Origin of the sequence: Streptomyces sp. NRRL F-2580 (genome assembly GCF_000720115.1) — a bacterium.
Lineage (GTDB): Bacteria > Actinomycetota > Actinomycetes > Streptomycetales > Streptomycetaceae > Streptomyces.
Window position 1 is genome coordinate 223,743 of the sequence record NZ_JOIR01000013.1, and the last position, 40,797, is coordinate 264,539.

The 40,797-nt window shown below is 73.7% G+C and carries 36 protein-coding genes and 4 pseudogenes (1 of these 40 cut by a window edge); 17 read left to right on the top strand and 23 right to left on the bottom strand.

The features are described from left to right. A protein-coding gene (locus IF88_RS0117245) for a hypothetical protein (RefSeq protein WP_030712337.1) crosses the window boundary here: on the top strand, positions 1–267 show its 3' portion. The gene continues 201 nt to the left of window position 1, outside the view; only the last 267 of its 468 coding nucleotides appear in the window; its start codon lies off the left edge, out of view; it ends in the stop codon at positions 265–267. 341 nt (positions 268–608) lie between these two features. Here the strand turns inward: IF88_RS0117245 and IF88_RS0117250 are convergent, their stop codons facing one another. The 5 genes from IF88_RS0117250 to IF88_RS0117270 all read right to left on the bottom strand — a co-directional run bounded on the left by IF88_RS0117250 (position 609) and on the right by IF88_RS0117270 (position 4,590). After that, on the bottom strand, positions 609–1,739 hold the full coding sequence (locus IF88_RS0117250) for an EcsC family protein (protein ID WP_030712339.1): 1,131 nt from the start codon (positions 1,737–1,739) through the stop codon (positions 609–611). 97 nt (positions 1,740–1,836) lie between these two features. Then, positions 1,837–2,130, bottom strand: coding sequence for a hypothetical protein (locus IF88_RS46550; protein WP_158754429.1), 294 nt, complete (start codon positions 2,128–2,130; stop codon positions 1,837–1,839). 80 nt (positions 2,131–2,210) lie between these two features. Further along, positions 2,211–2,699, bottom strand: a complete 489-nt coding sequence (locus IF88_RS0117260; protein ID WP_030712343.1) for a hypothetical protein — start codon at positions 2,697–2,699, stop codon at positions 2,211–2,213. A gap of 187 nt (positions 2,700–2,886) precedes the next feature. Then, the gene (locus IF88_RS0117265) at positions 2,887–3,294 is read right to left on the bottom strand and encodes a DUF3224 domain-containing protein (protein ID WP_030712344.1); all 408 of its coding nucleotides are present in this window, start codon (positions 3,292–3,294) and stop codon (positions 2,887–2,889) included. A 321-nt stretch (positions 3,295–3,615) separates the two neighbouring features. Next, entirely contained in the window at positions 3,616–4,590 is a 975-nt protein-coding gene (locus tag IF88_RS0117270) for an isopenicillin N synthase family dioxygenase (RefSeq protein WP_030712346.1), read from the bottom strand. Between the two features lie 254 nt (positions 4,591–4,844). Between IF88_RS0117270 and IF88_RS0117275 the strand changes: the two genes are divergently transcribed. The 3 genes from IF88_RS0117275 (at position 4,845) to IF88_RS0117285 (ending at position 7,022) form a co-directional block, all read left to right on the top strand. Continuing rightward, positions 4,845–5,597, top strand: a complete 753-nt coding sequence (locus tag IF88_RS0117275; RefSeq protein WP_037806166.1) for a VOC family protein — start codon at positions 4,845–4,847, stop codon at positions 5,595–5,597. A 189-nt stretch (positions 5,598–5,786) separates the two neighbouring features. Then, positions 5,787–5,975, top strand: a complete 189-nt coding sequence (locus tag IF88_RS0117280; protein ID WP_030712351.1) for a DUF6381 family protein — start codon at positions 5,787–5,789, stop codon at positions 5,973–5,975. A gap of 222 nt (positions 5,976–6,197) precedes the next feature. Continuing rightward, a complete protein-coding gene (locus IF88_RS0117285) occupies positions 6,198–7,022 on the top strand; it encodes a DUF1206 domain-containing protein (protein WP_030712354.1) in 825 nt (274 codons plus the stop codon). A gap of 25 nt (positions 7,023–7,047) precedes the next feature. Here the strand turns inward: IF88_RS0117285 and IF88_RS0117290 are convergent, their stop codons facing one another. After that, a complete protein-coding gene (locus IF88_RS0117290; protein ID WP_030712357.1) occupies positions 7,048–8,406 on the bottom strand; it encodes a M64 family metallopeptidase in 1,359 nt (452 codons plus the stop codon). Between the two features lie 138 nt (positions 8,407–8,544). Between IF88_RS0117290 and IF88_RS0117295 the strand changes: the two genes are divergently transcribed. Then, positions 8,545–9,924: a tetratricopeptide repeat protein gene (locus tag IF88_RS0117295; RefSeq protein WP_037806114.1), complete on the top strand. Its 1,380-nt coding sequence runs from the start codon at positions 8,545–8,547 to the stop codon at positions 9,922–9,924. On the opposite strand, the gene IF88_RS0117300 is transcribed toward IF88_RS0117295, so the two are convergent. From IF88_RS0117300 to IF88_RS0117310, 3 genes and pseudogenes are all read right to left on the bottom strand, one after another. Further along, positions 9,887–11,434, bottom strand: a complete 1,548-nt coding sequence (locus IF88_RS0117300) for an MFS transporter (RefSeq protein ID WP_234323568.1) — start codon at positions 11,432–11,434, stop codon at positions 9,887–9,889. The genes IF88_RS0117295 and IF88_RS0117300 overlap by 38 nt on opposite strands. A gap of 24 nt (positions 11,435–11,458) precedes the next feature. Further along, entirely contained in the window at positions 11,459–12,040 is a 582-nt protein-coding gene (locus tag IF88_RS0117305) for a TetR/AcrR family transcriptional regulator (RefSeq protein WP_030712368.1), read from the bottom strand. A 118-nt stretch (positions 12,041–12,158) separates the two neighbouring features. After that, positions 12,159–12,431 (bottom strand): annotated as a pseudogene (locus IF88_RS0117310) (30S ribosomal protein S14); the annotation flags it as partial. A gap of 47 nt (positions 12,432–12,478) precedes the next feature. Here IF88_RS0117310 and IF88_RS0117315 point away from each other — a divergent pair. Beyond that, a pseudogene (locus IF88_RS0117315) lies at positions 12,479–12,706 on the top strand (cobalamin biosynthesis protein CobW); the annotation flags it as partial. 96 nt (positions 12,707–12,802) lie between these two features. Here the strand turns inward: IF88_RS0117315 and IF88_RS0117320 are convergent. Then, a complete protein-coding gene (locus IF88_RS0117320) occupies positions 12,803–13,042 on the bottom strand; it encodes a DUF6158 family protein (RefSeq protein WP_030712377.1) in 240 nt (79 codons plus the stop codon). A 141-nt stretch (positions 13,043–13,183) separates the two neighbouring features. Continuing rightward, positions 13,184–14,092: a LysR family transcriptional regulator gene (locus IF88_RS0117325; RefSeq protein WP_030712381.1), complete on the bottom strand. Its 909-nt coding sequence runs from the start codon at positions 14,090–14,092 to the stop codon at positions 13,184–13,186. 183 nt (positions 14,093–14,275) lie between these two features. On the opposite strand from IF88_RS0117325, the gene IF88_RS0117330 reads away from it, so the two are divergent. After that, a complete protein-coding gene (locus IF88_RS0117330) occupies positions 14,276–14,806 on the top strand; it encodes a DUF6817 domain-containing protein (protein WP_030712386.1) in 531 nt (176 codons plus the stop codon). A gap of 6 nt (positions 14,807–14,812) precedes the next feature. Here the strand turns inward: IF88_RS0117330 and IF88_RS0117335 are convergent, their stop codons facing one another. Further along, positions 14,813–18,073 carry a TIM-barrel domain-containing protein gene (locus IF88_RS0117335; protein ID WP_078892941.1) on the bottom strand — a complete coding sequence of 1,087 codons (3,261 nt, stop codon included), beginning with the start codon at positions 18,071–18,073 and terminating at the stop codon, positions 14,813–14,815. Between the two features lie 243 nt (positions 18,074–18,316). On the opposite strand from IF88_RS0117335, the gene IF88_RS0117345 reads away from it, so the two are divergent. From IF88_RS0117345 to IF88_RS0117355, 3 genes are all read left to right on the top strand, one after another. Continuing rightward, positions 18,317–19,177 carry an MBL fold metallo-hydrolase gene (locus IF88_RS0117345; RefSeq protein ID WP_030712391.1) on the top strand — a complete coding sequence of 287 codons (861 nt, stop codon included), beginning with the start codon at positions 18,317–18,319 and terminating at the stop codon, positions 19,175–19,177. A gap of 208 nt (positions 19,178–19,385) precedes the next feature. Beyond that, positions 19,386–20,324 carry an SDR family NAD(P)-dependent oxidoreductase gene (locus tag IF88_RS0117350; protein WP_030712394.1) on the top strand — a complete coding sequence of 313 codons (939 nt, stop codon included), beginning with the start codon at positions 19,386–19,388 and terminating at the stop codon, positions 20,322–20,324. A gap of 116 nt (positions 20,325–20,440) precedes the next feature. Further along, the gene (locus IF88_RS0117355; protein WP_030712396.1) at positions 20,441–20,977 is read left to right on the top strand and encodes a GNAT family N-acetyltransferase; all 537 of its coding nucleotides are present in this window, start codon (positions 20,441–20,443) and stop codon (positions 20,975–20,977) included. A gap of 21 nt (positions 20,978–20,998) precedes the next feature. Here the strand turns inward: IF88_RS0117355 and IF88_RS0117360 are convergent, their stop codons facing one another. The 3 genes from IF88_RS0117360 to IF88_RS0117370 form a co-directional block, all read right to left on the bottom strand. Beyond that, a complete protein-coding gene (locus tag IF88_RS0117360) occupies positions 20,999–21,283 on the bottom strand; it encodes a hypothetical protein (RefSeq protein ID WP_030712405.1) in 285 nt (94 codons plus the stop codon). Between the two features lie 99 nt (positions 21,284–21,382). Beyond that, positions 21,383–22,051, bottom strand: a complete 669-nt coding sequence (locus IF88_RS0117365; protein ID WP_037806117.1) for a response regulator — start codon at positions 22,049–22,051, stop codon at positions 21,383–21,385. Further along, positions 22,048–23,370 (bottom strand): sensor histidine kinase, encoded by a 1,323-nt coding sequence (locus IF88_RS0117370; protein ID WP_234323569.1) that lies wholly within the window; start codon positions 23,368–23,370, stop codon positions 22,048–22,050. The genes IF88_RS0117365 and IF88_RS0117370 overlap by 4 nt, the downstream gene beginning before the upstream one ends. Positions 23,371–23,681: 311 nt before the next feature. On the opposite strand from IF88_RS0117370, the gene IF88_RS0117375 reads away from it, so the two are divergent. Then, entirely contained in the window at positions 23,682–25,883 is a 2,202-nt protein-coding gene (locus IF88_RS0117375; protein WP_078892942.1) for an MMPL family transporter, read from the top strand. A 111-nt stretch (positions 25,884–25,994) separates the two neighbouring features. Here the strand turns inward: IF88_RS0117375 and IF88_RS0117380 are convergent, their stop codons facing one another. From IF88_RS0117380 to IF88_RS0117395, 4 genes are all read right to left on the bottom strand, one after another. Further along, positions 25,995–27,788 carry an ABC transporter permease/substrate binding protein gene (locus IF88_RS0117380; RefSeq protein WP_030712416.1) on the bottom strand — a complete coding sequence of 598 codons (1,794 nt, stop codon included), beginning with the start codon at positions 27,786–27,788 and terminating at the stop codon, positions 25,995–25,997. After that, positions 27,788–28,840, bottom strand: a complete 1,053-nt coding sequence (locus tag IF88_RS0117385; protein ID WP_030712419.1) for a quaternary amine ABC transporter ATP-binding protein — start codon at positions 28,838–28,840, stop codon at positions 27,788–27,790. Before IF88_RS0117385 ends, IF88_RS0117380 begins: the two co-directional genes overlap by 1 nt. A gap of 377 nt (positions 28,841–29,217) precedes the next feature. Then, the gene (locus IF88_RS40415) at positions 29,218–30,033 is read right to left on the bottom strand and encodes a GntR family transcriptional regulator (RefSeq protein ID WP_051837058.1); all 816 of its coding nucleotides are present in this window, start codon (positions 30,031–30,033) and stop codon (positions 29,218–29,220) included. A 157-nt stretch (positions 30,034–30,190) separates the two neighbouring features. Then, positions 30,191–31,798, bottom strand: a complete 1,608-nt coding sequence (locus IF88_RS0117395; RefSeq protein WP_030712425.1) for an IucA/IucC family protein — start codon at positions 31,796–31,798, stop codon at positions 30,191–30,193. Between the two features lie 107 nt (positions 31,799–31,905). On the opposite strand from IF88_RS0117395, the gene IF88_RS0117400 reads away from it, so the two are divergent. Together IF88_RS0117400 and IF88_RS0117405 are read left to right on the top strand one after the other, a co-directional pair. Further along, a complete protein-coding gene (locus tag IF88_RS0117400) occupies positions 31,906–33,420 on the top strand; it encodes an IucA/IucC family protein (protein ID WP_030712427.1) in 1,515 nt (504 codons plus the stop codon). Between the two features lie 59 nt (positions 33,421–33,479). Continuing rightward, the gene (locus IF88_RS0117405; RefSeq protein ID WP_030712429.1) at positions 33,480–34,148 is read left to right on the top strand and encodes a class I SAM-dependent methyltransferase; all 669 of its coding nucleotides are present in this window, start codon (positions 33,480–33,482) and stop codon (positions 34,146–34,148) included. A 43-nt stretch (positions 34,149–34,191) separates the two neighbouring features. Here the strand turns inward: IF88_RS0117405 and IF88_RS0117410 are convergent, their stop codons facing one another. Next, complete coding sequence (locus IF88_RS0117410) at positions 34,192–35,385, bottom strand: cytochrome P450 family protein (RefSeq protein ID WP_030712432.1); 1,194 nt, start codon at positions 35,383–35,385, stop codon at positions 34,192–34,194. Between the two features lie 170 nt (positions 35,386–35,555). On the opposite strand from IF88_RS0117410, the gene IF88_RS0117415 reads away from it, so the two are divergent. Together IF88_RS0117415 and IF88_RS46555 are read left to right on the top strand one after the other, a co-directional pair. Next, complete coding sequence (locus tag IF88_RS0117415; RefSeq protein WP_051837060.1) at positions 35,556–37,109, top strand: FAD-binding oxidoreductase; 1,554 nt, start codon at positions 35,556–35,558, stop codon at positions 37,107–37,109. Between the two features lie 12 nt (positions 37,110–37,121). Then, entirely contained in the window at positions 37,122–38,456 is a 1,335-nt protein-coding gene (locus IF88_RS46555) for a trypsin-like peptidase domain-containing protein (RefSeq protein WP_158754431.1), read from the top strand. Here the strand turns inward: IF88_RS46555 and IF88_RS42115 are convergent. Beyond that, positions 38,410–38,802, bottom strand: a complete 393-nt coding sequence (locus IF88_RS42115) for a hypothetical protein (protein WP_051837065.1) — start codon at positions 38,800–38,802, stop codon at positions 38,410–38,412. The two genes, IF88_RS46555 and IF88_RS42115, sit on opposite strands and share 47 nt — an antisense overlap. Before the next feature lie 52 nt (positions 38,803–38,854). Then, positions 38,855–39,164 (bottom strand): annotated as a pseudogene (locus IF88_RS40435) (Hsp20/alpha crystallin family protein); the annotation flags it as partial. On the opposite strand from IF88_RS40435, the pseudogene IF88_RS40440 reads away from it, so the two are divergent. Continuing rightward, positions 39,121–39,764, top strand: a pseudogene (locus IF88_RS40440) (HSP18 transcriptional regulator). The pseudogenes IF88_RS40435 and IF88_RS40440 sit on opposite strands and share 44 nt — an antisense overlap. Positions 39,765–39,905: 141 nt before the next feature. Then, on the top strand, positions 39,906–40,235 hold the full coding sequence (locus IF88_RS0117440; protein WP_051837066.1) for a hypothetical protein: 330 nt from the start codon (positions 39,906–39,908) through the stop codon (positions 40,233–40,235). A 21-nt stretch (positions 40,236–40,256) separates the two neighbouring features. Here IF88_RS0117440 and IF88_RS0117445 read toward each other — a convergent pair whose 3' ends face one another. Then, a complete protein-coding gene (locus IF88_RS0117445; protein WP_030712447.1) occupies positions 40,257–40,574 on the bottom strand; it encodes a hypothetical protein in 318 nt (105 codons plus the stop codon). Positions 40,575–40,797 lie beyond the last annotated feature (223 nt).

A 40,797-nucleotide genomic window follows, 5' to 3' on the forward strand; every position in this document is an offset into this window, starting at 1 on the left:
GGCCCTGACGCACCTTCCCGGATCGCCGCGCTGCCCTTCCGCCCGGGTGAGCACGTCGTGGCGCTCGGCGAGAGCACCACCGCCGACAGGCTCTCCTGGTTCGAGATCCTGCGGCACCTGCTACCCGACGGCGTGCGCTGCACCCACCCGGCCGTATCGCCGGTGCCGTGTTTCCAGCGGCCCGATTGGGTGCTACGCATGCTCGGCGCGAACGACGTGCAGCGCATCGACCGCACTCCGCTCGTCGCCTTCGCCGAAGCCTGTTGAAACCTGACCGCCCTGCGCGACCTCGCGGTGGCCCGCACGGGGGCCCTGTGGGTCTGGCTCACCCCGACGGGCACCGACCCCGACCGCGTGGAGCGGTACGAGCACTTCCGGCGGGCCGGGCCGAGCTGGTCCGGCGCGGACCTCGACGCCGTGGCCGGCTTCCTGCTGGCCCGGCCCGAGCCGGTGGTCGACACGTGCCCCGCGGCTCGCGGCCACCATGAGGCCGACGGCCTCCACCTCACCCCCGACGGCCAACGCGCCGTCACCGCAGCCCTGCTGGAGCCCCTCCACCGACGGCCGGCGACCCCGAGGAGCGGGAGGAACTGCCTGCGTTCTACGGCTCAGCGGAGGTCGGGCCCGCCCGCCTCGGCGAGCTCGCCGAGCAGGCTGATCGCCGCGTCGGCGTCGTCCGGGACGTCGCGGGCGTCCGAGGCGTCCGGGCCGACGCCGGCAAACGATCCGGACGCTTCCTCGTCACCGAGATGCGGGTACTTCTCCAGGAGGAACCGCCGCCGGTACGCCATGTCGGCTGCGTCGACGATCGACTCCAGAGTGGTCCAGTTGAAGGTGCCTCCCACGAGGATCCCGAATGCGGGGATGGCTTTGCCGAGTCCTTTTTTGGTGAGGCGAAAGCCGAACGCCTTCGCGAACTGCGCGGAGACCTTGGCGACGACCGCCTCGTTGAGGACCGCCCACGTCTTGCCGCGGACGAGTGCTTGGGTGAGCCGCGAGATGTCGGCCATCGCAGCGGTCTTGGCGGTGGCCGACATGGCAGTCCCGGCATTGACGACGGACATCACGAAGAGCTTCTCGGCAGGCTCTTCGGGGTCGTAGCCGTAGAGCAGCGAGATCTGGCCGACGGAACGGGATGCGAGGCCGAGGACGACTGCGGCGTCGGCGGCGAAAGCGCCGACGATGGCACCTCCCGAAGGGGCTGCCGCGGCCCCGGCGGAGGCGGCGGTGACCAGCTGTCCTCCGGAGATCACCAGCCCTGCGCCCGCTCCCGAGAGCGCTGCGCCGGCCGGGTAGTACCAGCTCGCTGCCCGTCCACGGACCGCGTCGATCTGCTGGAGGTCGAGGCGGCCCAGGTCGGACAGTGATGCGACGTCGTGCCCGCGCTTCTGGTGGAGCGCCACGACCCGTTTGGAGGAGAGTCCCGCCCGCGAGAGCCGTCCCACCGTCTGCCGCACGGACCGAAAGGCAGTGCCGCTCCAGTCGGGGAGGGCGTCGGCGGCTCCGCGAGCCCCGGCGCCGACCGTGTGAGCGCCCTTGGCCGCGATTTTCTGTCCCCGCGAAACCGCGGACTGGGCCCGCGGGTGGTTCTCCAGGTACTTCGCGGCACGCTTGCCGAGTTCCGCGGCGCCGTTGGCCACTTGCTCGCCGGCGTCCCTCATCACCCGTGACAGCGGACGGCCGCTGAACCGTTGGATGTCACGCCATGCCGCGAGTTCGTAATCCGAGGGGTCTGACACACCGCGAGTGTAGTGGCCGAGGCCTCCCTCCGGGCAGTTACGTACAACTACGCACAACTGCCCAGCGGACCAGTGCGCCCCCGGCCTCTTGATGCGATCAGGACTTCCGCTCCTCGGCCCCGTCGCCCTCCTCGTCCTCGGCTTTGGCCTCCTCCACCATGCGCTCGATGTCCACGTCGATCCGGCGCAGCTCATCGACCACGAGCCCCCACGCCCGGCCGTGCAGCTCCTCCGGCACCTCCTCCTCGATGAGCGCCCTGAGCCGGGATATCTCCGAGCGGGCTCCCTCCTCGTCGGCCTCCGTCGGGCTGTTCATCGCGTTCCACACGATCCGGCCCACGGTGAGAGCACCCCGTCCGATGGCCCCGATCACCGCCCCGAAATCAGGCACGGCCCCCTCCTCACTCTCCGATGACCTGTTGAGTATGCAGGGGACGCAGTGGGGCGGCGGAGCGTTGCCGCCCGAGGCGGTCAGGCGCGGGCGAGGCGGGGGAAGAGGCACTCGGCGTTGCCGCGGTGGGTCGAGTGGGGCTGCCCGTCCTCCCAGTGCGGGTAACCGTCCAGACCGTCGTCGAAGCCTCCGCACCATTCCTCGGGCACGGTGGGGAAGTCGCTGCCGTCCGGGACGTGTCCGGGCTCGGCGAAGGCGAGGAGCGAGGGCAGCGAGGCGGGGCCCGTGCAGAACGCGGTACGAAGGAGAAGCGCCTCAACTCGACCAGCAGGTCCTCGGGAGCCTTGCCCGGACGCAGCCGGGCGGCGGACGCGAAGCGGTGGGCGGCGCGGAGCGGCGTACGAGAGGATGCCGGTGGCGATCGAACGGCGGCCCATCATCGCGATCGCGCTCTGCCAGTCCCAGGCCGGCACCGGCCGGCCGAGGGCGGCGGCGCGGTCGGCGATCGCACGGCTGCGGTCGGGCGGGATCACGTGGTGGCGGAAGTCGATCCGTGCGTGTTCGCCCATTCCGGTCCTCGTCTCCTCCCGCCCGTGTCGGGGGCGGGAGGTGCACGGTGGACGGGAACGCGGCGAGCCGGCCGCAGTCCATAGATCCCCCGGACACCGGCGGCCGCCCGTACACGCGTGCGCCGCCAGAGCCGTTCCACCCGCCCGGCCCCTACGTCCCGCGTCTACGCCGAGGCGGAGCGGGAGCTCAGCCGAGCTGATAGTCGAACCAGATTCGGTGGGTGCCGTCGGGATCGACCGCCATGCCCCCGGCACCGGAGATCCCGGCGAGCTCCCCGGTTCCGCTCGAGGGCACGAGGGTGAAGAACTCCGCAGTGCGGTCGCTGCCGGAAGTGGTCGCCGAGTGGACGAAGTTGAACGCCCCCTCCCGGCCGTGCAGTGAGCCCTCGAAGGACTCCATGGCCACATAGGTGCCGACGCCGGTCTCCTGGTCGAACGCGGCGGTGAACAAGGTCGCCGAGCGACCGGCGACCTCGCCCTCGAACGCCTTCTCCATGGTCGCCACACCCACGGGCAGCCCGGTGGACACCGCGGGGTCCGGCTTCAGCTCGGTCGGGACGAACGCTTTCACGGTGAACGTTCCAGTAGCTCTCATGTGCCGACCGTACCGACGCGCACTGACATCAGCTCCAGAAGCCGCGTGGTGCGGCTACGAGCGACTTCCCGATCTTTGAGGTGCCTGGTGCGGCGCCTCCCGATCCGGCTTGCGTACGCTTCCCGCAGGGTCCCCCGGTGCCGGCCCCGATTCCGAACCGGGTTCCCGCCCGCGCTACACCCGCGCGACTTCGCAGGCCCGGAACGCCAGCCGGAGTGAGGCTCCGCCGGCGGCCCGGGCACCACGGGCCCCCTCCCGCGTCTCTCGCCGGTGCGGGCCGGCCGTCCGAGGTGGGTCCCGGATCCCGGTCCGTCTCGGGGCTCAGCCCGCCTCCGTGACGCTGATCGCGTCGAGCTTGCCGCGCAGGTACACGTGGGAGTCGACGGGGTCGTGCACCACCCGGCCGACGGGGGCGGGGAGGGATTCCACCCGGGTGTGCGCGTCGCATTCGTAGAAGTAGACGAGTGAGATCAGCTCCTCGGCCGGGGTGTGGGCGGGCGGGGGCAGGACGCGGTGGCGGCCCGCGCGCCAGCGGTCGCCCGTCCAGCGGGCCATCAGGTCCCCGATGTTGACGGTGAGCGCGGCCGGGTCGTAGGGGGCGTCCTGCCAGCCGTCGGCATCGGTGTGGATCTGGAGCCCGCCCGCTCCGAGCTGCCGGTCGAGGACCGTGACCGTACCGAAGTCGGTGTGCGCCCCGATGCGGAACTGGCCGGGCAGCGGCGGGCCGACGGTCTCGGTGCCGGGGTACCAGTTGAGGTTGAACCCCCAGGTGGGGTGTCCGGTGTGGCGCGTGAAGTGGTCCTCGGCGAGTCCGAGGGCGGTGGCGAGGAGTACCAGCAGCTCGTCGGAGAGGGCCCGCATCCAGGCCAGGTACTCCGTCACCAGCGGCCGCAGCTGCGGCACCTCGGCGGGCCAGACGTTGGGCCGGAACCACTCGGCGTCCACGGAGGGGTCGCCGGTGGGGTCGTCCGCCGCGAAGGACCAGGACTCCTTGAGGTCGGGCGGTGAGGCCGTGCCCTCGGCGTAGCTGTTGGCCTCCGCCCCGGGGCCGAGCCAGCCCCGGCCGCCGACGGTGACGGCGTACGGCTCCTTCACGGCGGCCGGCAGCCCGAAGAACGCGCGCGCCGCCTCCCTGATCCGCGCGGGCAGCGAGGGGTCCACGCCGTGGCCGGTCACGAGCAGGAAGCCGGCCGCGCGCAAAGCCTCGTCGACGCGGGCGGCCGTACGGGCACGTTCCCGCGGCCCGCCGGACCGCCACGGCCCGAGATCGATGACGGGAACCTGGGAACCGACCATGGGAGACCTGCCTTCCGGGGCTGCGGGGTGGCGTCCGGAACCGAGGCTAGCGCCGGACACCGGCCGGGATCGACACGGAGCGTGATTCTCGGACACCTTCCGTGTGCGTGCGCCGCCGTCGGCCGCGAGGAAGCCGCCGACCGCGAGGAAAGGGACGAAAAGGGCCAGAATGAACCGGGGGGCTCACAGGGACGGAGCGAGCGGTGGAGATTTCGACGAGGGAGGTCTTCGGGGCGCCGTGCTGGGTGAGCCTGATGACCCGCGACCTCGAGACGGCCCAGCGTTTCTACGGTGCGGTCGCGGGCTGGAGGTTCCGGCCGGCCCGCCTCGGCCAGGCCTTTTCGGTGGCCTACCTGGACCGGGTCCCGGTGGCGGGGATCGGAGCGCTGGCCGGGGACCTGGGGGTCGCCGTGGCCTGGACCCCGTACTTCGCCGTAGACGACGCCGATGTGGCGGTGGACCGCATCCGGGAGCGGACGGGCACCATCGCCGTCGGCCCGGTCTCCTTCGAGTCCGGCGGCCGGGCCGCGCTCGTCGCGGACCCGGACGGCGCGGTCTTCGGGATCTGGGAGGGCGCCGTGGCCGCGGACTGGCGGGCGGGCAAGGGCCCGCTGCCGGCCTGGCTGGAACTGCGTACGCGCAACGCCCTCGACGCGGCGATCTTCTACGGCGCGGTACTCGAATGGGCCACCGAACGCCCCGGATGCTGCGAGGTCTCCTACGAGGAGGACCAGGTCGTCCTGCGGCAGAACGGTGAGCCCGTGGCCCGCCTGAACAGCGGACCCGTCGAGCTCGCCGCCTACTCCCCGCACACCAGGCCCCGCTGGCACGTCCACTTCCGCGTGCCGAAGCTGCGGCCGGCGATCGAGGCCGCCGTCGCGCTGGGCGGACGCACGGTCTCGGACATCACCTCGAACGCCGTGGAGCGCTGGGTGACGCTCCGCGACCCGGACGGGGCCCTGTTCACCCTCACCACGCTGCTCGGCGCGGACACGGACCTGGACTGACCGGCCCGGCCCGACTCGAGCCGACCCGGCCCGACTCGACCCGAGCCGACCCGGCCCGGCCCCGGCCTGCGGCCGGCCGGGGGAAGCCGGGGGCTGGGGATCACGCTCGGTGACGCTTCGAGATGCGCGCGCCCGGCAGTGCTGGTTCGCTGAATCCGCCCGCTCTCCCCACCGATCCAAGGAGCGATCATGAGCGTTTCAGGCGAACCCCGCGGCCGGTCCCAGCAGATGCGCGCCAAGGCCCAGGAACTGAACGACGCGGCCGAGCGTTCGACCGACCCGGAAGAGCGCCGTCGGCTCAAGGAGAAGGCCCGTCGTCTCCAGGAGCAGAGCGAGCAGGAGGGCCGGATGGACGACCGCGGCATGGACCCCATGTAGCCCTGGAGCCCGTGCCCCGCGCCTCTCCCCCGTACCCCGGCCGGTGGCCGCCGCGATCCGTCGCGCGGCCACCGGCCGGTGCGCTGCCGCCGGGCACGGCCGGGCCCTCACCGCATGGAGGGGCGGTGTCCGGGTAGCCGCACGGAGAATCCTCCGGCACCCGGGTCCGGCGCGTACGCGTCCGCCCGCCACGCCGGACCGAGCGGAAGGGGGGCTGGTCTCATGGTCGGCCGATTGGCACGTGAAGGCGCACGGACCGGGTCCCAGGGGGGCACGGGCCGCGAAGTGGTGGCGCGGTGCGGACTCGTGGCGCGCGGCCTGCTGTACGTACTCGTCGGCGTGCTCGCCGTGCGGGTGGCGTTCGGCGACGGCGGCCAGGAGGCGGACCGCACGGGCGCGCTGCAGGAGCTGGCGGAGAAGCCCCTCGGCGGTTTCCTGGTGTGGGCCGTCGGAATCGGCCTCGTGTGCATGATGCTGTGGCGGCTGTCGGAGGCGGTGTTCGGCGCCGCCGGTCCCGACGGCGGCAAGGCCTCCAAGCGGCTGGCGTCGGCGGCCCGGACCGTCTTCTACGGGGTCGTCGCGTTCTCGGTGCTGTCCTTCGCGGCCGGATCCGGCGGCGGGCGGTCCGGCGACGAGCAGTCGCGTGACGTGACGTCGAAGGTGATGGAGCTGCCGGGCGGCCCGTGGTGGGTGGGGGCGGCCGGGGCGGCCATCGCCGTGGGCGGCATCGTGATCGCCGTGCAGGCGGCCCGCCGCTCGTTCCGCAAGCAGTTGGAGATGGGCCGGGTGCCCGAGGGCGTCCGCAAGGCGGTCGTGTTCCTCGGGGTCGCCGGCGGCCTGGCCCGCGGCGCGCTGTTCACCGCGGCCGGGGCCTTCCTCGTCTACGCGGCCGTCAGCTACGACCCCTCGCAGGCGAAGGGCGTCGACGACACCCTCAGGGCGTTCGCCGAGACCCCGGCGGGACCGTGGCTCCTCGTGCTGGTCGGCGCCGGGCTCGTGCTGTTCGGACTGTTCTCCTGGGCGCTGGCCTGCTGGCGCCGTGTGTGAGGGGGCGTAGGGGGCGCGGCGCGCCTCAGAGCCTGACCGTCCAGGTGGCCGTGGACCGCAGCGTACGGATGGTCTTCGGGTCGCGTACCGACGGCGTACGGTCCTCGGCCGTGACCGACAGCCGGTGCGTCCGGAGGTCGAACAGCCACAGCTCCGCCACCGGCACCTCGGTACGGCCCTCGAAGCGCTTCAGCTCCCTGCCGTCGAGGTACCAGCGGACCACCGGCTGCCTGCCGTCCGCCCCGTTCAGCCTGGGTACGGACGCCTTCGCCGTGTGGCGCAGCCGCAGGGTGCGCTCGGTCGGGGTGAGCGGGGTGACGATCCGCGCGTGCTGGTAGAAGCCGGCGATCATGGACTCGACGCCGGGCAGGTTGAAGGGCTTGCCCAGGACCCGCATGAGGGAGTTGTCGGTGGGCCGGTAGAGCCCGGTCACGAAGTAGTTGCCGCCCTCGTAGGCGCCGACGGTACCGCCGTCGGGTGACTTTTCGCCCAGCCAGCGGTACCACTTGGCCCGCTGCGCGGCCATCCCGTCGGCGGTCAGCGCGGTGCTGTTGGATTCGGCGGGCTCGGGGCCGGTGTACTTCTCGTAGTCCGGGACGCCGGGGTAGAAGTACTCGTCGGCGAGCTTGCCCAGCGAGTGGCCGGTCTCGTGGATGGCGACCTGGCCGGACTTCGGGTGGCCCGCCGAGGCCGTGGAGATCCCCTCGTAGCCGAGGGTGGCGCTGCGCTCGTTGTAGCCGGCCCCGCCGTACTTGGCGCTGTTGGCGAGGACGATGACCAGGTCGGCCGCCGGCGCCTTCGCCACGTAGGCGTCGACCTTGGGCTGGTCGACGCAGAGCAGCCGCTCGATGTCCTCGCACCAGAAGTAGGAGCCGAGGGCGGTGTCGCGGACGGTGGCGGGGTCGGGGTCGCCGGAGACGCCGGAGTCGTGGGAGACCGCGTCGACCGTCCAGACGTTGAAGAGGTTCCGGTACGTGGTGTACGGCTCGACGGCGGTCACCTCGGCCCACTTCTGTTCGGCGTCGGCGTGGAAGCGCGCCAGCTCGGCGGCGGTGTAGCCGTCGCCGATGACGACGACGTCGAGGCGGTCGGCGGTGGAGCCGTTGTCGATCAGTTTGGTGACCGTGCCGTCGGCCTCGCGCTGCGCCGGGGAGAGCCGGCCCGCGCTCTTCGCGGGGCCGCCCGCGGCCGGCACCCGGGCGTGGCCGGATCCGGCGGCGCCGCCCTGCTCCGGCCCCGGTATCTCCACCTCCACCCGGCTCTTGGCGGTCGGCGGGTCGGCTGCGTCCGCGGGCCCGGCGGCCACCAGCGCGGCGGTCGCGCAGACCATCGCGACGGCCGCGCGCAGCGCCGTGCGGACGGCCGGACGTCTGACTCGAACCATGAAGTCCTCCCCCGGAAACGGAAGTTAAGCAGTTTGATAAATCTGCTGAAGTGGTTGCTTAAACTAGGTGGCGCGCGGGTGGTGCGCAATGCCTGCTCCCGCTGAATACTGGGGAGTTCGAGCAACCAGGGGGACTTCATGGACGAACCGGCCCTGATCGGGCGCCGGGTTCAGCGCATGCGCGGTGAACTCGGTCTGACGCAGCGACAATTGGCGGAACCGGCCTACACCTCGGCCTATGTCTCCACCCTGGAGTCGGGCAAGGTCCGCCCCTCCGAGACCGCGCTGCGCTTCCTCGCCGCGCGCCTGGGCACCTCGTACGAGGAGCTGACCACCGGCCGCCCCGCCCACGTGGCCACCGAGCTGCGGCTCGCCCTCACCGACGCCCAGCAGACGCTCGCCACGGGCGAGGCCGCGGAGGCCGCCGTACGCTACGGGCGCCTGCTCACCGAAGCGGAGGACCTCCGGCTCGTCCCCGAGCAGGCGGAGGCCCGGCTGGGGCTCGGCGAATGCGCCCTGGAGGCCGGGGAACTACCGGACGCGATCGCCCACTTCGAGGCGGCCGAGCGCCTGCTGGCCGACCAGCCGCTGCCCCGCCGCGCACGGCCGATCCGCGGGCGCGCGGTGGCCCACCTGCTCGCCGGTGAGCTGCGCTACGCCTGCTACCTCCTGGAATCCACCATCGACGAGCTGGGCGCGAGCGGGCTGGCCGATCCGGACGCGCTGGTACTGCTCCACGCCGCGGTGATCGGGCCCTACATCGACATGGGCGCCCATGCCCGCGCCGCCCACGCCGCCGAGCTCGCGCTCGCGCTGGCCCCGCAGGTCAACGATCCGGCGCTGGTGGCCGGGATGCACCGGCAGGTGGCCCGGACCTTCCTCGCCGAGGGGCGGGTGGCCGACGCCGACGCCTCCCTCGCCAAGGCCCAGGCGATCTACGGGCAGTTGCGGCTGCGGACGGATCTGGCGCACTGCCACTGGATGCGCGGCTACGTACAGGCCCAGAACGGCGAGCTCGCCTCGGCGGAACGGGAGCTGCGCACGGCCCGGGACATGCTGTCGGCCCGGCGCGCGGGTCTCTACACGGCCCAGGTGGAGGTCGAACTGGCCGACGTGCTGCGGCAGCTGGGCCGGTACGAGGAGGCCGCCGGGCTGCTCTCCGCGCTGCTGGACCTGGGCGACCGCCACGGCGCCGTCCACGCGGGCGGCGCGCACCGGCTCCTCGGTCTGATGGCCGAGGAGCGCGGTGACACCGAGTCCGCCGAGGAGCACTACGTGCAGGCGCTGGCGCTGCTGGAGCGCAGCGGGGCGACCGGGGACCTCGCCGATCTGTGCCGGCTGCTGGGCGACCTGATGCGGCGTACGGGCCGGGTGGAGGCGGCGATGGACGCCTACCGCACGGGCCTGGGCCACCGGGCGGCTCCGGGCACCACCACCCTGGGGCCGGCGCCCGCCGCGCCCGCGTTCCGGCCGGCGCGGCTCAGTGGTTCTCGGTGGGCCGCAGGTCCCGCGGAATGAGCGACCACGTGGTGGCCGCCGCGACGACCGCGAGGCCGCCGGCCAGGAGGAACGCCGGGGTGATGGCCAGGGTGTAGGCCTGCGAGGCGGTGTCGAGCAGGGCCTGGCCGGCGGAGCCGCCCAGCCGCTCCGCTGTGTGCGCGGCCTCTCCGACGGAGTCCCGTACGGCGGCGGCGGTGGGGCCGTCCAGGTCGAGGGCGGGCAGGTTGCCCCGGTAGAGCACGGCCGCGGTGGAGCCGAGGACGGCGACGCCCATGGCCGAGCCGAGCTCGTAGCAGGTCTCCTCTATGGCTGCGGCGCTGGAGACCTCGGCCGCGGGCGCGGCGGAGACCAGGGTCACCGAGGCCACGGTGGTCGCGATGCCGGCGCCGGCGCCCATGACGGTCAGGGCGGCCGCGAAGGCCGGATAGCCCAGGTCGGTGAAATGCTGGAGGGTCCAGGGCAGGGCCATGCCGACGGCCAGGACGACCAGTCCGGCGCCGAGCACGTGGCGGATCGCGAAGCGCTCCATCAGCGAGGGCGCCAGCATCGAGGCGGCGATCAGGGCGAGCGGGGCGGGCAGCAGGCGCACTCCGGCCTGGAGCGGGGTGTAGCCCTCGCCGTACTGGAACCACTGGGTGACCAGGAACAGGATCGCGCCCATCCCCACCATGGGCAGGAAGATCGCGGTCGCCGCGACGCTGAAGGCGGGCTTGGCGAACAGCCGGACCTGCAACAGCGGGTTGTCCAGGGTCAGCTGGCGGCGTACGAAGACGGTCAGTGCGACGGCGGCGACGAGGAGCAGGGCCCAGGGCAGCGGGTCGGCGATCCCGCTCTTGCCGAGCTGCTTGATGCCGCCCGCGAGGGTGAGCATGCCGACGACCGACTGGCCGACGCCCCACCAGTCCCAGGCGCCGGTGCCGCGCGGGGAACGCGATTCGGGCAGGTAGCGCAGGCCGGCCGCGACGATGACGGCGGCGACGGGGAGGTTCAGCAGGAAGGCCGAGTGCCAGCCGTAGTCCTGGACGAGGAGCCCGCCGATGACCGGCCCGAAGGCCATGCCGCCGCCGAAGACGGCCGCCCAGACGGCGAGCGCGAAGGCGCGCTCCTTGGCGTCGGTGAAGACGGTGCGCAGGATCGACACGGTGGACGGCATGATGGCAGCGCCGCCGATGCCGAGCAGGCCGCGGGCGGCGATCACGTGCCAGGCCTCGGTGGAGAACACGGCTATGAGCGAGGCCAGCGAGAAGATGCCGAAGCCGGCCATGAGCAGCCGCTTGCGCCCCCAGCGGTCGCCGAGCGCGCCCGCGGTGACCAGCAGGCCGGAGAGGGCGAGCGCGTAGACGTCGATGATCCACAGCTGCTGCACGGCGCCGGGCCGGAGGTCGCCGACGAGCGAGGGGAAGGCCACGTTGAGGATCGTGGTGTCCATGGAGATGAGCAGGAGGCTGCCGGAGAGGATCGCCAGGACGATCCACCTGCGGGGGGCCTGCGCGGGGGTGTGCATCGGGTTCCGTTCAGAGTGGTTCACGGTGTGCGCACTGTGGCGCGCGGGTCAGGGTGCGGGGTCGCCGGCGGGGGGCCGCGCGGCGGGCCGCGTCCCGCTGAGGAAGGAGGTCAGGACCAGGTGGCCGATCTGGCGGCGGGCGAGGTGGCCGTCGCGTACGCCCTCGGCGGCCGCGTCGAGCAGGCCCCAGAGCGAGTACCAGATCCAGTACGGCGGCAGGTCGGCGCGCAGCCGCCCCAGCCGCTGGCCCAGGGCGAGGAAGGCCAGGGCCCGCTGGTCCTGCCGGTCCACGCCGGCGCGGAACTCCGGGTCCGCGAGCACCGTGGCGTCGCGCGAGGTGAAGCCGTAGAGGTGCGCGGCGGGCATCAGGGCGAGGACCAGGTCCTCCAGGGCGGCGTCGAAGGCGGCCCCGTCGGCGTCCTCGGCCAGGTCGAGCGGGGCGAGGCACCCGTCGACCACCTCGATCGCGCGGACCGCGACGGCCTTCAGCAGCGCCTCGCGGGTCGCGTAGCGGCGGCTGAGCGTGGCGCGGCTGGTCCCGATCCCGGCGGCGATCTGCACCATCGAGGCGCTGTGATCTCCGGCGAGGACGCGAGCGGCGCCGTCCAGCAGTTCTTCCTCGTGCACCATGGCGATGAGCCCCCTTCGCCTCGAACGATACAAGTTTGTCTCATCCGAGGCAAAGAAGGCCCACCGAGCCACGCCGGAGCACCCGCACAAGCTCCTGGGCACGCAAGGTCACCAGGACCGACTTCTTGACCCCCGGCAGGAATCCCGCATGCACCTGTTCGCGCATGCGGACGCGGGAGAGGCCGAACCTGCGCAGGGGCCCGCGCGGCCTTGCGTCCACGCTGTCCCGGTTGCGCACCCGGGTGGCACTGGCGCCGCACGGCTGACGCCTCAACTCCGCGAGAGCGACGGCGCGTTCGGCCGCGGTCGAGGACGGCCGCCGCAGGACCCCCTTCAACTCCGCCCGCCGGGCGGCGTGGGTCGAGCGCTTCCAGCGCCGGTACGGGAGCAAGCCGTGACCCTGCCCGTCGTCATCGTCGGCGGGCTCCACGCGGACGGGAGATGGTGCCTCTCGTACGCAGGGCGGCCGCCGCTCTGGGCTGGCACCCCGAGCACGGCGACTGCTGCCAGCACCTGGTCTTCACCTCACCCGGTCTCGACCGCGATGGGCTGGCGGCGCGGCTCCTCGAGCCGTGCCTGCTGACCGACGCCGAGTACGCCGCCGGGCCGGAGGCGTGGAAGCGCCTGCCGACCGCCTTCGGCCCGCTGCTCGACCCCGTCTCGTAGCCCGTCCCGCCACCCGTCCCGCAAGCCGAAGGAATGGCCGGTCGGAGGGGATATCTCCCCCGGCCGGCCGCCGGGTACGGGACGTGCCCGCGGTGACTACTCGCCGCCGCGGGCACGGGCCCCGGAGCGGGTGCGACCCGCGGTCTGGGCCCGCTGCGGATGGCGGCGTACGTACTCGTGCTCCAGCTCGTTCATCCGCTTCGTGTGGGTGACCAGCGCGTCGTCGGACCCGTGCAGCAGGGTCTCGTGGCGCGTGCGGTGGATGGCCTCCAGCTCCTTGAGGAGCCTGCCCTCCTCCAGATTCCGCGCCGCCGGACCGCCGTCGTGCTCCGTCATGGCACGTGCACCTCCTCCGCCGGGCCGCGGGATCACGCCTGGCCTTCGTCCCCGGCCACTCCATCATCCTCCGCCCCGCGCCCCGCGTCCTCGTCAGCCGCCGAACCCGGTGGCGGCCGGGTGCACCGGGGCGGGCGGGCGTCACCGCTGCCCGGCAGCGCGCGCCCGGCAGCTGCGGGCGACCTCGTCGGCGAAGACGAGGGCCGGCGGGGCGAGGGCGGCCCAGCGGCGGACCGCCCAGCCCACCGCGAGCGGCGGCAGGGCGGGAACGCGTACGAGGCGCAGCGGGCCGTCGGCGCCGGGGACCTGCCAGCCGGGCAGCGCGGGCACGACGGCGTGGCCCAGGCCCAGTTCGGCGAGGAGCAGTGCGGTGTCCCAGTCGGCCACGCTGGTGTCGGAGCGTACGTGGATGCCGGACTCGGCGAAGGCGGCGTCGAGGTGGGCGCGGGAGGCGGAGTTCTCCGGGAGCCGGATGTGCCGGATGCCGGCGAGGTCGGCGGGATCGATGCACGGGCGGGCGGCGAGGGGGTCGTCGGCGCGGACGGCGAGCACCCAGGGCAGTTCCATGACCGGGCGCTGTTCGATGCCGCGGACCGGTCTGCCGATGGTGATCCAGGCGAGATCGAGGTCGTCGGCGGCGAGGGCGTCGAAGCAGCTGCGGCTGGAGTTCTCGGTCTGGAACTCCAGGCTCACCCCGGGGTGGAGGCGGCGGAAGGTGACGACGGCCTCGGACATGAAGTGCCGCACGGTCGTCGCGCCGGTGGTGACGCGCACCGAGCCGCCGCCGCCCCGTACGAGGTCGTCCACGCGGCGCAGGGCTCCGTCGAGACCGGCGATGCCGTCCGCGGCGGCGGCCTGGAGGATCCGGCCCGCCTCGGTGGGCACGACGCCCCGGGCGTGGCGCTCCAGGAGGCTCGCGCCGGTCTGCTTCTCCAGGCGGCGGACGTGCTGGCTGACGGCCGACTGGGTGCAGCCGAGGTCGCGGGCGACGGCGCTGAGGCTGCCGGCACGGCAGACGGCCACGAACACACGAAGATCGTCGAGGGTCACGAGACCCCAAGATATCGCTTGGATGTGGGGAGCAAACCGGAGGATTGACTTGGGGTTTCGGCTGGAACAAGATCAATGCAGGGCCCGGGCGGCAACCCGTCCCCGCCTTCGCCACGGGGTCCGGACCCCCGGCGAATGGTGTGGACGGGTGCCGACCCAACCACCACGACCGAGGGAGTACCCGTGTCGGAGCGCGCCGTCGCATGGTTGCGGGAGCTCGGTGCGCAGGACCTCGCCCACCCCGGCGGGACTCTGCTCACGCACCTGGAGCGCGTACGGGGGCTGCTCGCGTCCTGGGGTGCGCGGCCCGCGCTGCAACGGGCGGGCCTGTGCCACGCCTTCTACGGTACGGACGGGTTCCCCACGGCCCTGCTGCCGCTCGCTCGGCGGGCCGAGCTCGCCGAGGTGATCGGCGAGGAGGCCGAGGCGATCGTGTACCTCTACGCCGCCTGCGACCGGGCGGCCTCGTATCCGACGCTCGCCGACGGGGAGGCCGCCTTCCGGGACCGGTTCACCGGCCGTGTCCACTCCCCCGCCGTGCAGCTGCGCAGGGACTTCGCCGAGCTGTCGGCGGCCAACGAGCTCGACCTGGCGCGCATCGATCCCGCCTTCCGTGAGGCGTGGGGAGCCGCACTCCTCCAGTTGTTCGGCCGGTTCCGGGGGCTGCTGAGCGAGCCGGCCCGGCGGGAGTGCCGGGCCGTGCTCGGCGGCTGACGGGGATCAGGGAGTGAAGGTCCAGCGCTGGGCCGGGGTGTCGTCGCAGGCGGCGCGGGTGAGGGTGGTGCCGTTGGCGGTGCCCGAGCCGGCCGGGGCGAGGCATTGGCCGGTGGTGCGCAGGGTGCTCTGAGGTCCCGCCTGCCAGGTCTGCCCCGGGCTCCCGTCGCAGGTCCGGATGGTGACGCGAGCGGCGTTCGCGCCGTCGAGGCAGACGCCGGTGAGGCCGGTGAGGCGGCCGTCGCCCTGGAGGGTCCAGCGCTGGTTGGGCCCGCCGTGGCAGGTATAGAGGGTGGGTTCGGTGCCCGGCGTGGTGGCGCTGTGCGGCAGGTCCAGGCAGCTCGCGGAGGCCGCGTTGACGAGGGTGGCGTCCGCGGGCAGCGGAGCCGGGCGTCCGGTGAGGGTGATCTCGGCGGCGCTGGTCCAGGGGCCGCGGCCGCCGGCCTCGGTGAGGGCCTTGAGGCGCAGGTAGCGGCCGGTCTTCGGGGTGAGGGGGGCGGTCTTGGCGGCTGCCGTGTCGGGGAAGGTGCCGCTCGCGACCGGTGGCCCCCAGTCGGCGGTGGTGTCGGAGACGTAGACCTCGTAGCCGCCGATCCGGCCGTTGACGCCGCCGTCCTGGCGGGGCAGGTAGCCGAGGCCGTCGACCGCGTAACGGGCGCCGAGGTCGATCTGGATCTCGTGCGGCAGCGCGGCGGGCTTCGCGCCGGACCAGGCGGAGTGCCACAACGTGGCCGGGTTCCCGTCGAAGGCGCCGACGGCGGCGCCGCTCTCGGCCCCGGTCTCCTGGCTGTCGGCGTAGACGAGGGACCAGGCCGACTGGTCGATGGGGGCGGCGGAGGGGAGGGGTTCGGCCGCGGGGAGGCTGGTGCCGGTGGCCGAGACGCTGAAGGCGCCCGCCTTGGAGCCCGTCTTGACCCAGAGCACCCCGGATCGGTCCGCCGGGTCGAAGAACCAGCCCGATGCGGCGGAGTCGTAGGCGGCCTTGGAGGTCAGGCGCACCGACGCGGCTCCGTCCACCGTGAGGGCCGTCGGCGCGGAGGCCACGTGGAGGGTGAACTCGTAGCCGCGGGAGGCCGGCTTGCCGGTGTAACTGCCGGTGGGGGCGCCGACGTTGACGGTGACCGTGCCGGAGCCTGCCGTCGGGGCGGCGACGTCGACCCGCTGGCGGGCGTAGGCGCCGGACTGGTAGGCGCGGGTGCGGCCGTCGTCCTCGTAGAGGCTGAAGGAGGACGTGCCGCGGGGGTGGATGTCGTAGGTGAGGGTGGAGACGGGCTTCTCCCCCGTGTGGTTCATCTGCGGCCACATCGGCACGATGCCGCCGCCCTTGACGAAGAGCGGGAGGGTGTCGAGTGGTGCCCGGTAGCCGTTGAGGCGGCCCGGGCCCGCGTAGGTCTTCCCCGTCCAGTAGTCCGTCCAGGTCCCGGCGGGGAGGTAGATGCCGTCCCGGACCGAGGTGTCGGAGACGACGGGCGCGACGAGGAGGGAGTCCCCGGCCATGAACTGGCCGCTGGTGGCGTTCCCGCGGGCCATGGGGTCGTCGGGGTACTCCAGGACCATGGCGCGGGTGCTGGGTACGCCGCTCTCGTGGGCGACGCGGCTCATCGTGTACAGGTACGGCATCAGCCGCATCTTGAGCTGGAGGTACTTGCGGTTGATGGAGAGGTAGGGCTCGGCGAAGCGCCAGGGCTGTTTGTCCTGGTAGCCGGCGGACGGGTTGGTCGCGCCCCAGCCGGACATCGTCATGAAGGCCGGGGTGAAGGCCTTCCACTGGAGGTCGCGGGTGTAGGTCTTGGGGCTGCCCCCGAAGATCCCGTCGACGTCGCCGGCGGCGTAGTTGAGGCCGGAGAGGCCCGCTCCGGTGATCGCGGGGACGTGCCAGCGCATGTCGTCCCAGGTGCCGTGGGTGTCGCCGGTCCAGACGACGGCGTTGCGCTGGGTGCCCGCCCAGCCGTCGACGGTCCAGACGTAGCGGCGGGCGTCGGAGTTCTTCTCGATCCCGTCGACGGCCTGCCGCACGCCGTCGAAGGCGTACTTGTAGCCGCCGCCGATCCACGCCACGTCGGTCTTCACCCCGCGGCTGCCGGCCGTGCCCACCTCGTCGGCGATGGAGCCGAGGCCGGTGGAGGTCCACAGGCCGGTCTGGAATCCCTTGGCCTTGAGGGCGTCCACCGTGGACTTGAGGGGAGCGGTGTAGCCGCAGCCGTAGCCGTCGTTGGGCAGGAACCAGCCCGAGGGCATGTCGGCGGCGCGGGCGTCGGTCGCGTAGCCGACGACATCGGGGGTGGTCTGGTGACGCGGCCGGTTGTGGTCGCCCTGGTAGTCGGGGTTGGAGGCGTTGAAGCAGTCGGCGTTGCCGAGCTCGAAGCCCCACATCGGAGCCATGAACGGCTTTCCGCTGACGTCGGTGTACGCGTCGAGCACGGACTTGAGGGAGTCGCCGGTGAAGTACCAGGCGTCGAAGCGCTTCTCGTCGTGGGTGAGGGTGGTGGGGGCGTGGAAGCCGTACGAGCCCGGGGCCCAGGTGTTGCGCATGACGCCGTAGCCGTTGGTGGACATGTAGAAGGGGGCGGGGCTGGCGTTGTCGTTCTCGCGCCACCTGTTGTCGACGGCGATCGGGACGGTCTTGTCGCGCAGCGCCCATTCGCCCAGGCGCAGGCCGGTTCCGTAGAACTGCTCGTCCGCTCCGCGGGCGAGGTACTGGGTGGTCCGGCCGCCGGTCCAGCTGGTGGGCTGGGTCTCCTGCCAGACGGGGGTGGTGTTGTCGGCGCGGTAGACGGAGAAGCGCAGGGGCGCCTTGTTGACCCGGATGGAGAGGGCTCCGGTGGTGATCCGGTAGTACGCGCCGGCGTCGGACCAGGACGTGGCCACGGAGCCGAAGTCGGTGGTGGTGGCGAGGTCGGAGCCGGCCGGGTCGTTGGTGAAGGTGCCGTCGGGCGAGAGCCAGAGGCGGAAGATGTCGGCGCGGGCGACGACGACGCGGGCCTTGGCCCCGCCGGACGCCGTGACGGTGAAGGTGTTCCCGGACCGGGTGAAGCCGGTGACGTCGCCCGCGGTGGCCTCGGCCCCGGCGGGGGGAGCGCCGGCCGCGGCGGCGGGCGGGGCGAGGGGGCCCGCGGCGGCCAGGCCCGCGACGGCGAGGGCGGCGGCGAGCAGGGCTGCGCCCGGGGTGCGGCGGCGCCGGCCCGGGTGCGCCCGGACCCCTGATCGGCGTTGCCCGTCATGCTGGTTTGGTCGGCGCTGGCTCCTGCGGATGCTCGGCAGTCTCATGGGGCAGCTCCTCGTGCGGTCCGCGGCGCGGACACAGCTCTTTGGCATGCGCCCGACAAGATAGCGCTCCGTCGGCCCTTGATGAAAGATGATGCTCGAAATCAAGCGAGATCACGCAGCTTCGAGCATCCTCTGTCACCACGAAACCGCGATCGGGGAGCGCACGATCCGGGCGCCGACAGCTGTGCGGGCCCGGCCGACGGCTCGCTCCCCGGCGACCGACGACGAGGGTAGGTTGGACGCGTGATCGACTTTCTCCGGGGCGCCCCGGTTTCAGGCAGTCTCGACGTCGTCTGGCACGCGGGCTGGCCCTCCCCGAAGCACGACCCGGCCCCGGAGATCCAGGTCCACGCCTACTCCGAACACACGGTGATCCTGCGCCAGAACAAGTCGGTGCACTACGAAGCCCCGTTCCTCTTCCTCCTCTTCGGCAATGACCGGGCGCTGCTCCTCGACACGGGCGCGTCCGCCGACCCGGCCCACTTCCCCCTGCGGGAAACGGTCGACCGGCTCGTCACGGACTGGCTGGAACGCCACCCGAGGCCCGCGTACTCGCTGCTGGTCGCCCACACCCACGGGCACGGCGACCACGTCGCGGCGGACCCGCAGTTCGCGGACCGGCCCCTCACCACGGTCGTGGGACCCGGACTGGACGAGGTCACGGCCTCCTTCGGCCTCACCGACTGGCCGCACCGCACCGGCGCACTGGACCTGGGCGGCCGGATCCTCGACCTGATCCCCGGCCCCGGCCACCAGCGGGCCGCCCTGGTCTTCCACGATCGCCACACCGGCCTGCTGCTGACCGGCGACTCCCTCTATCCGGGGCGGCTCTACATCGAGGACCGGACGGCCTACTCGGCCACCGTCGACCGGCTGCTGGACTTCTGCGCCACCCGGCCGGTCCGCCATGTCCTCGGCTGCCACATCGAGATGACCACCACGGCGGGCGAGGACTACCCCCGCGGCACCACGCATCAGCCGGACGAGCCGCCGCTCCAGCTCACCGCAGGCCATCTGCGCACGCTGCGCAGGGCCCTCGGCGAGACGGCGGACCGCCACGGCACGTACCCCTACGGGGATTTCATCCTCGTCTACCGGGACTGACCGGGGCTGGGCGCCGCTCCCGGCCGCGTGCGGGACGATACGGGGCGCCGGCGGCGCGCGGGCCGGCGCCGCGTCCGCGGGATGTCGGTCGTCCGGCGGGACTGTCGCCGATCCATCGGCGATGTGTCGGTGGCCGCTGGAACGGTGGGTGTCGAGTTGCCCGAGGGGGCAGCCGCATCCGCCTCCGACAGCAAGGGACCCCGCCGCCATGTCGTCCACGTCTTCCGCCCCGCCCTGGAATCCCCGCCGCCTGCCCGGTGCCGATGGCCGCGTCTTCCTGGTCACCGGCGGCAACGCCGGCATCGGGTACTTCGTCGCGGAGCAGTTGTCGGCGACCGGAGCCACCGTCGTCCTCGGCAGCCGGAACCCCGCCAAGGCCGAAGCCGCCCAGGCTTCGATCCGTGCGCGCGTCCCCGGCGCAGCCGTACGCGCCGTACGGCTGGACCTCGCCGACCTCTCGTCGCTCGGGCCAGCGGTGGAATCACTGGGGGTGGAACGCCTCGACGCGGTGGTCCACAACGCCGGCGTCGCCCTTGACGACCCGCCGCGCCAGGAGACCGGGGACGGTCACGAGCTCATGTTCGGCACGAACCACCTCGGGCACTTCGTCCTGACCCGGTGGCTGATGCCGTTGCTGTCGGCCGCGCCAGCGGCCCGCGTGGTGACCATGGGCAGCTTCGCGGCGAAGTCCGAGCGGCTCGACCTCGACGACCTGCAGTCCCGGAAGGACTACCGGCCCAAGCGCACCTACGGACGCTCCAAGCTGGCCCAGATGTACTTCGGCGTCGAACTCGACCGCCGCCTGCGCGCTTGCGGCAGCACGGTCGCGAGCGTGGTGGTCCATCCCGGCGGCGCGCTGGACTCCCTCACCCCGTCACGCCCACCGGTCCACGTGCGGACCACCGGCGCACGGCTGGGCGCGGCACCCGCGGCTCTCCTCCTCCAGGGCAAGCACGCCGGCGCCCGGCCCGCGGTCCGGGCGGTGCTCGACCCGGCCGTGCGGGGAGGCCAGCTGTGGGGACCGCGCGTCTTCGGCCTGCGCGGCGAGCCACGGCGCGAACCGGTGTGGAACCACCTCGCCGACCCCGCCGTCGCGGCACGGCTGTGGGAGGCGAGCCGTGACCTGACCGACGATGCGGCTCAGTAGCGGGCCGCGGACACCAAGGGTCCGTGGTGGCGGCCTGCGCCTCCGACTGGTTGGCCCACCCCTGGCCCCGTGGAGGGGCCGACGCACGGCCATGCCGCGGCAGGAATACTCGTCATGTGCGTGATCATGTGGAGACCTCGTCAGGTCTGGTGCTGCGGCGCTGGACCCCGGGAGATGCAGCAGCGGTGCGGGCCGCGTTCGCCGACCCGCTCATGCGCGGTCAGAGCAGTGAGCAGGTGGATTCGGTTCGGGCTGCCGAGTCGTGGATCGCCGAACGCGGCGGTCAATGGGCGCAGGGCTCTGCCTTTGCCTTCGCCGTGGTCGAGGGTGACGGGACCGTACTCGGCAACGTTTCGGTCGGTGCGGTGAACCGGCAGCACGCGACCGGGTGGGTGTCCTACTGGACGACAGCCGTGGCCCGCGGCCGGGGCGTGGCCTCCGAGGCCTGCCGGACACTCTCGCAGTGGGCCTTCGACGACGCGGGGCTCTTCCGGCTGGAGCTGGGGCACCGGGTGAACAATCCGGCGTCCTGCCGGGTCGCTCGTGCCGCGGGGTTCACCGTCGAGGGACTGCAGCGGCAGAGGCTCGCGTACGACGGCGTCCGGCACGACGTGGAACTGCACGCCCGGCTGGCGACGGACCCGCTCCACTGACCCGGCCACTCGTACGCGTCCTCAGGTGGCGCGGCCGGGGCGTGGGGGCGGGGTGACCGCGAGGCGCGGTGGGGCCGGGGTCGACCAGTGGTGGCCGCAGGGGTCGAAGGCCAGCGTCACCGGCCGGCCGGGGCGCTGGCGCCAGGAGATGCGTTCGGGTGCGCCCTCGCACACGGGACAGCGGGGCAGCGGGCCCGGCTCCGCCTCCGGCGCGCGGTCGGGGGCGGCCGCGAGCGGCGTGGCGTGCGGATCGCGCATGGAGGCTCCCTGGTCGTGCGTGCGGTCGGGCTGATCGCACTGTGCCATGGAGGTGCCCTTCTCCGCACGGGCGAATCATCCAGTGTTTTGGCTGGTCAGAGGTGCGGTCACCAGGAAAATTCCGGTGCTCTTGCGGGCACTTGGTGATCAACCGCTCGCGCAGCCGGCCTCGACCAGGCCGGATTCGTAGGCCGCGATCACCGCCTGGGCGCGGTCGCGGACGCCCAACTTGCCGAAGATCCCGGTGATGTGGTTCTTGACCGTGGAGACGCTGATGTCCAGGTCCAGGGCGATCTCGGCGTTGCCCCGGCCGCCGGCCAGCAGACGCCAGATCTCCAGTTCGCGCGGGGTGAGGTCGGCCGGGGTCTCGGCGGCCCACGACCGCGGCCGCACGGGGGTGCGTACGTAGGCGGAGATGAGCCGGGTCAGCAGCCGCGGCGCGACGGCGGCCTCGCCGGTGTGGACGATGCGGACCGCGGCGATCAGCTCCTCCGGGGAGATGTCCTTGGGCAGGAAGCCGTACGCGCCGGCGCGCAGGGCGGCGACCACGTACTCGTCCATGTCGAAGGTGCTGAGGGCGAGAACGCGGGTCGAGGGGAGCGTCCGCGCGAGTTCCTCGGTGGCCTGGACCCCGTCGAGGACCGGCATGCGGATGTCCATGACGACCACGTCGGGCCGCAGCTCCCGGGCGAGGGCGACGGCCCGGGCCCCGTCCTCGGCCTCGCCGACGACCTCGAACTCCGGGTCGGGGCCCAGGATCAGGGCCAGGCCGCGCCGCACCAGCGGCTGGTCGTCGGCTATGAGCACGCGGATCATCGCTGCTGTTCCTCTCTCTCGCCGTACCCGGGGCCCGCGACCGGGACCGGGAGGCGGGCCGCCACTCGGAAGCCTCCGCCTTCGAGTGGGGCGGCCTCCAGGGTTCCGCCCTGCAGGGCGACACGTTCGTGCATGCCGATCAGACCGTACCCGGGGCGCGCCGCGGGCCGGGAGGCCGGTGCCTGCGCTCCCGCCCCGTCGTCGCGCACCTCCACGGCCACCTCGTCCCGGCGGTAGGTGAGCCGTACCTGGGCCCGCGCCTGTCCCGCGTGCTTGCGGGTGTTGGTCAGCGCCTCCTGCACGATGCGGAAGACGGTGAGGCCCACGGTCGGCGGGAGCGGGCGGACCGGGCCGTCCACGGTGAACTCGGTCTCGGTGCCGGCCAGCCGGGACTCGGTGACGATCCGGTCGAGGTCGCCGGCCCCGGGCTGGGGAGCCGGCGGGGTGTGCTCCGGCTCCTCCCCGGCCCGCAGGACGTCGAGGAGTTGGCGCATCTCGCGCAGCGCCATCCGCCCGGAGTCCTCCAGGGTGACCAGGGCCTCCCGGACGACCTCCGGGTCGTGCGCCAGGTTCGCCCGGGCCCCGCCCGCCATCAGCTGCATGGTGGTGATGTGGTGGGCGACGATGTCGTGCAGTTCGCGGGCGATCCGGCGGCGTTCCTCGGCCACCGCCCGGTCCGCGAGCAGGGTCCGGTGGACCTCGGCCTCCCGCTGCCGGTGGTTGACCACGGCGGCCGCGCCCACGGAGCCGAGGGTGCCGATCACGTTTGCGATCAGGCCCGACCAGCCGAAGGGCAGGGGCCAGCCGCCCTGGCCGGCGGAGATCAGCGGCACCGCCACGACCGCCGCCGACGCGGCCACGGCGGGGCGGCTGAACCGGGCCACCGTGTAGAGGGCCACCATCAGGGTGAGGGTGAAGTGCGGGGTCGGCGGGGTGGCCACGTTCACCAGTGCGCCCAGGGCCAGTACCGCGGCGAGCACCGTCAGCGGCCGCGCGCGCCGGGCGATCAGGGGCATCGCCGAGAGGACCAGGGAGAGGGCCGCGGTCACGCTCAGGACGCGGCCCTCGGTCTGCATGCCCAGGGAGTAGCCGACGAGGTCGATGGTGCCGGCCGCGACCGCCACGAGGGCGTCGTTACGGGTCCACGGTGAGCGCGCGGCTCCGCGGTCCGCGCCCGGGGCGGCGGCCCGGCCGCTGCCGCGGCTTCCGATGCCGGGGCCGATGTCGGGGCTGCCGGTTTCGCGGCCCCTCGCATGGCCGCCGGTGTCGCGGCCCGTGTCCCGGCCCTCCCCCGGCCCCACACCCACATCCGACCCCACACCCACACCCACACCCACACCCACACCCACACCCATGCTGCCGGTCCTCCCCCGTCGACCACCTCTCCCGGCAGGTGCCGGGCTCGCGCGGCCGCGCTCTCCGGTGATCCATTCTGGCACCGCCCCCGTCCCCTGCCACCGGTCCTCGGTAGGGGCCCGTACCAGGACTCCGGTCCTGGTCGGTGCGCCCGTACGGACCCCGGTCCCGTGGTGCGGATCCTCCCCCGCCCCGACGTTTTCCCCGCTCCCGGCTGATGGTCTGGAGTCAGGCCGGGAACCCCGGCCGTACCGCACAGACCGGAGGAAGACCAGTGATCCGCGCCCTGACCCGATTCTCGACGCGAAGTCCATGGAAGGTCATCGCCCTGTGGGCGGTCCTGGGTATCGCAGCCACCATCCTGGGCCAGGCGTTCGTCTTCCGCGCCACCCAGCCGGGCAACGGCGGGTTCCTGCCCGCGCACTACGACTCGGCGGCCGCCCTGAAGATCGCGGAGGAGCGGTTCGGCGTGAAGCCGGACGCCAACCTCCTGACCCTGCTGGTGGCCCGCTCGGACGACGCGCCGCTCGGCGCCGCCGACGAGCAGCGCATCGACGCGCTGGCCGCGCAGCTGGCCCGGAAGCGGGTCACCATGCCCCGGACCGAGGACACGATGCCCCTCGCCGCGGACCACTCGCAGATTCCCCGGGTCAGCCCGGCCATGACGGCGCCCGACCGCTCCTTCCGCCTGCTCTCCGTCGAACTGACCGGAAATCCCGCCGATCCCGGAGTGCAGGACACCTACCGCGCCTTCCGGGATTCGGCCCGGGACGCGTTCGCGGCGGAGGGACTGCGGACCGGCTTCACCGGGGGGATCGCCGACCGGGTGGACACGGCGGACGCGGAGAAGACCAGGACGGCGGTGGTCGGGGCGCTCATGCTCGGGGTCATCGTCCTGCTGCACGTACTGGTCTTCCGCAGCGTCCTGGCGGCCCTGCTGCCGCTGCTCGCGGTCTCCGTGATCGGCGGCGCCGCGGCCGGCGTCGTGGTCGGCGCGGCGCTGCTCACCGGGACCGGACTGGCCGATTCCACGCCGGGGCTGATCAGCGTGGTGCTGGTGGGCATCGGCATCGACTACTTCCTCTTCCTCCTCTTCCGCTTCCGCGAGCAACTGCGCGAACACCCCGGGCAGTCCGGGCGCGAGGCGGCCGCCGAGGTCGCCGGGCGGGTGGGTACGGCCATCACCTCCGCGGCGCTGACCATCGTCGCCGCGTTCGCCACCCTCGGGGTCGCCTCCTTCGGCCAGTTCCGGGTGCTCGGGCCGGCCATCGCCTTGTCCGTACTGGTGATGCTGCTGGGCAGCCTGACCCTGATGCCGGCCCTGCTGGCGGTCACCGGGCGCAGGATGTTCTGGCCCTCCCGCGCCCTGCGGCACGCGCCCCGCGCCGGCTCGGCCGCGCGGCTGGGCGACCGGGTGGCGCGACGGCCGCTGGCGCTGGTCCTGGGCTCGGTGGCACTGCTCGGCACGCTGGCCGCCGGTGTCGTGGGGATGCGCATGGACTACGGGCAGGGTGGAGCGGGGGCGGAGCGGACCGCCGCGGTCGCGACCGCCGCGGAGATCTCGCGCGCCCTGCCGGCCGGGGTGTCCGACCCGACCAGCGTGTTCGTCACGGCCTCCGACGGCGGCACGCTCACCACCGAGGGCCTGGGCGGGCTGGCCAAGGCCCTCTCCGGGGTCGGCGGCGTGGGCCAGGTCGCGGGGACCGTGCTGAGCGAGGACCGGCGGGCGGCGCGGATCGACCTGTTCCTGACCGTCGACCCGCAGCGCAAGGAGGCGCGCGATCTGGTCACCGGCCCGGTCAGGGCCGCGGTACGGGCCCACGCGCCCGCCGGTACGGAGGCGCACGTGGGCGGTACGCCGGCGCTCTTCGCCGACATCTCGACCGCGGTGGACAAGGACCTCAAGGTGGTCTTCCCGGTGGCCGCCGTGCTCATCGCGCTGATCCTGCTCGCGCTGCTGCGCAGCCTGCTCGCGCCGGTGATCCTGCTGGCCGCGGTCGGGCTCGGGTTCGCCGCGACCCTCGGCGCCTCGACCCTGGTGTTCCAGCACGCCCTGGACCGGCCCGGGGTGGACTTCACCCTCCCGCTCGTGCTGTTCCTGTTCGTCGTCGCGCTGGGCACCGACTACAACATCCTGATGAGCGACCGGATCCGGGAGGAGATGGAGCGGCCGGGCCCGGCACGGGCGGCGGTGGGCCGCGCCGTGCGGCACACGGCCCCCGCCATCGCCACGGCGGGGCTGGTGCTGGCCGCGTCCTTCGGGAGCCTGGCCGTCACCCCGGCCCCGTCCACCCAGCAGATCGGCTTCGCGACGGCCCTCGGGATCCTGCTCTCCGCGTTCGTCCTGTCGATCGTGCTGGTGCCCGCGCTGGCCGCCCTGCTGGGCCGCTCCACATGGTGGCCGGTGCGGCCGCGCCGACGCTCCCGTGGGGCCGACGGTCCGAAGGAGGCAGCGGACCGCGTCCTGGTCGGCTGAGCCGACCGCGAGCTCCTGGTCCGCTGAACCGACCGCGGGCCGCACGAAAGGCGCCGGCGTGCGCGGGAACCCGTACGGTCCCGCGCGCGCCGGCGCCTTCGCCGCTCGCCGTCAGACGAGCTGGTCGACCTCGGGGTGGTCCGCCAGCCAAGCGCGGACCGCCTCCTGCTCCTTGCCCTTCCCGGTTTCCTGGATCTTCGCCTCCAGGCCGGTCAGCTGCTCCTCGCTGAGCTTGAACGAGCGCAGCCAGCGGGCCACCTCGGGCTCGTCGGCGGCGAAGCCCTTGCGGGCCAGGGTGTGGATCCCGTCGCCCTTGCCCCAGGCGGCCTTCGGGTCCTCCAGCTTGGTCAGGTCGTACGTGGAGTACGCCCAGTGCGGGGACCACAGCACGACGGCCACGGGCTCCTTCTTCTCGTAGGCCCGCTTGAGCTCGGCGAGCATGCCGGGCGTGGAGCCGTCGACGACCTGGTACTCGCCTTCGAGTCCGTACTCCTTCAGGACCTTGTCCTTGAGGATGGACATGGCACCGGCGCTCGGCTCGATGCCGATGATGCGGCCCTTGAACTGACCGGCCTTGCCCTTGAGGTCGGCGAGCGAGCGGACGTCCTTCATGTACGAGGGCACGGACAGCTCCAGCGAGGTGGGGCCGTACCAGGACCCGAGGTCCTCCAGCTTGTTCCCGTACTTCTCCCAGTACTGCGCGTGCGTGACGGGCAGCCAGGAGTCGGTCTGGAAGTCGAGCTGGCCGCCGGCCAGGCCGGTGTAGAGGGCTCCGGCCTCCAGCTGACGGGCGTCGACCTTGAAGCCGCGCCGCTCCAGCAGCTCCTTCCACAGGAAGGTGGAGGCGATGCCTTCGTCCCAGGGGATGTATCCGACGGAGACCGTGCGGCCCTTGCCGATGTTCGCCGCGCCTGCCGGTCCGTCGTCGGCGGTGGAGCCGCCGAAGGTGGCGAGGCCGCCCGCGACGAGCGCGAGCACGACGACGCCGCTGAGGGCGTGGACGGGCTGGGGGCGGTGGTTCCACACCTTGGCGGCGCCGGTGGCCGCGGCCCTCGCCTTGGCCAGGGCGCGCCGGCCGAGCGGGGAGACCTGACGGCCGAGGGCGCCGGTCATCCGGTCCAGGTACATGGCCAGGATGACGATGGAGATGCCGGCCTCGAAGCCGAGGCCGATGTCGACGTTGCCGATGGCGCGGTACACGGCGCCGCCGAGTCCGCCGCCGCCGACCATGCCGGCGATGACGACCATGGACAGGCCGAGCATGATGACCTGGTTGACGCCCGCCATGATCGTCGGCAGGGCCAGGGGCAGTTGCACGCGGAAGAGGGTGTCGCGCGGGGTGGTGCCGAAGGCCTCCGCGGCCTCGACCAGTTCCGCGTCGACCTGGCGGATGCCGAGCTCGGTCATCCGTACGCCCGGCGGCAGCGAGAAGATGATGGTCGCGATGATGCCGGGCACCACGCCCACCCCGAAGAAGATGATTCCGGGAATGAGGTAGACCATGGCGGGCATGGTCTGCATGAAGTCCAGGACAGGTCGCAGGACGGCGCTGACCCGGTCGGACCTGGAGGCCCAGATGCCGAGCGGGATCGCGAAGACCAGCGTGACGAGGGTCGCTACCAGGACGAGGGAGAGCGTGGACATCGCGTCGGACCACAGGCCGACGGAGTCGATGAGCGCGAGGCCGGCGAAGGCCAGCAGGCCCGCGAGGAGCCCGCGCAGCCACCAGGCGCCCAGCGCGAGGATGCCCGCGAACAGCAGCGGGGCGGGGGCGGAGAGGACGGCGTCGATGCCGTCGTAGAGGCCGGTCACGAGCGCGCTGATGGCGTCGAACAGCCAGGACAGGTGGCTCTGGAGGAAGTCGACACCGCTGTCGACCCAGGCGCCGAGGTGCAGGCGGGGCATCAGGCGGCCACCTCCGCACACGCCATCGGCGGCCGTTGCTCGTCGCCGAGGAAGGCGATGAGCCGGTCCTGCGGCACGGATCCGACGACGGCGCCTTCCGCGTCGGTGACGGCGACGGCGTGCGGGACCCGGGCGCTGACCGCGCACAGGTCCGCCAGCGGGGTGTCGCCGTGGACGGTCGGACAGCCGCAGGCTTCCACGTCCGCGTCGGGCTGGTCCATGACGGCGTCGGCCGTGAGCACCCGCGAACGGTCGACGTCCTGGATGAAGGAGGCGACGTAGTCGTCGGCGGGGCGGGTGAGGATGTCCTCGGCGGTGCCCTGCTGGACGATCCGGCCGTCGCGCATGACGGCGATGCCGTCGCCGATGCGCATGGCCTCGTTGAGGTCGTGGGTGATGAAGACGATGGTCTTCTTGAAGCGCTGCTGGAGCTCCAGCAGCTGGTCCTGCATGTCACGGCGGATCAGCGGGTCGAGCGCGCTGAAGGACTCGTCCATGAGGAGGAGGTCGGCGTCGGTGGCCAGGGCCCGGGCGAGGCCGACCCGCTGCTGCATGCCGCCGGAGAGCTCGTCGGGCCAGGACTTCTCCCAGCCCTCCAGGCCGCACAGGGCCAGGGCCTCGGCGGCGCGGCGGTCGCGCTCGGCGCGGGGGACGCCCTGCACCTCCAGGCCGTAGCCGGCGTTCTCCAGGACGTTCCGGTGCGGGAAGAGCGCGAAGTGCTGGAAGACCATGGAGATCTTCGTGGACCGTACGCGGCGCAGCTCGCGCGCGCTGAGCGCGGTGAGGTCCTGGCCGCCGAAGAGGATGCGTCCCGCGGTGGGCTCCAGCAGTCCGTTCAGCATGCGCAGCAGCGTGGACTTGCCGGATCCCGACAGACCCATCACGACGAAGATCTGGCCGGGTTCGACGCTGAACGAGGCGTCGATCACTGCGGCCGTGGTGCCGTCGGCGCGCAACTCGTTGCGGTCGGTGCCGCTTTCGAGCGCGCGGACCGCGTCGTCGGGTCGTCGTCCGAACACCTTGTAGACGTGCTCGGCTTGGAGCGTGGACACATAAACCTCACGGGTCGTACGGGTACGGCGCGCGCCGGCGGACCGGGGGCCGTAGAGCGGGACGGGATCTGCCCGTGTGCGCCCCGCCTCCGGCACCGAGGGGCCGGAGGGCGTGGTTCCGCTCCAGCAGTCCACGATGCCCCGCATTCACCACCGCAAACACCAGCGTGATTCAGGTCACTTGCCGATCGGGGAACCGGGGCCCGCGGGGCCGCGCCGCGAGCCGCGTGGCGACACACGGCCGTCGGGACGCAGTTGGGGCGGGCCCCCGGCGACCCGAGCACGCGCCGGGCCCGGCGCACCCCCGCCCGCGGAGTGTCCGAGCCCACATCGTGCGTCCGGCGGATGGACCGGCGCCGGGCGGCCCGGGGCGTGACCTACGTAACGCGGAAGCCGGTCGCCGCGGGGTCGCGGCGGTCGCGGTGGAAGGTCAGCCGGTCCCACGTGGGGAAGGCCAGGTCGGTGACGGCCAGCAGCCGGCCGGAGCGGCCGTGCAGGGTGCGGCGCACGGTGAGGCCGCAGGCCGGGGAGACGGCCGGCGGGTGGGTGGTGCGGGTCATGGTGATGGTCTCGGCGACCCGGCCGCCCGCCGCGGCGCGGTCGAGCCAGCGCCGCACCGGGGCCAGGTCGTCGTCGCGGAGCGTCACCCCCCGGCCACGGTAGCCGGCCAGCTCGGGGTCGCGCGCGACGACGCCCGGACTGAAGTACGTGACGGCGTCCCGAAGGGTCTCGCCGGCCGGGCCGCGTTCGCGGTGGTGATGGACCAGGGTGCGCTCCCCGCCGGCCATGCCGAGCAGCCCGGCGAGCGAGGGCGGGACGGTGACGAGCGTGAGCCAGCTCAGGGTGGGGGCGGGCACGGCGGAGGCGGGCCGGACCGCCGCCGGCTCGACCGCGGGCCCGCCACCGGGAGCAGCGGGCCCGACCACGGCGGTGACTGCGGGCCCGACCACGGCGGTGACTGCGGGCCGGGTGCCGCGGCGGCCGGTGACGACCAGGCCGTCCTCGCGCAGATGCTGGAGGGCGGCCCGGATCGTCTGCCGGTTGACCTCGTAACGGGCGGCCAGGCTGCGCTCGGAGGGCAGTCTGCCGCCGGGGGTGCGTGCGGCGCGCTCGAGATCGCGGCGCAGCGCTGCGGCGATCCGCTGGTACTTGGGCGTGGCGGCCGGGCCGCCGCCCCGCGAAGGGGAGGGCATGGCTTCTCCTCTGACGGGTGGTCAAGGACTGCGCGGTCTGCCCGACCAACCTAGCATTGGTCTATACCTTTAGGTGAGAGGGGATCCGGGAACCCGGCCCGCCTTGGCCGGTTCCGCACGCAACCGGCCCGTCCGGCAGGACGCCCCCTGCTCCCTCCTACTCCCGCAGCGGGTTGGGCAGGGGCAGGTAGCGGGCGTCCGCGCCGTCGGCCCGCGTCCAGCGCAGCAGCAGGTTGGTCTTGGCCGGCAGGGCCGGGGCGGTGAGCAGCTCCGCGATCTCGGGGAGCCCGCGCGTGGCCTCGTAGCGCCGGAACTCCTCCCGTACGGCCGGCCACAGGAGCGGCGAGATGTCCGGATACCGTCCCGCCAGCGCACCCGCGATCTCCGCCAGGTGGTTGACGACCAGGCAGTAGACCAGGCGCTGCCAGGCGTCCGAACGCGGCAGGTCCGGCAGCAACTTCACCCCTTCCGCGTCGCGGAAGAGGGCCTGCACCGGCATGCCCTCTGCGTCGACGGCGACCAGGGTGTTCTGGAGGTGGGCCTCCAGCACGACACCGTGGCGTGCGAACAGTTCCAGCACGGGTGGCACCACCTGGCGCAGGTACGCCCGCCACCAGCGGGCCGGGTCGCCGGCCCCGGCCGACGGGCTTCCGGCGTGGCCCTCGGCGAGCGCGGCGGCCAGCAGCGGCGTGGCCCCGGGCACGGTGTGGGCGTGCAGGCCGTCGCGGACCAGGACGGCGAGCTCCTCGAAGGCGAAGGAGGCGGTGCGGTAGCCGCGGTCGGCCAGCCAGGCCGCCGCCGAGCCGGTCCGGCGCAGCGCGGCGAAACCGGCTTCGACGGCCGCGTCGGTGCGGCGCAGTTTCAGCAGGTCGTGCCGCCACAGCCGGCGCACGTCGTTGGTGATCCGGACGTCGAGGCTGAACTTCACGAAGAGGTCGGCCGCCGCTTCCGGTACGTACAGGGTCCGGATCGAGGCGGTGGGCCAGGCCGGCCGGCGGCTCCGCCCGAGCCGCAGCAGCCGTCCGTCGGCGAAGGCCTCGCGCACCGCGGGCCGCTCTCCCACCAGGTCGAGCTGCCAGGGGTGGGCGGGCAGCAGCCGGTAGCCGGCCGGGGCGCGCGGCGCGTCGAGCGCGTCGGCCAGGGAGTCGATCGCGTCGGACGCGGCCGGGCCGCCCTCCTCGGCGACCTGGTCCTCGCGCAGCCCGAGGAAGACCAGCGGGAAGCGGGCATGGGCTTCGGGCGCGTACGGCAGCCAGCTCCCGGCCGGTGCCCCGCCGCGGGCCTTGGGGGCGGGGTGGTGCGGGTGGCCCATCACCAGGGACTGCTCGGAGAGGACGTACGGGTCCCGTGGGGGCTCGGCCTCGGCGCGGGCGGCCAGCAGCGCCGCGATCGCGTCACGGCTGTCGGTGATCTCGACGGGGAGCTCGTCGTTGGGGACGCCGGTGAACCGGCCCAGTTCGTCGGAGACGAGTTTGACCAGTTCGGTGTGGCTGAGCGGGTGCCAGCCGTCGGCCGTCCGCAGTTCGGGGCAGACCGGCCGGCGCCCGCCGCGCACCCGGAGCAGCCGGCCGCTGCCGCGCAGCCGGTGGACTTCGACGCCCGCCCCCGTGCCCGCGCCGTGGGCCTCGGCGGGGCCGCCGCCGGGCCGGGCGGGCCCGGCAGGCTCGACGGCATCGGCCGTCTCCCGCAGCAGGCAGTTCAGGAGCGGGGTGGCGGCGTACGCGTCGGCGGCGGCGTTGAGGTCCACTGGTTCCATTCGGTCCATCCGGTGCGCCGGAGGTTCGCCAGGCGTAACCACCGGTCGTGATCGTCGGTATCCGCAATGATTACTTGATCATCCCGTAAAGCGATATTCCGATGCCGGAGCCCACCATGTACTTTCCCCACTCGCCGGCCGAAGAGGCCGTCGCCGCCGAACTGGCCGGTGCGCGCCCCCGGCTCATCCCCGGGTACACCGCCGCGCTGAGCGGCGCCCGGGCGGCCGTGCTGACCCGGCTGTGGCGGGCGCTGGCCTTCGAACCGCTGCCGTGGGTCGTGGGCCGGGAGCGCGGGCCGGACGGCCTGGCGCTCCTGCTGGCGGGTGGCGCGCGGCTGGAGGGCCCGCTGCCGGATCCGTACGCGACCGAGCCGTACGTGAGCGAACTGCTGCTCGACGGCAGGGCCTACGGGCAGGCCGCGGCCCTGGTCACGGCGCTGGGCGTGGCGCACGGGAAGGAGTTCGCCGCCGAGCTCGACGCCAGTACGGCCTCCCTGGCGCTCTCCCGGGCCGGACAGCCTGCCGCCGGGGAGGATCGCGCCCCGCTGGCCACCTGGGAGTGGGAGCAGCGGGTCGTCGACGGTCATCCGTACCACCCGAACTGTCGGTCCCGGCCGGGCTTCTCGGTGGCCGAGCAGCTGGCGTACGCCCCCGAGCACCGCCCGGTGGTGGAGCTCGGGCTGGTCGCCGTACCGGCTGAGAAGTGCCTGGTCACCGGCGACTGGCCGGAGCCGCTGCGGGACGCGGGGCGGATCCTGGTCCCGGTGCACCCGTGGCAGGCGGCGCACGTACTGCGGCACGAGCGGGTGCGGCCCGGATTCGCGGCGCACCCGCTGATGGCCCTGCGCACGCTGGCGCCCGCCGACGGCGGCCCGCACGTGAAGACCGCGCTGAGCGCCCGGCTGACCTCCTCCGTACGGGACATCTCGGTCTACTCCGTGGAGACGGCGGCGGCCGTGTCCGCCTTCGCCCAGGGCCTGTCCGAGCGGCTCGACGGCCGGCTGCACATCACCCGCACCCTGGGCGCGGCGACCGCGCACACCCCGGACCTGGCGGCCGTGCTGCGGGAGCCGCCGGAGGTCCACGCGGACGCCGCCGCCGGTGAGCGGGTGCTGCCGGTGGCGGCCCTGGCCTCGTTCCCGCCGGCGCGCTCGGCGGCCTGGCGGGCCGACTTCGCCCGACTCGCGCTGTCGGTGTGCCTGCGGGTGCTGGAGCTGGGGGTGGCCCTGGAGGCCCACGGCCAGAACCTCCTCGTCGTCCTCTCCCCCACCGGGGCCCCGCTGCGGCTGGTCTACCGCGACCTCGCCGACATCCGGATCAGCCCGGCCCGGCTCGCCCGGCACGGCCTGCCGGTGCCGCCCCTGTCCGGCAGGCTGATCACCGACGACGTGACCGTGCTGCGGCGCAAGTTGTTCGGGTCCCTGCTGACGGGGGCGCTCGGCGCCACGGCGGGCTCGGCCGGCGCCTTCGCCGAGGCACTCGCCGAGGTCGCCACGCTGCCGGCGACCGCCGACACCGAGGCCCTGCGGACCGGGCCGCTGCCCACCAAGGCGCTCACCCTGATGCGGCTGAGCCCCGGCGTTCCCGGCGACCAGTGGGCCGAACTGCCCAATCCGCTGGCCGGAGGGTGATCCGGAGCACCGCAGGCGGGGGTCCCCCAGACGGATCCGGGCGGCTACTGTCCAGGGGTATGACGGAGACCTCGGACCTGACCTCGGTGAGAGCGTCCTACGACGCCGTCGCCGTCGAATACGCCCGGCTGGTCGGCACGGAACTGGCCCGGAAGCCACTGGACCGGGCCATGCTGGCGGCCTTCGCCGAGTACGTGCGCGGCGACGGCGTGCGCGGTGACGAGGGCCGCGGTGGCCGGGCGGTCGCCGACCTGGGCTGCGGCCCGGGCCGGGTGACGGCGCATCTGGACGGGCTCGGCGTACGGGCCTTCGGCGTCGACCTGTCCCCGGCGATGGTGGCGGTGGCCCGCCGGACCTACCCGGGCCTGCGGTTCGAGGTGGGTTCGATGACCGCCCTGGACGTGGCCGACGGGGTACTGGGCGGGGTGCTGGCCTGGTACTCCACCGTGCACACCCCGCCCGCGGAACTGCCCGTGGTGTTCGCGGAGTTCGCCCGGGTGCTGGCGCCGGGCGGCCACGTCCTGATCGCCTTCAAGGCCGGCGACGAGAGGATCCGGCTGGAACACGCGTACGGGCATCCGGTCGAGCTCGACGTGTACTGGACGCCGCCCGACCTCGTCGCGGACCTGCTGGCCGGGGCCGGGCTGACCGAGGTGGCTCGGCTCGTCCGCGGGCCGGACCCCCGCGAGAACTCCCCGCAGGGCTTCCTACTGGCGCGCAAGGGCTGATCCGCCCCTGGGGGCCCGCCGGTTGACCGGCGGCCCCTCTCCTTCACCAGCGCAGCGGCAGCCGGGTCACGCCCCGCATCAGCATGCCGGGGAGCCAGTCACGCGGACCCGCGTCCGGATCCTCGGCCAGTTCCGGGAAGCGCTCCAGCAGGGCCCGGATCGCGATGCGGCCCTCCATCCGGGCGAGCGGCGCGCCGAGGCAGAAGTGGATGCCGTGGCCGAAGGCGAGGTGACCCGGGCCGGGGCGGCGGATGTCGAACACGTCGGGTCCGGGCCGCGCGAAGCGGGCCGGGTCGCGGTCCGCCGCGGCGAGGGCGACCAGGACCGAGGAACCGGCGGGGATCAGGGTGCCGCCCAGCTCCAGGCCGGTGCGGGCGAAGCGGTAGGTGGCGTGCTGGACCGGGCCGTCGTAGCGCAGCATCTCCTCCACGGCGCCGTCGATGAGGCCGTCCGGGTCCGCGCGCAGGGCGGCGAGCTGGTCGGGGTGGGCGAGCAGGGCCCGTACTCCGTTGCCGATCAGGTTCACGGTGGTCTCGTGGCCCGCGACCAGCAGCAGGAAGGCCATCCCGATCAGCTCGTCCGGGGAGAGCCTGTCGCCGTCCTCGTCACGGGTGCGGATCAGGGCGCTGAGCAGGTCATCGCCGGGGTCCGCGGCCTTGGCCGCGACGAGTTCGAAGAGGTACGCGGTCATCTGCTCCAGGACCCGGCCGTCCGCGGCGACCCCGTCGAGCGGGGCGACGATCTCGTTCGACCAGTAGCGGAACCGGGCGCGGTCCAGGCCGGGCACGCCGAGGAGTTCGCAGATCACGGTCATCGGCAGCGGTACCGCGAAGGACCGGATCAGGTCGGCCCGCCGGTCGGGACGGGCCGCCATCTCGTCGAGCAGCTCGCCGGTGATCTGCCGGACGCGGGGACGCAGCGACTCGATCCGGCGGGCCGTGAACTCCCGCGCCACCAGGCCGCGCAGCCGCGTGTGGTGGGGCGGGTCCGCGTCCAGCATGCTCGTGGCGACGGCCGGGACCGGTGCGTCCCCCGACAGCCCGGTGCCGAACCAGTTCTTCGACAGGTCCGGGTGGTTCAGGGCCTGCCGGGCCTCCTCGTGGCCGACGACCAGCCACGACCGCTCACCGCCCAGCACCACTTCGTGGACGGGGCCGGCGGTGCGCAGCGCGGCGTAGAAGGGGTACGGATCGGCGTTGAAGTCACCGGTGTGCGCGCTGATGTCGACGAGGGGCATGGGCGCAGCCTAAGGGCCGTCTCCTTCGGATCCGGCCGGGTGCCGTCGATCGGGCCGGTCCGTCCATACGACAAGCCGAACCGTTTCGGCCATGAGCCGTTCGGGGGGCTGCCCGGTGTGTGTGGGCCCGCCTTCACGGTGATCGGGGCGGGCGGTGGCAGGAAGGAGGTATGAGCCTCCATCGCCGCCAAGTCCTCGGCAGCGCCGCCGCGGCGATCCTCGCCACCGTCGGCGCTGCCGCCCGGGGCCCGGACTACGGGGCGCTCGCCCGCGGGATCGACGGACGGGTGGTGCTCCCCGGCGACCGGGACTACGCCGAGGCCCGCCGGCTGTTCCAGCCCCGCTACGACGCCGTCGCACCCGCCGCTGTGGCCTACCCCGCGCACGCCGCGGACGTGGCCGTCTGCCTGGACTTCGCCCGCCGCTCCGGCGCGGCCGTCGTCCCGCGCGGCGGCGGGCACGGCTACGCCGGCTGGTCCACGCGCGCCGGGGCGCTGGTCGTCGACACCGGGGCCATGGCGGGCGTGGCCGTCGAGGGGGACGGCGTACGGATCGGCGCGGGAGCCCGGCTCGGGGACGTGCACGCCGCCCTCGCCGGGCGGGGCCTGGCCGTCCCGACCGGGCTGTGCCCGTCCGTCGGGATCGCCGGGCTCACCCTCGGCGGCGGCCTGGGGCTGGCCTCGCGGGCGTACGGGACCACCGCGGACCGGCTCACGGGGGCCCGCGTGGTCACCCCCGACGGGCGCGTGCGCGAGGTGGCCGCCGATCGGGATCCGGACCTCTTCTGGGCCCTGCGCGGCGGCGGGGGCGGCAATTTCGGCGTGGTCACCGAGTTCCGTTTCCGTACGCACGCGGCTCCCCGGGACTGCGCCTTCGCCGAACTCCACTGGCCCGGCGACGACTCCGCGGACGTGCTGCGCGGATGGCAGCGCTGGCTGGCCGGGCTGCCCGACCCGTTCTGGAGCCAGGTGGAGTTCACGGTCGAAGCCGGCGCCGACGCGGGTACCGGCCCCGGTTCCGGTTCCGGGGTTCCGGCGCCGCCGGCGGTCCGGGTGGTGTGCCTCGACGGACGCGGGGAGCTGGAACGGCAGTTGACCCGACTGTCCGACCTGGTCGGCGGACCCCCGCGGGACGACTGGACCGTCGTGCGCAGTCACGCGGACACCCTGCGGGCCATGTCGGGCTGTCTGGACCTGACCGCGGCGCAGTGCCGGCTGCCGGGCAACCTGCCCGGCCGGGACCCGCAGGGCCGGCTCGACCGGCACTCCTACGCCGCCCGCTCCGACTTCTGGACGGGCGCCGGGCTGCCCGACTCGGCGATCGGCACGGTCCTGGACGCGGTCCGCCGCTACGGGTCCGAGGCCGGCCTCCCCCGGGGCGGCCTGGCGGTGGTGCAGTTCGACGGAGTCTGCGGCGGCGCGCTGAACCGGGTCGCGGTCGCGGAAACGGCCTTCGCGCACCGTGACAGCGCCTTCCTTGCCCAGTACCTCGTCCACTGGCCCGAGTCCGCGCCGGCCGCCGAGGTCGCCCGGCACGAGGCCTGGCTCGACGGGCTCTGGCAGGACCTGCGCCCCTGGACGAGCGGCCGCGCCTACCAGAACTACACCGACCCGAAGCTCACCGGCTGGCGCGAGGCCTACTACGGCCCGAACCTCGCCCGCCTGCAGGAGGTCCGGCGTGCCTACGACCCGGACCGGCTCTTCCGTTTCCCCCAAGCCGTTTAGGGAGTGTCCGGAATGCGACGTATGGTGATGTTTGCCGCGCTGGCGGCCGCCCTGCTGGTGCCCGGAGGGCCGCTGCCCGTGGCCGAGGCCGGGAGCACCGCCGCGGCGAGCGCGGGCCGCTGGTCCGCCCACGAGGCCGAGTCCTTCTGGACGGCCGAGCGGATGGCCGCCGCTGCCCCGCTGCCCCCCGTGACACCGGAGCCGCCCGAACCCCCGGCGCCCGAGCCCCCGTCGGAACCCCCCGCGCCATTGGATCCGCTCGAACCGCTCGAACCTACGGAACCTACGGAACCTACGGAGCCGACGCCGGCCGGAACGCCAGCCCCGACGCCGACCCCGACGCCGATCGCGGTCCCGCTCCCGGCGCCGATCGCGGTCCCGCTACCGGACGCGACCCCGGGCACGGCGGAGCCGTCCGTGCCCCCGTCCGCCTCCCCGTCCCCCCTCGTCCCCGTCCCGGCCCCCTCGACTCCCACGCCCCCGCCCACGCCCACGCCTACGCCCACTCCGACACCGACGCCGACACCGACGCCCGTTCCGAAACCGACGCCGACGCCGACGCCCAAGCCGTCGCTGCTTCCCGCTCCCGCCCGTCCCGCCGTCCCCCGGGTGCCGGCCACCGACCCCGGCATCGGGCAGAACTTCGACGGCATCCCGGTGGTCGGCCGGATGTTCCTCGTCAAGAACGGCGGGTCCTACTTCTGCACCGCGAGCGTGGTCGCCTCCCCCGGCCACAACCTCGTGCTCAGCGCGGCCCACTGCCTGCTCGGCTCGGACACCCAGCAGGTGGCCTTCGTACCGCGGTACACCCGCGCGAAGCCGCAGCCGTACGGCATGTTCCCCGTACTGCGGGACGCGGCCGGGCGCTCCAGGATCTGGATCGACCCGCGCTACCGCTCCCAGGGCCCCGACCGCGCCGCCGCCCTCGACGTGGCCTTCGCCCAAGTGGGCCCGGACTCCCGCGGATTCTCGGTGCAGGACGTGGTCGGCGGGAACCGGCTGGTCACCGGCGCCGGTTACGCGCACGCGAAGGTGTCGCTGATCGGGTACCCGTCCTCCGCCGCCCGTCCGCGCCTGTGCGTGAACAAGACGACGAAGTTCACGAGCAAGGACGCGCGGATCCCCGGATCGTTCCTGCGCATCGACTGCACCGGCTATCCCGGGGGGACCAGCGGCGGCCCGTTCCTGCTCCGCTTCGACGGGCAGACGGGAACCGGCGACGTGGTGGGGGTCATCGGCGGCTGGAAGACGGGCGGGGACACCGCCGACACCTCGTACAGCTCCTACTTCGGCGCGGACATCAGGAAGTTGTACGAGAAGGCGGTTGCCGGGGCGAAGGTGCGGTGAGCACCCGCACCCAGCGGGTCCGGCGCGGGTTCCCGACCGTACGCGGGGCCGCCGGGAGCCCATCGCCGGTGGCCACGTCGGCGGAGGCGAGGCCGAGCCAGCGGCGGAGGTCGGCGAGGGCGGCGTGAACGGGCGCGAGGACCACCTCGGCGCCGGGGTCGATGGACGCGAGGGCGTGGGCAGTGGTCTCGATCGCCTCGGCAGCGTCCTCGGCCGCGGTCCGACTCCACCCTCTGGGCGCGGCGAAGCCCCAGGGCGCGATGGTGTCGTAGAGGTGGCAGGCGGCATCGGCCACGGCGTCGGCCCGTTCCCCGACGCCCGGCGCCGCGATGGTCGGCAGTTCCATGCCGGGTCAACGAGCCGGTCCCGCCCGGGGGTACGACCGGATGCGCCGCGGGTCACCCCGGTGCTTCGCCCGGGGGCGGACAGTTGGAGATCTGCTTGTGGTCCCCGGTGCCGCCGACGCAGACCTTGCGGGGCTTGGCCCGCTCGGCGATCGGGATGCGCAGGGTCAGGACACCCGCGTCGTAGTCGGCCGACATGATCTGGCGGGAGAAGACGCCGAGAGGTCGCTGCGTCGGACTTGCGCGTGGGCCGGCGCTCGGCCTTCACGGTCAGCATGCTCCGCTCGACGTCGACGTCGACGTCGATGTCGATCGCATAGTTGCCGACGCCAGGGAGGTCGAAGGCGAACACGTCCTCGTCACCCAGGCCGTGCGGGGACGCCCCGCGACCACCCGCGGGAGCGGCGTGGGACGCGTCCCCGTCCGAGATCGGACCGCACCCGGCACTCGCCGCCCTCCTGATGCTCCGCGAGGTCCGCGAGCAGCTCGCCGACGGGGAATGCGTCCTGATCGAGAACGCCCGCGGCCGAGGTGCGAGCTGGGCCGAGCTCGCCGGTCCCCTCGGGGTCGCCAGCCGTCGGGCGGCGGAACTCCGCTACCTCCGGCTGCGCCCGGGCACGGCCGGCAGCACCTGTGAGCAGCGCGTCCAGCCGGCGCGCGACTCGCGCGCCGCCGACTGCACCGTGAGCGCCTGGGCCCGCGATCGCGCGGCCTGCCTGCGTCGGCTCGCGGGCCAGGTCACTTCCCTCTCCGGACTGCCGGACACCGCCATCGGCGCCATCGGCGCCATCGGCGAGTTGAACCAGGCCCTCGCGACAACGACGCGGGCCGCCTCGTCAAGCCGCTCACCGACACACGCCCCCACCTGCGGCCCGAGGACATCGAACGCGCCGACGGCATCGACGCCGTGACCCGGCACACCGATCGCCTCCGCCAGGACACCCGGGACCAACGCAACGCGTGAACCCGTCGGCCGCTCGCACCCCCCGCACCCCGCCGGTGCGCATGACCCCCGCGCCACTCGGAGCTGGGACGTCCCGCCTGCGGGGGCAGACGGCCGCCGACGCGTGCACACTGGCAGGACAGCGGCTACCAGGGAGGTCGCATGAGCTGGGCATCATGGACGACCCGCGGGGTCTTCGCCGGCCGGGACGGGGTCAGGACCCGCGAGGCAGGCCCTGCGATGACCGGTGAACTCGACGTCCACACCACCTGGACCGAGGCCGACGGGCTGGCACACGTAACGGTCCAATACAGCGGCGCGTCCGACTGGCTCGAGCTCGCGGGAAGCCCCCTCGCGTGTCCCAGCGAGGCCGCGAGCCGCGCCCTGCACGACGAGGTAATCCACTTCATACGCGCCGGAGCGACCCTCCCGCTGGCCGCGGGCAGCGCCCTCGCCGATCCTGCCACGGCGAAGAAACCCCCCACCGCCTGATCGCGGTGGCTCCAACATCCGTCACTCTGAGTCGTCCCGAGCGAGGCGGAGGGCCAGTTCCTGGAGAATCAGCTCGGTCTCGGGCTCGAAGCCCGTCGCGTCGTACGCGTCGGCGACCGCTTCGAATGCGGCGATGAAACCGCTCACCAGAGCGCTCAGCGGGGCAGCCAGCTGATCCAGGACGGCGCCACCGACCTCTTCCGCAGAGGCGCCGGCCGGGACCGCGAACTGCTCGGGAATCGTCTCCCCCAGCAGTTCGGAGACGAGGCCCTCCTCGACTCCCCCGCGCAGAGCGGTCAGCGCGGCAATGGCCTTGAGCTTGATCTCGTTCTCGGTCATGCCCCGACCCTACGAGCGGGGGAGGCCGACATGACGCACGCGCGGGACTCACACGGTGTTCGTGGTCGTCCATTGACCGGGCGACCTCGCTGTCCGGCGGCTTCGGGGGGCTTTACGGCAGGCGGGCGCCGTGGACGTTCAGCCGTTGCAGGAGGTGGGAGCGGTGCAGCTCGGCGATGCCTTCGAGGAGGTCGGGGTGGCGCAGCAGGGCGGCGGCCTCGCT

Bases quoted from the DNA above. Each gene is read 5' to 3' on its own strand.
- IF88_RS0117260 (WP_030712343.1), bottom strand. From the start codon at position 2,699: ATGGGCGAACACGCACGGATCGACTTCCGCCACCACGTGATCCCGCCC.
- IF88_RS0117440 (WP_051837066.1), top strand. From the start codon at position 39,906: ATGAGCTGGGCATCATGGACGACCCGCGGGGTCTTCGCCGGCCGGGAC.
- IF88_RS0117415 (WP_051837060.1), top strand. From the start codon at position 35,556: ATGAGCCTCCATCGCCGCCAAGTCCTCGGCAGCGCCGCCGCGGCGATC.
- IF88_RS0117410 (WP_030712432.1), bottom strand. From the start codon at position 35,385: ATGCCCCTCGTCGACATCAGCGCGCACACCGGTGACTTCAACGCCGAT.
- IF88_RS40415 (WP_051837058.1), bottom strand. From the start codon at position 30,033: ATGCCCTCCCCTTCGCGGGGCGGCGGCCCGGCCGCCACGCCCAAGTAC.
- IF88_RS0117290 (WP_030712357.1), bottom strand. From the start codon at position 8,406: ATGGTTCGAGTCAGACGTCCGGCCGTCCGCACGGCGCTGCGCGCGGCC.
- IF88_RS46555 (WP_158754431.1), top strand. From the start codon at position 37,122: ATGCGACGTATGGTGATGTTTGCCGCGCTGGCGGCCGCCCTGCTGGTG.
- IF88_RS0117280 (WP_030712351.1), top strand. From the start codon at position 5,787: ATGAGCGTTTCAGGCGAACCCCGCGGCCGGTCCCAGCAGATGCGCGCC.
- IF88_RS0117380 (WP_030712416.1), bottom strand. From the start codon at position 27,788: ATGCCCCGCCTGCACCTCGGCGCCTGGGTCGACAGCGGTGTCGACTTC.
- IF88_RS0117405 (WP_030712429.1), top strand. From the start codon at position 33,480: ATGACGGAGACCTCGGACCTGACCTCGGTGAGAGCGTCCTACGACGCC.
- IF88_RS0117285 (WP_030712354.1), top strand. From the start codon at position 6,198: ATGGTCGGCCGATTGGCACGTGAAGGCGCACGGACCGGGTCCCAGGGG.
- IF88_RS0117360 (WP_030712405.1), bottom strand. From the start codon at position 21,283: ATGGCACAGTGCGATCAGCCCGACCGCACGCACGACCAGGGAGCCTCC.
- IF88_RS0117350 (WP_030712394.1), top strand. From the start codon at position 19,386: ATGTCGTCCACGTCTTCCGCCCCGCCCTGGAATCCCCGCCGCCTGCCC.
- IF88_RS0117335 (WP_078892941.1), bottom strand. From the start codon at position 18,073: ATGAGACTGCCGAGCATCCGCAGGAGCCAGCGCCGACCAAACCAGCAT.
- IF88_RS0117265 (WP_030712344.1), bottom strand. From the start codon at position 3,294: ATGAGAGCTACTGGAACGTTCACCGTGAAAGCGTTCGTCCCGACCGAG.
- IF88_RS0117395 (WP_030712425.1), bottom strand. From the start codon at position 31,798: ATGGACCGAATGGAACCAGTGGACCTCAACGCCGCCGCCGACGCGTAC.
- IF88_RS0117445 (WP_030712447.1), bottom strand. From the start codon at position 40,574: ATGACCGAGAACGAGATCAAGCTCAAGGCCATTGCCGCGCTGACCGCT.
- IF88_RS0117270 (WP_030712346.1), bottom strand. From the start codon at position 4,590: ATGGTCGGTTCCCAGGTTCCCGTCATCGATCTCGGGCCGTGGCGGTCC.
- IF88_RS0117320 (WP_030712377.1), bottom strand. From the start codon at position 13,042: ATGACGGAGCACGACGGCGGTCCGGCGGCGCGGAATCTGGAGGAGGGC.
- IF88_RS0117295 (WP_037806114.1), top strand. From the start codon at position 8,545: ATGGACGAACCGGCCCTGATCGGGCGCCGGGTTCAGCGCATGCGCGGT.
- IF88_RS0117365 (WP_037806117.1), bottom strand. From the start codon at position 22,051: ATGATCCGCGTGCTCATAGCCGACGACCAGCCGCTGGTGCGGCGCGGC.
- IF88_RS0117275 (WP_037806166.1), top strand. From the start codon at position 4,845: ATGACCCGCGACCTCGAGACGGCCCAGCGTTTCTACGGTGCGGTCGCG.
- IF88_RS42115 (WP_051837065.1), bottom strand. From the start codon at position 38,802: ATGGAACTGCCGACCATCGCGGCGCCGGGCGTCGGGGAACGGGCCGAC.
- IF88_RS0117305 (WP_030712368.1), bottom strand. From the start codon at position 12,040: ATGGTGCACGAGGAAGAACTGCTGGACGGCGCCGCTCGCGTCCTCGCC.
- IF88_RS0117400 (WP_030712427.1), top strand. From the start codon at position 31,906: ATGTACTTTCCCCACTCGCCGGCCGAAGAGGCCGTCGCCGCCGAACTG.